The organism is Pseudomonas sp. SG-MS2 (genome assembly GCF_009933855.1).
GTDB lineage: Bacteria > Pseudomonadota > Gammaproteobacteria > Pseudomonadales > Pseudomonadaceae > Aquipseudomonas > Aquipseudomonas putida_E.
Genome location: NZ_MOMO01000243.1, coordinates 1 through 43,310, shown reverse-complemented (window position 1 = coordinate 43,310; position 43,310 = coordinate 1). Strand labels below are relative to the sequence as shown.

Sequence of the window (43,310 nt, the reverse complement as noted above, 5' to 3'; positions counted from 1 at the left end):
GCATTGGCCCAGAACGCCGCCCCCGCCTCGTCACCCTCCGTGCCACGGCCAAGTACCGACTGGTAGATGGTATCGATGATCGTGCGGTTGTTCTGAGGCGTGTTCGCCTGGGCAGCACCTTTAGCTTGCACTGCCAAGGCGGCAACGACGGAAGCGTTCATTGCCTTGACCGCTTCGGCAACCGACTTCACCGAGTTGTCGATACCGTTGAGCGCATCCACCTGGGCCTGAGCGAACTCGAGCTGGGCGTCCAGTGCATCCAGCTGGGCTTGCATTGCCAGAGCGCTTTTCTCAGCGGCAGACAGCTGCTTGCCGTTCAGCTTGTTCAGCTCCGCGACGGCGTTCGCAGTGCGGCCCTGGTCCCGGTTGAACTCCTCCAGCGACCCGTACAGGTCGGTATTGTTGGAGCCCAGCACGTCCAGGGCGTCCGTCAGGCCGGCAAACCCGGACAAGCTGCCGCCTGCCTTGGCGATCGCCAGCGCCGACTGCAGCGTGGCCTGGGCCTGGCTGCGGAGCATGCGCACGGCATCGTCACCGGTACCGCGCAACTGCTTCAGTGCACTGCCCAGGGCGTTGCTGATACCAGTCAGGTCGCTGATGCGGCTGTTGGCGTCCGCCAGCGACTTGCTGATCGCCTTCTGCTGAGCAGCCACAGCGCGCTGTATGGCTGCGAAGGCGGCATTCACACTGTCGTTCGCGCTCTGCGCAGCTGCTACAGCGGCGGCATTCGCCCGCTGCTCCAGGATGTCGTAGTACGTGGCGGCCTGGCCCGACAGCGCCATCAGCGTGGCGAACATTCCCATGCCCGCCTGGGTGGTCGTATCGATCGACTCGACCATGTCGCGGAAGCCGGTACGGGTTTCTGGCAGCGTCTGGTTCGCTGCAACAAACGCCCGGGTGACGGCATCGAGCGTATCGTCCATGCGCTCCGACTCGCTGATGAACGCGCCGTAATAGGTCGCAGCATTGCTCTGCAACACATCCAGCCCGCCCGCAATCGCCGTCAGCTGCTCAGCCAGCTTGCCGCCCGCCACGGACATGTCGTACATGCCGACGTTCAAGTAGCGTACAACCTCGTTGACGCCCTCCAGGTTCTGCACGAACGCGGTGAGGCCTTCGAAGTTGTAACCGCCAAGGCCAGCTGCTGTAGCAGCATCCACAGCAGAAACCATCGAGTCGGCCACGCCACCGAACCACTTGGCGATTTCGGCCTGGATCTCCTCAGCCGTTTTGTCCTTCGTGCTGATCTTCTGCGCGCCGATATTCAAACCATCGAGCACGCCATCATTCAGCTCGACATTGAGACGGTCGAACAGATCGAGGACCGAGCCCTCGGTGGCGTCATAGGTCGCGTCCAGGGCGGCCTGGGTTTCCGGGTCAAGCGCCGAGTAGCGAGTGCGCTTCTTGTTCGAGCTGAACAGCCCGCCCTTTTTCTTCTGGTACTCGTACCGCTTACCGAGGAAGTCGCCATCTTCAACTGCCAGCGAAAGGCCGGTGTCCTTGGTGACCCAGTCGCCGCCGAACAGCGAGCCGCCAAGCATGCCGCCCAGCGCCGATCCCACAATTCCGCCGATGACGGTGCCGATCGGCCCGGCAAGCGAACCAATTGCAGCCCCCGCGTAGTAACCACCGACGCCACCTGCCGCCCCGGTAGCGGCACCCTTTAGGCCTGACTGGCCATAGCCGTAGAGCGCCCCGCCAATACCTGCCATCGCGCCGCCCAGGGCGCTTGTGCCGGGGTTCATATTCACGATGTTTCCAGCACCGTCGAGCATGACTCCGGCGCCACCTTGAACGGTCCCTGCGCCTGAGAAAAGACCGCTCAGGCCATTGCTGATGTAGTTGTAACCACCGCTGATCGCGCTCTGCATGCCGCCCAGGAAGCCTTCACCAGCACTCCAGCCAGCAGAGACAGCACTGCCAAAGCCAGAGGTGGCCACGCCGTAGGCCTTGGAAGCCATATCAAACAGGCCCAGGCCACCGCTGCCATCTCCACCTCCACCCAGGATCGATCCGCCACCACCCGGCGTAGAACCTCCAAGCCCCAGCGCACCGAGCAGCGGCACAGTGATGTAAGCCTTGGTTGCCATCCTGGCCAGGTCGGCAATGATCGAGTCAGTCAGGTCCTTGAAAGACAGCTTGCCTTCCGTGGCCAGGTTGACAAACGCGTCCTCGATGCCGCCAAGCGCATTGGAGAACAGATTCTCCGTCTGACCAGCAATGTCCTTGGTTTCTTCGATGTAGCTGTTGTAAGCGCGGGAGACGCCGTTCTGCCAGTCGCCGCGAAGCGCATCCTCGTCCGCGTAGTATTGCTCCTGCAGCTTGAGGCGCTCAGAAAGCCACTTCTCCAGCTCCTTCTTCTGGCCACCATACTCATTGTCACTGATGCGCTTGAGGCGATGGTCTCGCTCCAGCTTCTCCAGGTCTTTCTCATAGTCCTGGCGGATCTTGAGCATTTCCTGAAGCTGCTGTCGGGAGCGCTCGCCAAGACCAAACCCGGCAAGTTGAAGATCCAACGAATCCTGGGTGCGCTGCAGGCTGTCTTCCAGCGCCTGGCCATAGGCCTCAATAGCCGCCGTTTCCTTCGCCATCCGCTCCTGAGACCGCAAACTCAGCACTTGCTGATCTGCATCCAGCTTCTGCAAGGACTGGGTCATCTTCTGGCGAGTGTCGGCAATGCGCTGGTCGATCTGGATGCGCTGAGCGCCAGTGGTGCTGGACTTGTCAGCAAGTGCCTGCAATGCCGTGATTTGGGACTTGTAGCCCTCCTCTACGTCAGTGCGTTCCTTGTCGATCAAGGCCGACTTCTGCTGGGTGTAGTCCTGCTGGGTGATGACACCAGCCTTCAGCGAGGCATCCAACACGCGCATTGAGTTCTGGTAGTTCGAGACCAGGGACTTCAGCGCGTTTTCGGCTTCGTTGAAGGTGGAGAGATTGACGGGACTTCTAACCCCATCGGTCTCTTTGTAGGTCTGGCTTTCGCGAATCTTCTTGAGGGCTTTCTCCTCCTGTTCTGCCGTGACGGCATAGCCGGCTGCCCTAGCCTTTGCAAATTCGATCTGCTTGGCTTCCAGCGCTTTTAGCATCTTGTCGCGCTTACTCAGCCCATCCGCTTGGATTGCCTCGTAGGCAGCCTGCCCTTCGCGCTGAGTGCGCGCCATATCTCCTTCTGCTTTAGCATTGGCATTTCTAAGATCCAGCTGCTTCTGAAGTATTGTTAGCTGGTCTTTATACGGCTCGATCGTAAAGCCATTTTTTTCGCGCTTGGAAATATTCTCTTGAAGATCAGTGATCTTCTCTTCTAGCGAATCCTCTCGGCCTATGTCGAGCATTGCATCCCATGCGCGCTTTGCGGCGCCAGTGATGCTGTTCCACGCAGATTCGATATATCCCAAATCTTCCTTGGCCTTGGCAGCTCGCTCAGTCAGCGCCTTGGCGTAAGCCTCTTGGGCAATCGCGGCAGCAGCCTCCTTCTCGCCCATCTCTTGAGCGGCGCGTACCTGCTCGTACACCGAGGCTGTCAGGAAGTTGTACTTATTGTTGAGATCAACAACCGCCCGCGCCGGGTCTTCGCCCAGCCTGGCAAACTCGGCCACCGTCTCGGATACCGCTTTGCTGGTGACCTTTTCATAGTCAATCGCGGCGACAGCCACCTGCTCGAACATGTCGCGAGCAATCTTGCCGCTGCTGGCAATCTGAGCCAGCGCTGCAGCTGCGCTCGACGTTTTCCCGGTGACATCGCCAACGCGCTCAGCCATGCCGGAGAGTTGGTCAACGCTCACACCGGCCGCATTGCCGGTTTCCAGAATGGCCAGGCGATAGGCATCAGCTTCCTCGGAGCCTTGGTAGTAGGCAAGGCTCAGCGCAGCTACGGCGGCGCCGGCAATTGTCAGCGGGTTGACCAGGCCAACGAGGTATCCGCCCATGGCCTGCGCCGCGGCGCCAACGCCGCCGAACGAATCTTTGATCTGAGAGCCCTGCTGCAGGAACACCGTAAGCGGCGCCTGGCCACCTTGCAGGCTTACAAAAATGTCGCTGAACTGAGCTGGCAGCATGCGCATGGCGGCAGCCGTCTGCTTAGCGCTGACCCCTGCCTTGCCCAGGCCATCGCTAAACCCACCAAGGGAACTGCGAGCCGCATCGAGCTTTGCGCTGTACTCGTTGAAATCATCCTCGGGAAGCAGGCCGCTCTTCCTGAACTTGGCCAGGTCCTCCTGCTGTTTCTCCAAGCGAGCAAATGCCGCGATGGTCGGGTCAATGGCACCCAGGAGCTTCTCAAGCTCCCTGGCCTGATCAGAAGTGGCTCCCGTTGCCTTGCGCTCCGCCGCTGCCAGTTGCTCTTGCTCGGCTGCTGCTGTGGCAGCCACTCGAGCAGATCGGCTCTGCGCTGCAGCCTGGTCAAGCTGAGCGCGCATCGCAGCAGCTGCGCTTCCTGCGGTCGCCTCGTAAGCGCGACTCATCACCTCTTGCGACTTTGCTGAATCCACAGCGGCGGTAGCGAGAGCCAGTAAACGGGACTTCGCCTGTTCAGCTGACTCCCCGACTTTCGCTTCTGCGGCAGCCATTGTTTGGGCGCCGACCGAAGCAGTCGTGAAGGCCTTAGAAGCATCTGTGACCGACTGCGCCAGCTTTGCCATCAGCTGCGCGGTAGAGTCTTGGCGAGCATTCAGAAGCTTAAGCTCTTGAACAACTTGCGAGGTGTCACTGGCGATCCCAGAGACTGCCTTCTCCCAAGCCGCACCAACTCGCCTGGCGGAATCTTCAGCCGATTTCCCGGAGTCAACCAGCTTGTTCAGGTCGTCAGCTGCCTGCACTGCCGACTCGGATTTTACCTCAATGCCAAGCTGGGCGAAGTTCGTCATGCCTTTCTCCGGGCAATAAAAAACCGGCGCTGTGCCGGTCCAAATAAAACAAAAAACCGCCCGAAGGCGGCTGTTAACTTTCTTTCAATCTGCGCTCATTCCTTACGGATGGATGATGATCGACCATAATTCGACTCATATTCAGCAGCTAGCTTTTGGCAAAGCGTCCTCGCAAAACGCCTGGTCGATATATCGAGAAGTTGGTCGTCGACATCTTTCCAGCAAAGTTCGATAGCAATTCTGGCCTTGTCTTTCTCTATGGACTCAGGAGTTTCTGTGCTTTTCAGGATTGCGCCAAGGGCAAGCATGAAAAGCAGCAGCCCAACCGGGACAAGTATTAGCCACATAATCACCTTGCCGACAGTGCCACCTCCAGACGCCTTGGGCTTGACGCTGGCCGGCGTGCCTGCATTGAGCATTTCGCCACAGTGACGGCACTTTACTGCTTCGTATTTGATGACTTCAGCGCAAAGCGGGCACTTCTTCTCATCGGTTTCCATACGACTCTCCTTGGTGAAAGGATCGCAGGATAGCAAACCGCCAGCGCCAAAAACCCGAGTTGACGGGGTTCGGCTCCTGCCAGGCTTTAGCGCCCTACTCCTCCCGGCTATCCGCCATCGTCCTGAGCGCCGCCTGCTCCATCACGCGGATGTCGGCAAAGATGACCTGATGCTGGTCCTGCTCAACGTCAAGCAGCCCCATGACCACTGGCAGCGCCTGGTAGTCCAGGCCCGTGGCGCCGCTCATGCCGGTTCGCCACTGGGTGCCCATCGCCTCGAACACGGCAAAGGACTGCACGTTGCAATCCCACAGCTCCACGGCCTGCTGGCAGTCCTCTGGCTTGAGGCCGAAGACCGCCAGTGACTCTGCGTCTGGCGGAGGAGTGTAGAGGGCCTGGACTACCTCGCTCAGTTTCCCTCGCGGGCAGCCTTGTATGCGCCGTGATAGGCGATCAGGATCGCTTCTGGAACAGACGCTGCCGACCCGACCAGAGCGCGTAGGTTCGACTCGTTCAGCTCCTCTTCGAAGCCCCAGGAGGCAATGATGGTCTGTAGCTGTTCGATCTGGTGATCCAGAATTTTCGCGGTGACCTCACGGACAGTCGGGTCCTTATCCAGCAGCTCGCGGACCTCCTTGCTGCTGGATAGGCCGGCATCGGTGAAGTCCGCCAGCTTGTCTCGATCCAGGTAGTTGAAGACGAATTGCACCTTGACCGGCTTGTCGCCAACGCGAGGAATTTCAACGTCAGCTTTGAAGGTAGGATTCTGCAGGATGGAAATCTTGGCCATGAATCAGGTTCCTTGAGGCGATGAGAGAGGGCTGGGCCGCGCTTAGGCGGCCAAGTAGCGAATCGGGCGACCAGACAGGGAGAAGGTAATGGTCCGAGTCATCAGCGCATTACGCTCCAGGGTCGGGGTGTCGGTGATCGAGACAAAGCCTGGGTAGACGATCTGGTCCTTGTTCGGCAGGGTCAGGATCGCGACGGTCTGCTGCTTGCTGTCGGTGAACCCCTCGACAACCGAGACGTAAGCCGCGGCGGGCTGGTCTTCCACGGTCAGCTGCATGCTGATCGGGTTGCGGTTGGTCGGGTACTGACGGTCATCGTCGTCAGCCAGGTAACCGACAGTCAGAAACTGCTGCTCGCCACCGCTGGTGGTGACGCCGGTAATCTTGGTGATCTCTGTCATCGTCAACACTTCCTGGAACTTGCCAGTGTTGCTGCCGGCCGGATAGAAGGCGGTGTCGGTGGTGTTGATGTTTTCGAGCGTGAAGGTGTCGGCATCCTGATCCGCAACGCGAACAGCGCGACCATCCAGGCGTCCCCAAGCGGCTTCGAGCAGGACAAAATCGCCATCGATGAGACCGTGTGCGGCGGAAGTGGCCACGGCCGGGTTGGCGTTGGTGATGGTGGTGATGGGCTTGGCTGCACCGAACGTCGCGGCGATCTGGAAGGTGCTGCCGTTTGGCAGGGCAATGCGTGTAGCCATGGGGATTACTCCTGTGGAACGAGAAAACCCGCTCATGGCGGGTGATTGGTGATATCAGTGGGCGGCCTAAGCGGCGTCCAGGCCAAGGGTCATTTGCAGTTGATCGCGCCAGTATTCGACCTGGTGCTCCAGGCCTGGCTTTTTGTTCCGCCAGCGGGCCAGCTCTCGACCGCTCAGGCTGGCGATCTGCTTGGCATCGCCCAAGGCCTTGCAGGCGCGGTCGAACTGCTGCTTCTCGTTGAGCTCGCCGCGCAGGAGTGCGTCAATGTGAAGGTCGCACCAAACAGAAAACTTCGGGTCGCACCATCGAGCAAACGCAACGGCTAGCTTCGGATGAAGCCAGGTGCCGCCACCACGATCTACCCGTGCGCGGCTGGTTTTTACATACCCGGATTTCCGGGTATCTACGATTTCGGTTTCCTGTCCAGAGATCACCTCATCAAGGGCCTGGACATACTCGAGAGTGCCAGCGTTTTCCAGCCAGCGATCCAGTCGCTTGCCGAAACGCTCAGCAATCTTGCTTGCATGGAGCCAGCCGTCAGCATTGAAGCGCACGGGATGGCCTCGATAGTGAAGTGGGATAACGTTGTTCATATTCATACCCTGCGATGAGCCCTGGGGAATAGATCGGCCACAGCAACGCCCCAGGGAAGGCGCTTTCGGGTGCCCCCTAGCTGTGACCTGAAAAGAAACGCAGCCGGGGCGGACGGATGAACGAACATCCATCGTTTGGCTGTACGGGGCCTAGGCTGCGTGCAGGGTTGCCTTGCGGCGAAGAACGTCAGGAGCTGATGCGTTTTGGCGATCCGATGACGCGGATTCGATAGTTGCGGACCATCAGGTTGTTGCGCTCCATCTGCGGCATAAGGCCGCCGCTGGCATATCCGGCCCAGGCAATGTGGACGCCGGATGGCAGCGTGAACCGCCACCCCAGCGCAACGCGGGTGTCGCGCCCTTTGTCGATCGTGGCCAGGTAAGCTGCGGCCTCGGCATCCTCTACCGGCAGGTCGATATCGATGGGATCACGCCCAGTCGGGACGCTGACATCCTCATACTGCCCCAGCGGAACAAAGGTTGCGAAACGCTCATCACCACCCGAATGTGATGGTGTGGTGACCTTCTTTACCTCTATCCAACTGGAGTCGCTCATTGGCGGCAGACTGAACTGTACTTGGTCGACCTTCCCTGTAACCCAGGTCGTGGTACCGTTGGGAAGCGGGATTCGACGTGTCATGGCGCCTCCGCTTGTCCGAGGTAAGTGAAGCTTGTTGGGATCGTGTAGACCGATGGCTCGGTAATGGTCGGCCCCTGCTCTACTGGCTCGACGATCATGCCCTCGAAGCCGTTGCGACTGAGAGGGGTATCAATGAGGAACAGGCCGGAGAGTTCGTCGATAATGGCCTCAGCCGTACCCATGGCCTGGCCAGCCGGGCAGATGATGCTGACCTGGTAAATGCCCCGATACTCGTAGGCATCACCTCCCAGATAACGACAGGAAGTGCTTGCTGGCAGCAGGAAAGCGCGCAGGTAGGTTTCGTCGGGCAGGGCCTCGAAGCCTTCTTCCATATGCGCCACCCGGATCGGGCGCGCAGCGGCCCAAGAGGCCAGCTTGTCCTCAATGGCCTTTCGGGCGCGTGCGTGGCTCATAGCTGGTTTCTCCTGACGGCTTCGTCGACGATGCGTTGAAAGTTATCCAGGGTCACCCGGACCATTCCGTGCGGCGCTTGAGTGGAGTGGCCGTACTCCAGTGAGATGGCATACGGCAGGTTGTTCACGATGTAGGCCGTCTGGCCGATGGTCAGCGCCTGCACCTGGGTGATGAGAGCGGTAATAGCCTCGCTGCCCGACGGGTCTATGCGGTCGAGCTCCTCAGTCGCCGGAGAGTCGATAGAGAACTGCCAGTTGCCCCGGAACCGCCCGCCGACGTAGCCCTGGCCTGCAACCAACCCGTTCACAGCGAAGTTCTGCACACGCTCGGTCTTGGTCAGGGGCTTCGCGTACTTCACACCCTTGCGAAGCTTGCCGGTCTTGGTGAAGTTGTTCTGATTGAGGTTGATCAAGGTGTTGCGGACGGCAACCTTGAAGTCGTAGTCATCGGCGGCTCTGGTTGCCTTGGCCCGATGGGCCACGTTGGCCGCCCATATCTCAGGGTTGCCTACCGGCGATATGCGGATAACGCTACTGCCGATCTCGATCACAATCTCGCGGAAGGCGGCGTCCAGGGCTTGCTCCGCCTGCTCGGCGAATGCCCTGATAGCCTCTGCGAAGCCGCCCTGCTGCCCCCCATACCGCTGGGCCATGTGTGATCCGCGAGCCATATCACTTCCTCAGCTGGATGGTCCAGGTCGCTTGGGCCGGGTCCTCGGATACGTTGAGCGCGCGATAGCCGCTCACCTGATCGCCGATCTTGGGCGCCACCGGGACATCGGAGACAGCACCGGCCTGCTCTTCGAACAGCTCGTTCTGCAGCACCAGCAGCTTCACGTCCTCGGTCTGGATGCGCGAGCCGTCGATTTCCTTGGCCAAGTAGCTGCCGAACAAACCTCGCCCGGTGTAATGGATGGTTGAGGCAGGGACGGTACCGCCGATCTCAGGGTCATATCCGCCCTTGACCGTGCGGCTCCCTGCAACAGGCTTCACAGCATCGGCCAGGCCGTCTGGATCGTCGAACGCTTCCGCCAGCTCGGCCTGAATTTCTTCGCGCATGCCCATAGGTCAGATCCTCTTGAGCATTACGGTGCCGGATCGACGGATCCATGGAGCGATGAGGTCGAGGGCGAAGTTCTCGCCAGCGGAACGATCGACGGAGCCCGCGACATAGGTCTTGCTGGTCGAGGTGCCGGACTGAGCAGACACCGACTTGCTCTGCACCTCGCGTTGGGTGTCCTTGTAGAGCTGGCCGGCCGCAGCCAGCTTGGCCACCTGCGCGCCGGCGGTCACAATTGCATCCGGCACCGGGGTCGGCACAGGGCGCTTGATCTTGGCCGTGAGCCAGGCGTTGGCCATGGCCACAGCAAGGACCGCATCACCGGTACCGGCCCAGCCCTGCCCGAGCGCCTGGTCGACGTCAGCGACGGTGATGAAGTCGGTCATGGCTTATTCCTTCGGGATGAGGGCCTGCAGCTCGGGCTTGTTGAGAGCTGGATCGAAGGTGATGCCCTGCGCCGTCAGCCACTCTTTGAGCTCCGGGACCTTCATCTTGTGAGGATCGGTCTCGGAACCGCCGCCACCCTCTTCCTCGATCGCCTTGTCGATCTCCGCTTGGCTGCTGACCGAGACGTAGCCGTTCGGTGGATAGGTCGACGCCTTGTAACCCTCCGCCACCCACTGGGCGACGGTAGGGCCATCCAGGCGCAGGCCTTCCTCAATCTCGCTCACGCTGATGCCCTGCCGCTGGTAGGCCTCGCTGATGTGAGGGGCATCGCCCTGCACGGACACCGAGGTCGCGCCATCGATCACGCCAAAGAACTGATCCAGGCGGCGGTAGCAGACGCCACGCTCACGGCCCGGGTTGTCGGTGTAGATGACTTTCATGGGGTTCTCCTGAGCAGGGCGCCAGGTTGGCGCCCTGCCTCGATTGGTCACGGGGTGGCGGTGCCGCTGATGACCGCGGCGAAAGGAACCTGCTTGCGGTCGAATACACGCTCCCAGTTCGCGGCGCTGGCGTACTGGGTGGCAGTCGGGCTGAGGTTCTGGCTGTTGCTGCCTTTCCAGCTGAAGCCGGCCGGTTGCAGGATGTAGGTCTTCCGCTCCCAAAGGACTTCTGCGCCGCCGCCGTTACCGCCGTCCGGCTTGCGCTGCATCTCGACCGGCATGTGCGGGCTACCCTCGCCGTAGCCGAATGCGCCCTGGCCGAAGAACAGCGACAGGTACTGGCCTGGCGCGTAGATCAGGCCGTCATCCATGAACACCGGCTTGCCCAGGTAGGTGGCCAGGATGATCTTGCCCTGCGAGTCGCGCAGGTACTCGATCATGTCCTGCTTCACCATCTGGTTCATCACGACCGAGTGCACGCCAATCGCAGCGAACATGTCGGCGGCGTCACCAGCGGTGAAGGCAGCATCTTGGAAGGCGTTTGCGCTGATCGATGCGCCCGCATCTTTCACCATGTCGCCGCCGTTGTTGGCGATGTTGGACGCAATAACGCCGCGGGCCGCCCCCATCAGGTAACGCTGCCACTGGCGGGTCCAGTAAGTGCCAAAGCGGTTGCGGATGTGCTGCATCGGCTCGGAGTTAGCCAGCTCCGCGGTCAGGTCGGAAACGCCGTAGCCCTTGTTGAGATACAGGGTCCGGGCACGCATGCTGCCCTGCTCTGCCTTGCCAACCTCACCCAGGTCATCTGGGTCATCGTTGGAGATGTTCGGCGCCTCATCGGCGTCGAGATCCTGCCAGTAGCTGATCTCGGAAGTGCCTTGGCCGTTCTTGGCGATGCCGTCCAGGGTCGCGGAACGAGTGATGATGCCCGACTCATAGACGGCGGTCTTTTCTGGGGAATTTACCGGCTCCAGAGTGCCGTAGTAGTCGGCAACGAAGATGTCCGACAGTTGGGTAGAAGCCATGGGTTAGGTTCCTCGGGTGGCTTGGAGTTTTTTGAAAGCGTCGGGGTTGTCACGAGCCATCGCGGCGCGCTCGGTCTCGGTGTACTCGCCCCATTTCTTCGTGGCCTTGCCACCGTTGTCGCCGGTCTGCCCGGCACCCTGAGCCCTTGGCCACAGGTGGGTAGCGGTCTCGCGCAGCGATTCCGCCCATTCGAGGGGAGACAGCGGGGTCTTGCCGTCCTTCCCGTACACGACTTCGCCGGCACGGTCAGTGGCGACAGGCTCGCCGTCTTCGCTCAGTTTGAAGGTGCCTCGGGCGCGGAGGATGATGTCCTCGGCAGCCTCGGGCAGTGCGCCGGCCTTGATGGCGGCAGCGCGGATGGAATCGGCCAGCACCTTGTCGCTGTACTTGGCAGCGAAGGCTTCGGCCTTGTCCGCACGCTCGTTAGCGGCCTTGACCTGCTTGTCTAGGTCGGTGCGCAGGCGCTCGGTGCGGCGGCTGATGACTTCGTCCAGCTTGCCCTCGGCGATCAGCTTGGTCTCTTCGTCCTGGCCGGCCTTGGCCAGCAGGCCTTTGACTGCCTCGAGGTCCAGGCCGTCGAACTGGCCTTTCAGCTTGTCCAGCTCAGTCTTGATTGTCTTGTTGGAGCCCAGCAGCTCGGTGTTCTTGGACTTGAGGCCAGAAACCTCCTTGTCCACGTATTCCTGCACCTTGCCGCCCAGCGCCTCTTTGAGGGCTGCGGCTTGGGTCTCGTCCAGGGTGAGGCCGTGGGCGGCCGGATCGAAGTCAAAAGGCATGTGGCTATCCCCTTGGGATTGGTTGGCCCGCCTGGCGGGCAAGAAAAAGCCCCGCGATAGCGAGGCCTGGAATACGCGCCACAAAAGGGTGGCCCGAAGTTTCGTGGCGCGGATCAGTTGATCCCTGCCCGCTCGAACGCCAGCGGCTCCAGCTCTTCGAGCTGGTCCAGCGTCAGCGGCTTGAAGTTCTTGTCCAGCTGCAGCGCGGCGAAGCGCTCGGCCGTCAGCCCGCCATCGCGGAACAGCTTGCCGCGCACCGGCCCCAGCGCGGCGTCCTGGAAGGCCGCTGGCTGCGTTTTAAGCCATTGGTAGTAGCTCAGGCTTGCTGAGACCTGGGCGCCGCCATCTGCGCCAACGGAAGCTCTCGTAGCACCCTGACCAAACAGCGCCGATAACTTGGTGATCGGCGTGATGGTGGTTCGGCAGTGGATGTGGAACGGGGGCAGAGGGCCCTTGCCCATCTCGTACTCGCGGCCATCCAGGCTCCGGCACTGCGGACTGGTTTTCCGGTCAAGCGTGGCGACGATCCGATAGCCCGGCACCACTTCGGCATTGGCCTTGAGTGTTTCCATGCGCGCCGTGGTGGCCACATGTTGGACTGCGGTCTGGACCACTGCCCTGGCGCTCCGATTCGTGACTGCCAGCACGCCGTCCGTGAAGTTCTGCGCGGCGGTACCGCGTATGGCCTGGGTAATCTCGGCATTGGTCTGGCCCTGCACGACACCCATCCGGATGGCGTTGGTTACCCTGTCCGACTCGGTGCGCGTCCATCCGGTCAGGAAGGACTTCAGCAGCTTGCCGCCATCGACACCGGCCACCTGCAGAGGCTGCATGTTGATCGCCGCCCTGAGCAGCGAATCTGCCGGCATGGCCGCATCGATCAGCAGCGCCTTGGCCAGGCTACGGCCTTCGAACGCTGCCTCGTACTGCGCGATATCCACCAGGTCGGACTGCATTCGGTCACTGAAGGCCTTGTAGATCTCCAGCAGCTTGCCCCCTACCCGCCCCAGGAACTCCTCAAGCCGGCTCCGGCCGTATGTAGTCAGTTCCTTGCGGGTGAGCTGGTCACGGACATGGGTATCAGCCCGGCGCAGGTAGGTCTCAAACTTCCTGACCTCGCCGGCCTTGAGCCGCTCAAGCAATACCGAGTGGCGGCTTACCTGCTCCAGTAGCTTCTCGTCCGCCGTCTGCTCCGGTTTCGTCGCCATCGTCTGTATCCAAGTTGACACCGCCCGCGCCGTGATCGTCGCCGATCAGCTCGGCCTCTTCGTCGTAGGGGTGCTCGGGAAGCTTGCCGGTGGTGAGGTACTGCCAATAGGTTTCGGCGCTGATCGTGCCGGCCATGACGCTTTTCTGTAGCTCTGCCAAGACCTGGGCATCGACCTCTGGGGTCACGAACTCAGGCTTGACCGTGAAGACGACCTCGTCTGGGTTATAGCCAGTCCATTCCGCCGCGTACCGCAGGGCCTGCTCAATGGCCGCTGCCGCCGTGATGACGATGCTGTGCAGCGTGGCGTGCTGGTCGTTCTGACGGGTCTTGCGGGCCTCGCCCGACTCCGTGCCGGAGACGTCCATGACCTTGGCGCCGGCCTCAAGGGCCGCGTTCTTCTGGTCTTCCATCGCTGTGCGGACGGCTTCGATGCCGGCGCCCTGGAACTCCAGGTATCCACACTGGCCTTTCGGCCCGAGATCCCAGGCCGCCGACGGTCCGGTCACGCTTAGCTCTACACTCTCGTCCAGGCCCGACACCCACGGCTGCGGGTGGCTGGTCTGATGCAGCGAGGTGAAGTAGTCGGCACTGAGCTGGTAGGACTTCAGCGCGGCCCGGGCCATGGTCAGCAGCGGGATCTCGTCCACGTCCGGCGAGTTGTCGGTGGAGCCGCAGTAGATGACCGGGATGTAGTCCAGGCCGCGCACCAGGTTGTTGCTGCCGTCGACGGTACCCAGCGGACGGTCGTCCTCGATCAGCTCGCCAGCCTCGTTGCGCACGCCTGTGCGGCAGACCGCGCCGTCCATGTAGAACTCACGGTAGACCGTCTCGCATTCGTGGCTGTAGCGGTCTTGCTCCTTGCGCCTGAACTCGCGGAAGACAGATAGCACCAGGTCCTGCCGGCCGCCTTGGTCGGCAGTATCCCAGTTGATGGCGTTGCGCACTGCATAGGTGGCGAAGTACGGCTGGCCTGCGTCGTCAATGTTGACCACCAGCGGCACCCGGCCATGGGAAATTGCCTGGCGCACGATCCGCAGGAAAAGCTGGGTCAGGCCAAAGCCATCAGCCGTGGCATTGTCCTCCAGGCCCTTCAGGCCCGCAGGCAGCTTCACCTCGGGAATCAACCGCGAGACCAGGCCCATCATCGAGCGCAGCGAATCCCGCACCCAGTGTTCGTACTGGGCCCGGGCGGTGTAGTTCTGGTACAGGTAGGCATTGCCGGCGCCATCAAGCTTCTCGGCCTCGACCATGCCACTCGGCTTGGGTAGGTTCCGCGGACTGCGCTTGATGGCGCCCTCACCCTCCAGGGCGTCGTCCATCATCCGCCACTCTTCAATGTGAGCGTCGTAGTCTGGATTGGTGGATTGAACAGGCATTACGCCAAACCTCCGATGCGGCGGACACCGCCTGTGCGTTTACGTCGCGCCATGGCAACGGCGAAATAGCGGAACCCGTCAGCCGGGTGCGAGGACCAGTCGTGGAGCGGCTTGTCCTTCCAGCACCCGCGCTTGTCGTCCCATTCCTTGCGATAGCTCTCCAGGGCGGTGATGCCCTCACTGCACTTGGCCTCGTCGAAAGCGCAGTTGGGCAGGATCTCGCGCGCCTGCTCGATGCCTTCGTCTACGCCGAGCTTCGGGACGACCTGAAAGATCATTCGATACTTCTCACCGTCGATCTCATAGCCCTCGCGGGCGAGTTCGCGCCTGGTCTTGCCGTCGCTACCAAATTCGCGGTTATCGATATCGTGAGGGCCCCAGTGCTCGCCGTAGGCATAGCCGCGATCCTTCAGCACCTTCATGTAGTGCCGCAGGCCTTCGCCGCTGTTCTGGTAGAAGTCGATGACGTGGAATTCCTCGCCCACGATCCGGACGAACCAGATGGCGGTAGAGTCGCCCACGCCGATATCCCAGAAGGTGTGCACCGGCAGGTGGCTGTTGTCGGGCAGCTTGCCTATGCGCTGGGCGGCGTAGAGCTTGGTGAACTGTTTGGCGTAGTAGGCGCCCTCGATCGTCTGCTGGAATGCCTCGGCAGGGATCGACGGGTATTCACGCTTCATGTCGTCGCCGAGGGTCTTTTCCTTGGCGGCGTACCAGGCGCGCTGGCCTGGATTGGTGGCGATTCCGTATTTTTCGACCAGGTCGTCAAAGTACTTGGTCAAGCGGTCCGGGATCAGGACGTCGGTCGGATCCAGCCAGTACAGCGGGTTACGCCACCAGCTGAAGAAGAAGAACTTCCAATCGAGCAGGCCCAGGGGCACACCAGACAGCTGCTGCTTCTCGGCAGACTGGCTGTAGTCGAAGAAGTAACCGGCCCGGCCCTCAGCCGTTGACTCGATGGTGACGAAGCACTCAGCGGCCACAGCCTCGAATGCACCGGTGACGATCTCCCGAGCCTTGTGCGGGAACTTGGCGCAGATCTTCCCGAACTCGGAAACGTGCAGGTAGCGCAGCGTACCGCCCCGGAAAGACGTGGACACGTACAGCGACCCGCCCTTGCTGAACACCAGCTCGCCGGCTGCATCGTTGCGCGCCGGGTTGGCCGCCTTGATCTCCTTGGGCAGGTTGTCATAGGCGTACTTCACCTTTTCCCGAAACAGGCGCTTGGCGTCGTTCAGGGTGTGGGCGATCAAAGCGCACTTGGCCGCCTCGAACAGCGCGGCATCCAGCTGGACGATGCAGACCAAGGTCGTGAACCCCAACTGCCGGGCCTTGAGGATGATGTTCCGGGTGTGCATCCCCTGGAAGTAATCGACCTGCTCCTGCGTCATGCGGAAGCGGACCTTCTTTCCCTGCTTGTCCGTGATGAAGTACAGGTTATTCAGCCGCCAGAACCGATCCCGAAGCAGTTTCAGGTGCTCGGGCTTCATGGTCAGGCATCCTTCGATAGTTCATCCATCAGGCTGGCCAGGGTATCGACCGTCTTGTCACCCTCCTCGGCGTCGAGGTTATAGGCCTGGCGTTCGCCCTTGATCACCTTGAGCTGGGCATCAACGCCGGCGTTCAGTGCACGCGAGAAGTCGCCCAGGTTCTCTTCGTTGACATCAATCTCTGCCAGAGCCACAGACAGCTTGTCAGCAATCGCCCGCCAGTTGGCCAGGCCAGTTCGGTGAGCGAGAACAAGACCAGCACGCTGCTCAGACTCATCCTCGACAATTTCCGCGTCAGTGCGCTGCGTACTTTCGCTGCGTACTTTCGTGCGTACCAGCTTCTCCTTGGTGGCGATCCTGACCTTTTCAGTCAGGTCGCGAGCCCAGCCTTCCTTCGCTGCGCGCTTGCGTATAGCTCCCTCTGTAAGGCCGTGAGCGTCGGCCAGCGCCCGAATGGATGGCGACCCAGCACGATACGAGGACTCTACAGACTCCCAGTCAATGGACTTTCTCGATGCCATTGCCGATGTACCCTTCGATGAAGCGCATGGCCGAATCTCGGTGCGCCTCCTCAGAGCCCATAGGCACCGCGATAACGCCAGCGGATCGACACGCGTCGATAACTAGAAGCTCCTCGTCCGCCCTCCCCCATGAGGAGAACACAAGAGCCTTGCGAATGATGGGAATTCCGGCCCGAGCCATGCCCACCTGCACTGCATAGGCAATGCACTGTCCGAGCCCGGAAAGAACATGCTGCTTTCCCTTCGATCCATCCTTGAGTTCGCAAACCGTGATGGACCCGTCAACGTGGATCAGCAGATAGTCAACTCGACCGCGCGGAACACTGAACTCGGGAATGGCCTCGATGATCTCGGGCACCTGACCGTCGAAGATCTTCAAGTGCGCATCAGCTGCAGCGAGAAGCCCACGAAAGACACCGGACAAGAAAGCCTCGCCTCCTCTGTTGAGATGGTGATAGACAACACCAGGAATGCCAGCTTTCGCGCAGTTGTCGTAAATCGCCTCCCAGTCGGGTTGCTTGGTGCTCATGGTGAATCCTTATTGGTCGCGGTCGACTCTAACTGTCCGAACCCTGCCGCCAGTGCTGGTATCGCGCCTTGCAGCCATCTCGACGGCCTTCTCGGCAGATGCGCCCATGTCCATCGCAGCGAATGCGTATGGCGTTCCGCTTCCGATGGCATACGGTCGATCAAGCAAGACTGGTGACTTCCAAAGCCCCGTGGCGTCATCAACGGCGACCATCATCAGGCTTTCGCCATCAAGGACGAGCGCCGTTGCGTCGATGTTTCCATCCGGCTTGGCGCCGAAGTACGCATCAACCAGGCGCTGGAAGTCGGGCACGGCGCCCGAGCAGAAGAACTTTACGCCGCCCTGCTCGATGCACTTCTCATAGTCGTCGTAGGTGATTACATCCCCCCGGGTGATCTGCGAGTCGTAGGCGATCACGCCGTCCTTGTAGGCGATGGTGGTCATTCAGGTTGAACCTCGATCTTGATGCCGCGCCCCACCCAGTAGCTGAAGCGCTCAGGGCATGGTTCTCGGCCAGTCAGCCTGGCCATGACGAGGACGCCGGCCAGGTAGTACTTGAGCCACCACTTATGGCGGCAAGCGATGCGCACGGTGACCGATGCCATTTGCCTGTCCTCGCGCCACGAAACGGCGCATGTCGAATTTGTGGCGCGGATCAATCAGCCTTGCGGGCCGGCAGTTTGAAGTCAGTGACGCGGTCGGCAATGTTGCGCACCTTCTCGACACCGAGGAAGCCGACCCATCCACCTACGAACGTGGACATGCTCTGCGGCAGGCCGAAGAACTCCAGGCCGCTGATGATCGTCAGGGTCAGGCCGCCGCAGATCGCACCCTCGACCAGCATCTGGCGACGGGTGCCACCTCCGTAGGTGATTCGCAGGACAGCCATGGCGCAGGAAAGGCCTGCCGCGTACAGGAGGGGCGAATGCTGGCTCAACCACGCAAGAGCAATCGCCCAGGTGTCTGGTTTGTCTGGCATGTTGGACATACTCGATATCCCCTGAGGGGCGGCAAGAAGAAAAGGTCAGGTGAGTCCCTATTTAGGGACCGGGCAGGCAAGTGCAGAGATAAGAAAAATATGGCCCCATGCTATCGTCGATGCCCCTACAGCGTGACGACGGATGGAGCCATGGCAAAAACAAATATCGAACGCTTTGGCCTCTAGGCTTCTGGTCGCATCACTTCACGACATAGGAGCTTCAGAGAAGCATTGATTTCCTTGAGCTCAACCTGAAGTGAGGGAGTTTCACCCGCACACATCCTCGACTCAAGCTCTGCCAGTCTCTGTTCGCTTTCACGGAGACTGGCCTCTTGATAGAAAACGAAGCCATCCGCCTGGGTCAGTTTTTCCTGAGCATCGCGCTGAAGGGATTTGGCCTCTCTCAGTTTTTGCTCGCAGCAGATGATCGCCTCAACGAGGCAGCGGTACTCGCTCTTCATGCTGATCTCCAAGAACGAAAAGGCCCAGCGATCCTGCCAGGCCAAGAGTGAAAAGACGCTAACAACGAGCATCAACAAAAAGAACCCTTACTCCTCGCACGTCTGCTGGGCGACCACTAAAAGCCTGATCGCAACCCCCTACGACTCGGAGAGTGACCGTAGAGAGCCGTTAGGGTTCCTAACATGGAACCTGTAGCTGAAGAATAGTCCGGTTATAGGTAGCGCACCTGATTTATGCGGCTGCAATGCCAGGTTGGCGCGCACAAAAAAGCCCAGCTCAATGGCCGGGCTTTTTGTGGTCACTCCTCAACACGCGCAGGAATGACAGGATGGAGCAAATTTACGACATGGCGACATGATGTTGCAAGCCCTTTTGAGGGCCTTTTCATGCAGCCTCGCCGGAAAGCACTCCAACCGCCTCAAGCATGTGCTGCGCCTCCACAAGTGCTTCGTTGACCATCGACTCAAGGGAATCCTTGATGGCCTTGTTCCAGCGCTGGTAGGTGCGCTCGGTCAGGCCCTGGGAATCCCAGTTGGTCATGTCATAGTTCGATTCGGCGAGCACGATCATTTCGCCAGATCGCTGCTCAGCTACAGCCCTGGCGTGGCTATTGGCTCGATCCACTGCCTGCCGAGCCGCCCGATTGCGCCACTCCAGCTTGCAGCCCTCCTTGCAGCCGCAGTCCTGGGCGCATTCCTGTGGCTTGACCGGCTTGGCATGGGTCGCAACACGCTGTACCCCCTTCTTCTGCTCCGGCACGCCCCAGACCAGCACGGCCTGCTGAGTGAACCGCTTCGGCGCCGGGGTAGGCACCACAGCCACCAGGCGACCGATGGAATCGATCTTGCGCCCACGGTGGGTGCTGTACTTGGCCACCAAGGCGTTCCAGTGTCGCGGGCTGAGCTGGGCGTGCAGCAGCTTGTGCACGATGGAATCAGCCAGGAGGGCGGCATCCTTTCCTGAGATCTCGCCCTTGAGCTTGCTGGTCTGCACCCGCGGCTCCACATTGCATCCGCCCGCGCTGTTGATCGTCTCAGCCGCCAGGGCGCGAACCACTGCCGATACCACGTTCTGATAGTTCATTGCCCACCCCCTGCCCGCTTGGCCTTTCTCACGATGAATTCTTCGTAGCTTCGCTTGCGGCGCACTGCCCCAGCCCACGACAGCGCCACACCACCCACCACCATGAGGGTGGCCAAAATCAGGAATCCCCATGCTGGTGTCATGCTGCCTGCTCCTGTGCCTGGATGCGGACGCGCACAGCGCCGCCCTTGATAGTTTCCTTGCTCACCCTGATCTGGGTGGCGAACAGGTTGTCGTCGATGCCCAGGGCATCTGCCAGGCCGTCACGGCCCGCCTTGAACATCGCCAGAAGGTTGTCGTCGTCACGGCGGCGGCGATCTGGCGGAACGAACTCGAGGATGAGCAGCGATTCTCCCTTGGGCGCCTTGATGCCGGCCTGCTTCGCCAGCAGGTGGCATTCTGCCCGGTACGACTTGGCCGCCTTGCTCTTCCTAGTCCAGTGCACACGGGCGTTCGGGCTGCATACGGCCGGCGGCCACGGTAGTGTCAGCTCCGTCATGCGGCCCCCTTCACGGTCAGAATGCCGGCCCGAATCAGGGCCTCATGAGTCTCAGCGATTGCCCGAGGCATGTCGGACCAGTCCACCTCGCCCTTCCCCCGACCATCGAGCACGTCGTGACAGGCGCTGCAGGCGTAGACCGCCACGGTGTCGAAGCCCTTCATACCCATGCCCTTCTGCCCGCATGGCAGGTGGGCTAGCACGGTAGTCTCCGGGTTGAAATTGCAGGTGCCGGGGATGCGGACTGTGCAGTCCTGGCCACGGGCGCTCTCGCGCACTTTCTTGGATACAACACGCATCAGTCCCGCCCCTCCCATAGATCCTTCTGGCTCCAGCGAACCTGGTGCTCAGCCCCAAACGCCTGAATCCACTCCAGCAGGCTCGCGCACTGCTTCACGCTCAGCTGGCTTGTGCGTTCGTAAACGACGTCGAAGCCGTTGCCGTCGACCGCTGGTATCAGTTGAGGCTGTTCGCCGCTCTCACGCAGCCAGGCGGCCGTCAGGAGGCGCTTCCAGATCAGGACGTCCCACTTCTTGCCGGCGTGCTCGACCTGCTTGGCGATATCGGACAGGCAGGCGTGCAGTTTCTTGTTCTGCTCACCGCTGCGGTCTTGATCCTTGATCACGATCTTCTTGGGCCGGGTGAAGTCCTGGGCCTGCAGGATGCCGAAGAGACGATTGGCGTCTGCCATGCTGTGCATTACGAAGTCGGTCATTCGCGCACCTCGTAGGCACCGGCCTCAACACACTCGCGCGCAACTTGTCGGAGCGCATCCTTGGCGAAATCGAAGCCTTCGCTACCTGGCTTCTGCAGCGCTCGCATCGCATTCCACTGGCTCAGCTGCGAGCAATAGGGCTCACGCACCAAGCACTTCTTGAGATTTCCGTCGATCTCTAGGGTGAAGATCATGGCGCCACCTTCAGGCCTTGGGCCTCGATGGCTTCGCGACGCTCCCGAACGTAATCATCGATCTCTGCCTGGAGCTCAACCAATACAGCCTCACGGCTGGCCTGCCACATCTGCCAAGCAAGCTCGGTGGACTCCTTGACATAAACCTCGCTGAGCATGTGGAAGGCCGTGTACGTCTTCCACCCAAACTTCTCGCAGTAGGCCGTGTATGCGGCCTCGAACTGCTCGCGCATCTTGTTGGTGTCCATCACGCCTCCTCCCCTTGCAGGCTCTGCAGCAGAGTCTTGAGCTGGCGGTACTTCTCCATCGACTTCGCACTGGACTCGCGCTCCTGCTCGATGGCCAAGGCAACATCCTCCACCCGGGACGCCAGGCGCTTCAGGTTGCTGGCCATGCCAGCGATTTCCCCAGCCAGCTCGCTCAGCATCTCCAGCGGAGTGCCCGGGGCTTTCTGATCGGCAACTACTTCAAGTTTCGGCTGTGCTTTGGCCATCACTGGCTCCTGAGTCTTCTGCTTGATGTCTACGGGGATGCGCTGGAACTGGTCGCGCCCCGATTTCTTGATGAGGCCCGAATCCACTAGGCTGATCAGGCAGCCCGAGACGATCCGGTTATCCGGGGTGCTGCCGGTCAGGTTGCGCATGGCGGTCATGACCTGGGCAGAGGTCCACGGCTCATTCATCGGCACGCACTCGTAGACCTTCTTGGCCACGCCGGTCTGGCCCTGCATGAGGCTTTCTTTCTTGGCCGGACTCACACCCCCTCCCCGGCCGGCTGCCCGGCGCGCTTGATGTTCAACTTGGCCAGCAGGTGTGCACGGCACGCGGCGGCGCTCGACGGGATCTGCTGAAGGTCCAGCAGGCGGGCCTGGCGCTGGCTTGCATACTCGTCGGCTAGCTCGATCAGGCTCTTCTGGCTGTCGTGGCCGATGCCGGTGGCGATGTCGCCCAGGGGCTCGCCAGCCACCAGCATGCGGATGGTGATGTCGTAGGCCCGGGCGAACACCTTCTCGGCTCGCTCCACCTCCATCGACCCCAGGTTCTGCGCCTCGCACTGCAGGGCCGCGTGGCGCACCGCTGCGTGCGTCCAGTGGCGTGCACCTGCCCTGCTGGGGTGGAAGTTCTCCAGCGCTTCTGCCAGGGCCCGCGCAAGTGGCGGGATGCCCATCTCTTCCGGGTTCGGCTGGCACAGCTTTATGAACTTGCCGCTGCTCGGGGCGAAATCGGTACCCAGCACCCGGCACTTCTGGATGCCGAAGCGGATCTGCTCGAGCGTGTTGATGCCCGCGGCGACGAAGGACTTGATCCAGCTGCGCTTGGCGGCCTTCAGCGCGTCATCGTCTGGCCAGGCCTGCTTCCACGCTGGGAAGATGGCCTGCAGCTCCTTGAACAGGGCGTTGACCACTTCGGTGGTGCTTGGGTCCAGCTGCTTGGCCGGGGTGTGCGCCTCGGCTGGCAGGTTGCTGGCCGTGGCCATGATCTGCGTCACGCTGCGCAGTTTCGGTTGTGCGGTCATAAGGCCCCCAGGTCATCAGCCCAGCTGGTGTCGTTGAAGTCGGGACCGTTGCGGCGCTGGCCCTGCTGAGCCCCCGGCAGCACCTTCTCCGGGAACAGGCCGGTCCAGCCATTGCTGATGGACTGGTTGATCACGGCGTCGGGTGCGTGATGGCCAGCCAGGGTCTTGGCTTGGCGGTCACAGGTGGTCTTGGTCAGGCGCTTGCCGATCTCCTTGCGGTGCTGGCACCAGTCGGCCCAAATTGAGTCGCTAACGTTGGCCGGTTTGCAGGTCAATGGGTCGAACTTCGGAGCCTTCTTCGCGCCAGCTGGAGCGTCAGCGACAGAGGCCTTCGGTTCTTTGATGGTTAATTGATGGTTAATTGATGGATTGGGTGCAGCTCCTGCACCCCGTTCTGTCGTGGTTTGCACCCCGTTCTGTCGTGAGCTGCACCCCGTTGTGTCGTAATTTGCACCCCGTTCAGAACCGGGTGCAGCTGTTGCACCCCGTTCTACGCACAGGTCATAGACGGTTGGGCGGCGGTCGTGACGGTCGATGTAGGCACCGGCAATGGCCTGATTCCCAAGGCGAATCACCCCGATCTCCAGCAGGTGGTCGAGCTTGTACTTCACCGTGCGGATGGATAGGCCGGTGTCATCGCTGATGCTGGCGGAGGACGGAAAAGCTCCTCGCCCGTTCTTGTCGGCATAGTTGGCCAGGACCAGCAGCACGTAGCGCGCAGTGGCGTCCACGATGTCGCGCTGCTCCAAGGCCCAGGACATGGATTGGACGCTCACTGGGCACGCTCCAAGGGGGCAGCATCCCGCTGCTGGCAGACGAGCATGAGCGCGGCATTCCGTTCCTCGCGTGCAGCGTTGCCACGCCGGCGCATGCCCACGACATGCCGGTAAGCCCTACACTTCAGACCGGAACCTGATGGCATGTCGTTCGCAGCCTCTTGCAGATCGCAGCAGACATCGCCGTAGCAGAAGGCGCCCCACTCACTCTCCCGGAAATCGGTCGAATTGAGATCGTTGACGTAGAAATCACGAGCAGCTTCGCAGTGGACGCAGGTCTTGTAGGTCGACACGTCGCCTTCCCAGAGGCCTGAAACGTACTCGTAGCGGTCGCCTGGCTCGATGTAGCCACGGCACTCCGTGCAGGTGTGACGCTTACGCGCAATCCGGTGCGATTCGGTGTGGAATTCAGGGCTCATGCTGCACCCCGCACGGCCTTGTCGTGGGTGTGCAGGCCGTCCCCGGCGCATTCACATGCAGCGGCGAGGGACGCTATAGCCCGCTCATGGCGGCGCCTTGCGTTGTACTCGGCCTTCTTCGCCGCCTGGACGCGGTCGTATTGGGAGTTGGTGAACATCATCACCGGCAGGAAGGCGTCGTTATCTGGATCGAATTTCCCCTCCGGCCGGCCATGTGCCTGGAAGTAGGTGTCGTACATCGAGCGCAGCTCAGCCTTGAGGGCCTTGGTTGCGGTCGAAGCCTTATGCAGATCAAGGGCCGTCATGGCCGCCCGCTCTACCAGTTGCTGATAGGTCATGGTGGGCATGCTCAGAACTCCAGGCGCTTGATTTCGGACAGCAGTGCACGACTGTGACGCTGGATGTAGATCTGGCTCAGCTTCTTCTTGCGCGACTCGAAGTCCATGCCCACGTCAATCAGGGAGGCATTCACGCGCTGAAGGTGCTCGATGCAGCGGATTTCGCACGGAGTAAGGTGGTCACGGATCGAGTCAGTTGGGCTGATGCAGTGCGCCGCCCGGTATGCCTTCGACGGCATGCCCAGCGCGATGCGGTTGATCAGGTCGAACTCGTTGCTGAAGTGGTAGTGTTTAACGTCCTTGCCGACAGACAGGCGACCGTGCTTGATGGCCTCGGTCAGAGCCGGAGCCTCAAGGCGCGCTCGCTCACGGGCCTGACGCCCTTCCACCAACTGGATGTGCCCGACAACTACGGCATCGAAGGTACGGATTACGTGCAGGTGGAACTTGGCATTCACCCACATGGCGTAGGCGTAGATAAGCTCCTTGACGACATAGGTGCCGCCATTGCGACCCTCAATAGTCACGACCGGCAAACTACCCGGATTTTGGGTAGTTAACTCAGCCACCATTTCGGCGAAGGATTCCGTGGCCATGAACTTGCCTGGTTCTTTGGTGCGCTTGTTCGCTCCATCGGCCACGGCTGCCTTGTGAAGGTCATTGAGGCAGTAACGGCCCTCAATATCCTGCTTGATCTTCACCCCTCCAAGGGTGAGTGACATGCTGCGCGCCACGAAATCGTGGTTCGCATTTTGTGGCGCGGGCCGGTTGAGGGCCTGTACACTTTGGGTCTGCATATGCATAATTCCCCTACAGAGTTTTGTATTGCAGAGAGCCGGGCCGCGAACCCGGCTTTTTTGTCTCTGCGATTTGGCGTCCCTTATGAGGGACTGGCGCCCGGGTCCCTAATTAGGGATCGGACGGTTACCTCCGCGCCGCGAACGGCACCACGTTGTTGCTCTTGGGCTTGCCCCTCATCGAGAGGAAGCGGGTGGCCATGCCGACGATCTGCGATGCAAGTTCGTCGGGGGTAAGGCCGGCCTCATCCGCCCAGGCTTCCAGCTCCTGGAAGTCGGAACAGCGGAACTGCTCGACCTTCACGTCGTGCTGTACTGCTTCGTTTGCAGGCGACATTCGTCCTCCCCTGGACCTATTCAGGCCCTGGCCTTCTTCTCGTTGATCAGCGGCAAGTGGCCGTGCTCTTTCTTGAACGCCAGCGCGGCCAGGATGATTTCCCGGGCCAGCACGCTGTGCTGAGCCTTGAGCTCCAGGGCATACCCCTTCAGCTCGTTGAAGTCCTCGTCATCCAAGCGAACCTTGACCTGGTGGTCGTGGCGGTGAGCTTTGTCGTCGTAGGCCATCGGGTGTCCCCTGCGCGCTGGGTAAATCGTTCGGGCTTATCAGTTACGTGTCAGGGCCGGTTCAGGCCCTGCGATGGAACGGCGTTACAGGTCCCCGTGGATTACGGGGCTTGGTTCGGCTGGCCAGTTCTCGACGGATCAACTCGGCTGCGAGGGCTTCGGGGCTGACGCCCCTTCTTTCCGCTTCCCGCTCAAGCTGTTCCATCAGTCCCTGATCCAATCCGATTTCTTCAATCGGCATGGGGCCTCCTACGGGCCTTCAGGCCACGTGCTGATCGCCGGTATTCTCCGAAGACAGGGCGGCCAGCTGAGCTTCCAGCAGCTCACGGCAGAGCACAGCGCGCTGAGTGCGATGAAATTTCGCCAGCGCCTGGATCAGTTCAAACGTGTCCTCATCGACCCGGACCTTGATCTCGCGGTCATGCAGGTGCTTGGGGTTGGCGTACATGCTTGGGTGGCTCCTTGCGGCTATGAAATTGGTTAGGCAGCGACTTGCTCAGGCGGAAATGCATCGTCGAGGGCGCAGTTGGCGCCAAGGACATTCAGCGCTTCCACGATGAGGCGCGCCTCTTGGAGGCCTGGATTTCTCAGGCCTGATTCGTAGTTGGCCAGGCGGGACTGATTCCAGCCGAGCTGACGTCGCAGCGCTGCCTGGGTAACGCCAGCCCTTTCGCGAATCGTTCGGACTTGGTTCATACGGTCTTCCTCCATTGATTATCGAAGGATAAACACGCATCGTGTTAATTGCAAACACAATAAGTGAAAGCCGGGTATTTCGTTTCGTGATGAAATCCCGCGCATGAATGAATCACTGAGTCAGCGCATTAAGCGCTTGAGAAAAGCGACCGGGATGTCACAAGCGCAGCTCGCAGATGCCTGCGGCTGGAAGTCGCAGTCGCGCGTTGGGAACTATGAAGCCGGTACGCGGGAGCCCACGCTGGCCGACATTGCCTCCATTGCTTCCGCACTGGGCGTGGACCAGTCCGAGCTGCTGCTGGACTCTCCACCCCTAGAGCCCTCAAGCACTAAGCCGAGAAGCACTGCCGACCTGGTCAAACAGATGCTCGCCAAGAGCGGCAAAGGTATCCCTGAGGAGGCCCGTAAGAGGCTACTTGCGGCTGCCGAAGAACCGACTCCTACGAATGTGATTGCCGCCGAATTCCAGCGGCCAGGCCTCGTTGGCGATGAGGTCTGGATCGCCCACTACGACGTGCGCGGAGCCATGGGCGGCGGTGAGGTGACGCATGATTTTCCGGAAATGCTCCAAGACGTGCGCGTCAGCCCCAAGCACCTGCGCGAACTGGGCGTTGAGTTCAAGGAGCACTACCACCTGAAGCTCGTCACCGGCTGGGGCCAGTCCATGGCGCCCACCATCAAGAACCGCGACCCATTGATCGTCGATGTCAGCATCCGCGATTTTGCCGGCGACGGGATCTACTACTTCTCATGGGGCGGTCACGAGTACATCAAGCGACTACAGATCGCGGACGAAGAGTACTTCGAGATGATCTCTGACAACCCGAAGCACAAGGACCGGATGATCCGCCGGGAAGATACTTATATTCAGGCCAGGGTATTGCTGGTCTGGAATGCTCATCTGGTATAGCCATGCCCCTGACTAAGCCCAACCAAGAACTCCGCCGCGACCTCCAGGGCCTGGCCTCTGACCTGAAATGGTCGGCGGTCGAGCTGATGCGGATTGCTGAACGACTGAGCCTGGCCGGAAACGAGCATGACGCCCAGGCAGTGATCAGGATCTGCCAGGTGATGCAGGCTGGGGAGGATCGGTTGGTGGGGTATGGGGATGAGGTGAAGGCCGGTCAATTGACAAGGGCAAAGTAGTGACGATGGGCTGGCATTTGTGCACAGTCTGTCCCGATCAAGGTACTCATGGCCTGAGGCTCGTACTTTAATTTGGGAATCCGGCGCCGGAGCGCCTGAACAAGAATTTCGGAGCACTGATGGGCGATATTATCCTTACGGACGAGCAGATAGAGCGCTTACTCGGCACGTCCAAAAAAGCCATTTCGCCAAATGCGCGATGGAAAACACAGAGAGGCTCACGGCAGAGAAACTACGATCTTGAGTCGGAGGATGGCAAGCTACGGTTCACCCTTTACCTTCGGCAGAACGAGCGCATCAAGGAGTCGTTCTCCTGTGGTCTGCTTTACCTGCATGCAGGCGGCGATAAGGTTACCCTGGCGCGCTACAACGGTAGCGACCACCCTCATTACAATCCACTCGACAGCACTCGCGCGGACAACCATTGTCACATTCACCGAGCGACCGAGCGATACATGGCCGCCGGTCGAAAATCAGAGCACTATGCCGAGAGCACGGATCGTTACACCGATCTTGACGGGGCGTTCAGGGCAATCGTCTATGATTGCAAGATTTCCGGAATACGCCTCGCCAATCAGCAGCCTGAAGACGATAATGACGAAGCATACGACGACCAGCTGAACTTAGACCTGCAATGAACATCGATCAGCAAGCCCTCCAGAAACAACTTTGCAGCACGTTCTGCCAGGACGTGAGGGTGACCTTGGGTGACGGTTTTGCTCGGGTTAATCTACCCATGACAGGTCGCGACGGCGATGGTTTCACCGCTTATCTGCAGCCTATCTCTGCCGGGTGGAGAATCTCCGACATGGGCACCACCATGATGCGTCTCAGCTACGAGAATGACCTCTCCAAGCTATTTACCGGGGCGCGCGGAAAGCTGTTTGAAACCATCCTAAAGGAAGGCGGCCTTGCCGAGGACGACGGCGAGCTTTATCTGGAAGTGCCGAGCGATGCAATTCCCCGCGGCCTATTCACGCTCGGCCAGGGTATCACTCGCGTAGAGGATATCGGCCTCTGGACACGTAACCGTATTGAGTCGACCTTCTATGAAGACCTGGCCTCAGTTATCGAGTCGATGCTTCCGCCAGAGCAGGTTGAGCGCGGCTATGTCGTTCCGGGCGTTCCCAATGGCGACTCATACCCCGTCGATTACTACATTCACACCCAGCGTCGACCGCTCTACCTCTTTGGGGTCAACACCAAAGAGAAGGCCATGCTCACCACCATCATCCTTCAGCACCTTCAGGCAGCCAGAAAGGACTTCGACTCGATGGTCATCTGCTCGAACATCGAAGATATTCCAAAGCTGGATAGGCGCCGCCTGATCAATGCTGCCAATGACGTGGTTGCCAACATCCAGGATACAGACGCCATCCGCATGAAGGTTGAGCATCGCATTAGAGCCTGAATAATGCTTGGCCGAGCCCGGCATTTTCGTGCTTACCATCCATCTGATTGGGCCCGCCTCGGCGGGCTTTTTTATGCCTCCAGCAGATCCGCCGCTTTCTTCTGACGCTTCTGCTCGTACATCTCGTTGTCTGCAATGGTCAATGCTGCTGCTATGCGAGTAGTTCTGGTTGTGACGGCAAGGCCATACGATGCCTTGATACCTTCAGCGTCAAGTGCCGCCTCTAGTCGACTGCAGAGCGCCTGGCCAGCGGCCAAGTCACAGCCAACTCCGATAATCCCAAACTCATCGCCTCCCAACCTGGCAACCACATCCTCAGACCTGGACGCTGCCTGTAATGCAGACGCGGCGCGTTTAATCAAAGAATCACCCGCTGCGTGTCCCTGCAGATCATTGACGGCTTTCAGCTCATCCAGATCGACGACTATCACGACAGATGATTGCCGATACCGCTGATAGCGCGCCTCTTCTTTGCTGAGCAGTTGCTCCCAACCACCCCGGTTGTACAGTCCGGTCAGGGCATCAGTGAGAGCCTGGGCCTGGAATCGCTCCGCACGCCTCTCTTCCTCGTCGACCCTCAGCTCCATCTGCAAAATGGTGCTAAGCATCTCACCAAGCATCTCAATCAGCTCTTGGTGTTCGGATATGTCATGCGGCTGGACCGAGGGATCTATCCCACACAAAGTCCCGAATAATCGCCCATCCGCAATTCTAAGAGGCACGCCGATGTAGGCGCCGATCGGGATTTTTCGACCAATCTCGGCTGCAGCATAGGCCGGCACCTGGTTTGCGTCAGCGGCTATGTTCGGCCCCAGCCCTTTGACCATCTCGCTGCAGAAGGAATCATCCCAGTTGAAGACATCACCCGGGACAACTCCGTACCCTTTATCGTCACTGTGCAATACAGTCCAATCGTTACCCTCTGCACGCGTCACCATACATAACTGGAAGTCGAGCTTCTGACGCAGAAAGGTCAGCGCTGTGGTAGACGCGCTTTCAAAATTATTCATGACAGACCTCAGGGAGCGCACAAAACGATATGCAGCCGGAAGCAGGGTCACAAGCGAAGATGTGTCCCCCTGCGCGGCCGGATTATAAGGCCAATCCTTAGGCTCAGAGGGGCTTTTTCATGCTTCATGCCTTCACGCTTTTTTCACGCCCCACCTTGCACAGTGAAGGCTCATACGCTTTCCCTTTCGCCCGCCCATCCCTGCGGGCTTTTTTATGCCCGCGTGATGGTTGCTCTCGATTTTACCGGAGCGCAGCATTTGCCAACCGCACTAGCGAAAGCCATTCACTGAAATCGACGTGCCCAGCGTGCAGAAGGGAAGCAGCCTCATTGATAGCTCGAGAATATGCATCCTCGCAAAGCGATCTGCCTGAATAGGCCTTCTTCCATAGATCTACTGCATACTGCCTACGTTCTAGCTCACTCCTTCCACTCACCACAAATCCATGACTCATCAGCGCACCGAGGACGTAACTTTATCGTTTTAGCAATTATACCGATGGATTACTCTAATTCACTGATGATTAGACGAACGTGCAAAGGTCTTGAAGCCGCCAAGGAGCGTGATAGCGGATGGCCATAATTTCAGGATGGCGCCTCAATTCACAGGGAGGTCACCTTGATTCACCAGATCCCCCGATGCCTTCTGGCTACTGTAGTCCTCGCCATGGCCGGGCGCGCGGGAACGCCCTTCACTTTCGGCCAAGCCAGCCAGATTAAGGTAGGCATGACCGAAGACAAACTCTACAAGAACATGGGCAACCCATATATGGTCACCTTCAGGGACGGGGGCCAGATGTGGATCTACAGCCATGCCACTGCCTTCAGTGGCGCCAAGACCGTATCCTTCGAGACGAAGGACGGAAAGGTAACCAAGGCTCCGTACGCCCCAAGGACTTCATCGCCAAGCCTAGCCGTGACGAGTGATTAGCTATATTGAAGCCCGCTTAGCGCGGGCTTGTTATGCCCGTCAGAAAGGCGCCTCCTCCTCAAGCTTTTCCTCCTCACAATCCTTCTCAATGACTATGTCGTCGCGGTCTTCGGCGCTCTGAGGCTCCCACCTAACCGTCACGCTATCGTCGTCGTTGAACGTCAGGTCGAGCTCTGGCGTATCGGCCAGTAGGCCCATCACCTCCTCCCACTCCAAGTCACCATCCGTATCTAGTCGATGGATCGTCACCCAGCGCTGAATCTGCGCTAGAGGGTGATTGATCATCGACGATACGCGGAGCGCTAGCCGCTCAACTCCGGTCATTTCCTGGCGCTCTTTGGGCGCCGTTTTTTTCTGCTTGGACATAGACCATTCTCCATTACTGTATATCCATCCAGCTATTTCGACGAGCATACATCACGCTATGTGAAACGTGAACCCGGCTTGTGAGGATTTTCCTAAACACACCTGAAGAAAAATAAATCACACATCGTGTTGACAACAAAAACACGATGCGTGATATTCACCTCAACACGCAGTCACCGAACAGGGACTGCCGAGGCCCTCAAGCCGCCCGCTCTTTCACATTGATGGGAACCTCGCGGATCGATCCCGGCAACGGCACAGCGCGAGCAATAAATTCGATCCCCATGCCAGCTCTGGAACTGGTGAATAGACCGCATTGCCTCTACCGGCGACCGGCGATCAGACAGCCCCGAAAGGCTGCCCACGACAGGGAGAACCCTGTACGGCTGATCGAGAGCGAAATGCTCGAACCGCGCGAACGACCCGGCAAGCAATGCGCCCCGCGAATCCCAGCGGCAGAAGGGAGATTCACCCAGATTCGATAGGTGGCCACTGCCTGCCCAGTGAGCGAGCAACGGAGGGCATCGACATGTGGAAGTAACTGACCGTCGCCGCGCGACAGCCTACCCGGCCGCTACAGAGCCGGGCGCTTTGACCGACGAGAGAATATCGGTCACGGAGTGCGCTGGTGTGCCGCCAGCCCCGTTAGCCAGTAGGCCTTGATGGCGGTCCTGATTCGATCGGCTGTTGGCTTCAGCGCCGGAAACGTACCCGGCAACCACACCGCTGACGCAATACCCCGGCCTGTCGCCAGTAGCGAGGCCGGGATTTCACCAGGTGCCATTCAGCGAGTGGCATCCGGGAAATCAACCGGAGGGATTAACGATGTTCAACATGGCAACCATGGCGGCTGATGAATGCCGCGCCGACGCTCAAGAGCGCACCTACTACCGCTGGATCGACAAGGCGTCCCAACTACTCGGCCATCAGGTCGCCCTGGGCTCGCAGGAAGAAAGCGACCTTCACGACCTCTACGCCGACGACTGCACACCGGCCGAGGCTGTTACTGAGCTACTGGCACAAGCTGAACTGGCTCGCGCTGCCTGACAGACGATTCCCCGGTGCGCCTCAAGCGGGGCGCATCAGGGGGAATCCACTGGAGTAATAAGCATGGCAAGACTGATTGCGGTACTGGGCTGCGAGGTCAGCGAATGGCCGGAGGGAATCGACCACTTCTTCTGTGATCCGGATGGAGAGGTGCGTGGATCGCCAGATGCCTACGGCGACTTCTATCCGAAAACCCCGGTTGACGACATCGACCGCGGCAAAGACATCGGTGACGAAACCATCCATGTAACAGAAGCAGACTGGAAAGAGTTCCGGCTCGCCTCAGGCATTAAGTGATTTCACTGGCTGGCCTTGGCGACAGGGCCGGCATCAAAGCCACTTCACTGAGGCGGCTTTGATGCACAGGAGGCCCCCATGGGAAGAGCATTAGTTCTTGGGGTCGGTATCAACGACCTGCCCCGCTATCACAACTGCCCGTTCTACAGCAGGTGGAAAGGGCTTCTCCGGCGCTGCTTCGGTGAGCGCGATGACCGCCACTATGAAGGATGCCAGGTGGCCGAGCAGTGGCTTCGGTTCAGCGCCTTTAAGGCGTGGATGGAGCAGCAGCCATGGCTTGGCAATCACCTGGACAAGGACATCCTGAGTCCGGGCGAGAAGATCTACCGGCCGGAAACATCGGTGTTCGTGCCAAGCATCTTGAACAACCTAGCAATCGACAGGCCATCTCAGCGGGGTGAACTGCCTGTAGGCGTAGCTCGCACTCGGCGCGGCAAGCCATTCATGGCAAGAGTTCACTGGCTGGATGGTAGCCGCACCAGCGTAGGCAGCTTTGACTGTCCGCACGAAGCGCACAGGGCCTGGGCCACAGCCAAGGCCGGCGTCATCCGGCAAGCGGTTGACCAATACCGAACCACCGATCGATTCGACGAGCGTGTCTGCATAGCCCTGTTGAATAGGGCTGACATGCTCGCCGAAACCTGAAATCAACCGCCCTAGAGTGCAAGACGATGCAAAACCAAAGTATCGAAGATCTCAATGCCCAGCTTGACCGCTATGGCGCCTGGATGCGCGCACATGGGCGTCGCAACACCGCGAAGGCCCGTAGCGTAGCCGCTTCAATGCAGCAGATTCGCGATGAGATCTCCCGCAGGACTGCGTGAACAACCAGCGCCACGTCCGCCTGACGTTAACTGCCCGATGCCCCGCTCCCCATCGCAGGCTGCACCGGGGTGTGAACTGAATCCTGCCGCCAAGCAGCACAGCTTCTATCCAGCGAGATCGGGAGGAACGAACACCGGTCGATGCAGAGATTGGCTCCTGCCAGTTCGCACCCCGATGCAGCTTGCATCGATTTAAAGCGCATCACGGTGAGCCTTATGCAACTTAAGGCGAACCACAGCAAACATTAATCGACGTACACGCAGGCGAATCCGGGGCCTACCCGGCCAGACCAGATGCATGTGAGGTAGCGCTCACCGCCTGCCCCCTTCCCCTTCCCCTTCAATTTCGACCGCATTGGCGGGTGCCAGGCTGGCTTTTCACGCCCAGTTTGGTCACTGCGCCTGGCATCCGACCAATGCGGTTGGCGAGGCACATATGATTAAAGATCCTGATCTGCGAACGCCGGCAGAGATTTGCCGAGAGCTTGAAATTTGCCGATCCACATTCTGGCGCTGGCGGACCATTCCCGGTTTTCCCGAACCGCTCAAGAAAAACAAGATGCAGATGGTCTTCCGGCTAAGCGAGGTAAAGAGCTTCCTTACTGATCAGAAGATTATGGATGCCGCCGTTGATGCTTACCAGGCCAACGCTGCAGAAAGGGTCTCAGGCTCAGGCGTACAGGCATCCTTGCGTGACTATTTCGCAGTTAAGGCGATGCAGGGCATTTGCGCTCACGATGACAACTGGGGTTGCGATATCGATGGCATCGCAGAGCGGTCCTATGCCATGGCCGACGCCATGCTAGCCGCCCGGGTGAAGCCATGAGCGGAATGAGCGTTTCAGGCCAGGTCATGATTCAAGAACCTGAAGCCAGAGGATTCTCGGCCCATGTCTACCCGACGCGTCTTGATGCCGCCATTCAGCTGCTGCGCGTGATGATTCGCCGCGCCGCTGACGCGGAGCAGGCCATGGCCCAAATCGAAAATGCCGTAGCTGAGCTGATCAGCGAGGAGCGACATGATTTGGATATGGAAATGGCAACCGAGCGCCGGCGCCGTGGAGAAGAGCCATGAGCAGCTGGGAATGCAAAGGCGACGACGGTGAGCCCGATCATGATTGGAAGTACGTCAGCGACTGGGGCGGCGATCCAGGCGTGATCGGCGGCACCTTCGATTGCAGCTATCTCGAGTGCCGGGTTTGCGGCGAAGAGAAGCACGACCATCCCAACCCATCCGAATACGCCTACCAAGCAGGCGACTACGACTGAACCAACCACCTGGAGGCGACCATGGCCGACCCAATCAAGGCGCTGGCCAAGCGCGAGCGACGCATAGCGCGAATCACAGCTGAGCGTCTCGCTGAGTCCAGAGAGAAATCTGAGCGTGCCTCCTACCGAGAATCCCAGGCAGGCGGTTCAGATGATCCGATCCGAATCTTCGACATCCCTTACACGCCCTTTCAGGGCTGATCATTCTGGAGGCGACCATGGGCGCACTTCGAGCAGCACAATGGCGGTATGACCATGCTGAGCCTGAAGACGGCTCAGCGTATCAGGAAGCGGCGCAGAACTGGATCGAGAGCAAGGCTGAGGAACTGGTCGGCGGCTGCGACGTGCTGATTCCGCAGCGATTCGGCGGCCCGGCCGGCGTCCGCCAAGAGCAGTTCGTGGCCAAGGTGGCCGAGCACCTTCGCGCTCTGCAAGAGGCTGAGAAGGACGACCTCAACGCCTTGGCCCTCCTCCTGCTTCAGGCGCAGGCCGGTGGGCCAGTGAAAAGCATGGTCGAGGATGTTGTCGGCCAGAGCGATCACTGCCGCGGCAAGCTGTACGAGATCGCTGAGTCGATGCTCGACCAGTATGCCGAGCAGGGTCTGCGGTACGAGGCAGACGAGGCTCGGCTATGAGCCCTCATAGCATCGCGGTCAGCGCGATCAACGCGGCCATCGAAACGATGCTTCTGCCGGGCTCTGGCCCGGTGGAGGACGGCAAGGCCGAATCCATGGTCGTCGCCTACTTCTCTCTTCTCGCTATCGACGCCGAGGAGTTCAAACACTACTGCGAGCGCATCCGGCGTATTGCCGTTCGGCGCAAGGAGGCTGCATGAGCGCACCTGACTGGAGCCAAAAGCCCCAAGATTTCCCGATCTGGATCGTCCCAAAGCCAGGCTTTGATAGCTGGCCTTCCGACTGGCACAAGGACTCTGGCGAGCTGTTTGTAGATCGGCATGGTCGGCCTTGGACCAAGTCTGGAGAGGGTAAGCAGTTCGAGGTTTTCACCGACCCCAACGGCTGGCCAATTTCTGGTCTGCCACCAGTTGGAGCTGTGTGCGAAGCCAATAGGCTTGGCAGAGTCAAAAGCGATAATCACCCGTGGTTTAAGGTCAAGATCCTCGCTCACTGGACTGATGATGATCGGATCTCTCCAGTGGCAGTTTACATGCCGCTCGGCGAATCGCCGCCTCATGTCGCTCAGGGCGTAGCCTGCTGTTTCCGACCTATCCCCACGCCAGAGCAGATAGCCGATGAGGAGATTCGTGCAGGTCTGAACGAAATGATCCGCCACATCAAGGATCACCCTCTAGGCACTCACGGCGTGAGCCATCTGCAAGAGCTGATGATCCATGAGGACGTTGCCCGCGATCTTTGGGCCGCAGGCTACCGCAAGCAGGAGGCATCATGAGCGATATCGACTGGGCGCAAGCTCCCGCTGATGCGGAGTACGCCCGCGAGTGGTGTGGCGAGGTGACCTTCTTCAAGGAGTACCACGTTAAGGGTTTTTGGCGAGCATGGCACGACTCGTGGGGATGGCATCCAACCTCCATGTGCAATGCGGTTTACAAGTCCATGGTTCGTCGACCCGGTCTAGAGTCGCAGGAGGCATCATGACAACTCCATTTTTCCCGTCGCTGATTGACGACCAGGTGGCCGAGGTCACCCAAGCCGTGCCAGACGACCGCATCCTGCTGGTGTTCAAGGGCCTGACCATGGAGGACGCCATGAATCAGGCGCGCCTGGCTCACATCGAGAACCCTGCGGCCTGGTCGGGCCGGGCCTACCTCTGCGGCATTTGCACGCTGGCCTATGAGGTGCGGGCATGAGCTACTCACGGACCGACTACTACGCCGAAGGGCTTGCGGAGGCCTTTGAAGAGCGCGGTGTTGCCGCGACGCCAGAGCAGATCCGTGCCATCGCAGAAGATGTGACTGGCTGGGCTGAGAACGTCGGCATGGCATTCCACACGCCTGCAGGCGACCCACGCGATAGCGAACTGGGTGATCTTCGCAAGCAGCTGGAGCGCGAGCGCAACAAAGTCACCTGCACGACGTGCAAAGGGTCAGGAACCCTTCATTTCTCAGGCCCCTATCACGGCTCTACGAGCAGCTGCCACAAGTGCAATGGCGCAGGTAGACACGACCCATGACCGGTTACCAGCGTGCACGCCGCATTGCCACCTGGCGCGGCAGCTTCATCGCCCTCACCTTCTGCACCGGCTGGCTCCTCCTGAGCGCCCTGGCCGGCACCATCACACAGTAACCACTTAATCAGCGCCCACCGCATGGATGGCGCGGGAGATTCGCATGTCTGAACAAAAGCACACGCCAGGCCCTTGGTTTATTGGAGGCCGTCTTCCTCGCCAAGAAACGAAAATCTGCACAATCGTAGGCGGCGAAGCTGTGCATGGCAGCTCGGCCGCTGTTTCTGACTGGAGAGCGGATGCTGCGCTTATCTCTACTGCTCCTGACCTGCTTGCCGACCTGATTGAAGCAGCGTCGACCCTTCGTCGCTACGAAGCGTTGCACCGCGCAAAGAATACCGACGACAGCCTCAAGAAGGCTGAGGTCAACGCCGAATTGGCATTGCGCTTCGAGCGCACCATCGCCAAAGCCACACCCTGAATCACACGCACCCGAGCCCGGCGGGCCCTTAGGGGATAACCGGACCTACCCGGAGCGTAAGCGGCGAGAGCGCGCAACCATCCACCGCAGCCAGGGCCTGGAGCGTACCTCCGTGCCTGGGTGACCTGGCATTCCCCTATTCCACTGACGGCGCCGGCCTGGCGCGAGGTGTATCCCAATGTCCGAATTAACCATCAACGTCGACGACTACCTGAGCGAGTCGGATAAGCGTCGGATCGTGACCGATGCCTTCAGCGCTGCCGCAGCTGCCCATGCTCAGAAAGACTTCGAGCGCATCATCAGCAACTCGGCCTACTACCTGGTTGGCGATATCGTCGACCAGCACTTCGACGGCAACATGGTGGCCACGCTGAAAGACAAAGCCATCAGCGTCATCAACAACCTGTCATCGACGACTGTGTTCAGCCCGCCGAACGCCTGGGATCGCGATGCCAGCAAAGGCTGGCAGCAGATGCAGCAGGCGATTGAAGACCTCAAGCCAATGATCCACCAGCGCGTCAGCGACATCATCGCCGACTACGACCATAGCGCCCTGCGCGACCTGATCGAAACTCAGGTCGGCGAGGCCATTATCAAGAAGCTGACGGCATAAGCTGCTGGAGCCTGAAATGACCAACAACATGAGCATCTGGGACAAGGTCCAGACGACCGACACCCGATTCACCAAGGACGCCAAGGTCGGCGGCCAGCAGATAACCAGCCTGAACGGCACCGCCATGATCATGAAGGCCACCGAGGTCTTCGGCCCGGCCGGCATCGGCTTCGGCTGGAACGTGGTTGAGGAGCGCTTCGACAAGGGCGCCGAGATGTTCAGCGGCGAAGGCGACAAGCGCGTCAGCCTGGGCTTCGAGCTCAACCACACAATCAAGATCACCTTCTGGTTCATGCTTGATGGCCAGCGCGGCGAGATCGAGCAGTACGGGTGCACCCAGTACCTGTACAAATCGAAGTACGGCACCACCACCGATGGCGAGGCGCCGAAGAAGTCGCTGACCGACGCCATCAAGAAGGCGCTCTCCATGCTGGGCTTCAGCGCTGACGTGTTCCTGGGCATGTTCGACGACGTGAACTACGTCCAGCAGCTGCAGGCCGAGCAGGCCATCGAGCAGGCCGAGGACCGCCAGGCCGAGATCGAGCGCCAACAGCAGGAGCGCCTGGGCTTCATCAAGGACACGATCGAGACCATGCAGAAGGCGGTGACGCCGCATGAGCGCAAGAAGATCCACGACCACGCTGTGCGCAAGCTCATCGCTCGCAAGGACGAGAAAGGCGCCGCCCGGATCTCCCTTGAATTGAAGAATCTCGAAGCCGGCAAGCCGCAGGAGGCTGCAGCATGACCCAGCTCTACGCACTCACCGGCCAGATGGCCGAACTGGCCGCCATGTGTGACACCGACGACGAAGGCCTCAAGCAGGCCATTCAGGACACCATGGCCGGCATCCAGGGCGAATTCGAAGTGAAGGCCGACAACATCGTCATGCTGCGTCGGAACATCGAGGGTGACATCGGCGCCATCGACGCCGAGATCGAACGCCTCAGCGAGCTCAAACGCATCAAGGCAAACAGCGTGACCGCGATCACCGACTACCTGCGGCGCAATATGGATGCGGCCAACATCAAGTCGATCAAGCGCCCGCTGTTCACCATCAGCCTGGTCGCCGGCAAGGAGCGTGTCATCGTCGATAACGAACAGGCGGTGCCGGACGAACTGACTTCGGTCGTGACCAAGATCGCGCCGGACAAGAACGCCATCGCCGCAAAGCTCAAGGCCGATCGCGAGCACAACGAAGCCGTCCGCAAGCGCATGGCCGCCGGCGAAGACTGCGAACACGAACTGATACCTGAGCCAGTCTGGGCGCATTTGGAGCGCGGCGATAGCTCAATCCGCATCAAGTGAGGTCAGCATGAACCAATCAATCGACCTGGAGGCCGCCAAAGCGGCGATCAGTCTGGATGAGCTCAAGTCCACTCTAAGTTACTCACCTGCCACTGGAAATTTCACGTGGCTAAAGACACTTGGAAGCAGGGCGCAGGCTGGGTCCGTAGCGGGTTACCTCCATTGCAGGGGTTACCGCTTTATCCGACTGAAGGGGAAGCGCTTCGCCGCACATAGACTGGCATTTTTCTGGATGACAGGGCGTTTCCCCATGGAAGACATCGACCACATCAACGGCAACCGTGATGACAACCGATGGGAAAATCTTCGTGAGGCGAGCAGGTCTCAGAATCTAGAAAACATCAATCCAAAGCCTAACCAAAGCGGAATTCTTGGGGTTACCAGAACTCGCTGCGGAAACTGGACGGCAAGGATTATGAAAAGTGGGAAGCAGCATTATCTCGGGACGTTTTACAGCCCAGATGATGCAGGCGCTGCTTATCTTGAGGCCAAGTCGAAGCTTCACGAGTTTCAGCCAATCCCAAGGAAGGCTGTCAGCCACTAGTGGAGCGATCACGATGCAGAATCAAATACACCAATTCGACATAGAGTCCATGAAGGAATCCTTCTTCTCTTCGGGTGGAAAGATCATAGTGCTGGAGGGCTTTACCTACCGGCCACTGCCGGAGCGCAAGCATCCAAAGCCCAAGCAAAAACGGGCCAAGCCAGCTGAGCATAAGGCAGTAAGCCAGCATAAAAGCCGTGCCAGGGCCCGCGCCGAAAAGGTTGCCGAACTCGCCAAGACCATGACCTGTGGCGAGGTCGCGAAACTCCTCGGAGAAACCAAGAGCGCGCTATGGGGTGTGGCGGCACGGGAAGGCTTCAAGTTCGCCAGTCCGCCACGACAGCCCAAGCCGGTGAAAGACCCCGTAGCCCAAGAAAAGGCAGACCGGGCTCTCGCAGATCAGATCATTGCTCTGCGCGACTGTGGCATGTCCCGCTGTCGAGCCACGGCAAAGCTAGGCATCGGAAACCGCAAGCTGGAACGGATTCTGGTGGCCTTCGGGATCAACTTTCCACTGCAAAGGCACGGGGGTACGCCATGCCAAGAGTGAAGCCTGAAAAAATCCACCCACTCCCCTATTACCAAGGCCGGACCGCTCGTGCTGCCGGTCGCTGCCGGGCGTATCAGCCTCACCCTGAGATGTCGGTCGACAGCGCTTGGTGGCTCGGGGGCTGGCACGACTGCGACATGGAGTTATCGCATGAACCGAAGAATCAGCCGATCGCTGCAACTGCACAGGCGGCGTGAGCAGTTCAACCTACCGCCCAGCGGATTGAAGGAGGTGTCGTATGGCGATGACATCGCAAGAGCGCGACAAGCGGCGGCGCGAGAAGGCCGAGCGCCTGCAGGAAGAAGATCTGCGCTTGAAGGTTCGACCAGGGACTAAACAGGCCCTTCTGGAACTGATGGAATGGGCCGGGATCGAGGAACAGGGCGAGGCGATGACGCTGATGATTCACCACCTACATGGGCTGGGACCCGGCGGCGCGCTGCCGCTGCTGACACCTCCGCGCCACGAAATAACGGTATCACCGGCTGTGGCGCGGAAGCTGGAACTCGCCTATCAGCGAGAATCGCTGAAAGCTATCAGCTTTGCGGAGGCACGCGAGGACTGAAACGCGGCGAAACAGTGCGCTCAGGAGGAGCTACGGAGAACCCGACTACGGCGACAGTTGCATAATACGAAGGCTCATCCGCCCCATTTATCGACTCGGTACCCACATGAACGAGCGCCCCATCATGCTCCTTCAGCAGGTGATTGATATCCCAGTCCAGGCTTTTGCCGAAACTGTATGTGCAATACGGACATCCTGAGTGCTCGTCAGTGCTCAGTCTGATCGTGTGTTTAATAGCCGACAAATCCATTCGTACCTCCTCTTCCGGCCCCATGCCGGTCACCCGTAATACCCCATCCCAAACCAAATTGCCACCATGTGGACCGACCCGATTCAGGGTGTGACATGACCCGCCGGTGGGGCTCAGCTAATGGATTCAAGAAACGCCCATGCCCCCACAATCGTAAGGACTACCACAGCTACTACGACGAACACCATGTAGCGGATATCGTCCTGGGTCATTACGGCAGTCCCCCAAATTCTCAGTGTTTGAGGGGTGTAGCAACTCTCATACCAACTCACCCATGCCGCATCCGGCCACGGAGGGCGGCGCATGCATGGAGAAAGTAATGCGAACCACGCAGAGAGCAAAAAATCCGCCACCATGTGCTCGTTATGCGGTGGTGCTGAATCCTGGGACTCTGTTCCAGCGCGTTGATGTGTATGCCCTCACCCTGCTTGACGCTGAGCGCTGGGCAGCTGAAACCAGAGAGCCAGGGCTTGAGGTAGATGTGATGCGCGTGCTTCCGCACGGACAGCTCACAACGGAATATTGAAACTCAGGGAATCAGCCTTTTTTGGTTTTCTTCCAGGTCAAGCTTCCACCGCCCTCATGATCATGGGTTTCAACGATCAGGTAGTGAGCGATTGTCTTTCCACTCTCGTCGATCTCGTAGAAATTCCAGGTATCTACGCCGGCGGTGATTTCCATGACACCGTCGCCGGACCTGAATTCATGCTGGTCTGGTATCCGTAAAAACTTTTTAAGTTCCTTTGTATTCACGTCTGCTCCGATGCGGCCCCATGCCGCTTGTCGACTAAATACCCCACATAAACGAATCACGCCACCCCGGCGAGGACCGCCCATGTCTGCATTTCAGAAAAAGAACCCTCTCGACTTCAAAACCCAGTACGGCCTTGGCTTCGATCCGCAAGACGACGAGATCGTGGTGGACTTCTTCTGCGGTGGCGGCGGTGCCGGTACCGGGCTGGAAATGGGACTGGGCCGCCCGGTGACCGTGGCCAAGAACCACAGCCCAGCTGCCATCAGCATGCACACCGCCAACCACCCGGCGGCGCGCCACTTCACCACCGACGTCTTCGACGGCGACCCGGATGAGGAATGCCAGGGCCGCCCGGTTGGCTGGTTCCACATGAGCCCCGATTGCACCCACCACAGCCAGGCCGCCGGCGGGCAGCCGCGCAAGCGCGAGATCCGCAACCTGTCGTGGATCGGCCTGAAGTGGGCAGGCAAGAAGAAGCCCCGGGTCATCAGCCTCGAGAATGTGAAGCAGATTTTGCAGTGGGGCCCGCTGATGGCGAAGCGCGACAAAGCCACCGGCCGGGTGATGAAGTTGGACGGCACTGTGGCAGCAGTCGGCGAGCGCGTACCGGTGCAACAGCAGTTCCTCGTGCCAGACCCGAAGCGGCGCGGCATCACCTGGCGCCGGTTCGTGCACCTGCTCGAAGGCATGGGCTACCAGGTCGAATGGCAGATCATCAAGGCCTGCGACTTCGGAGCCCCAACCAGCCGGGAGCGCCTGTTCATGATCGCCCGATGCGACAGGCAGCCGATCGTGTGGCCAGAGCCTACCCACGCCAAGAACCCAGCCAAGGGTCAGCAGAAATGGCGTACCGCCGCCGACTGCATCGACTGGAGCGTGCCGAGCAAGAGCATCTTCGGTCGGAAGAAGGCGCTGGCCGATGCGACGCTGCGCCGTGTAGCCAAGGGCATGAAGAAGTTCGTGCTCGACAACCCGCAACCTTTCATCGTGCCGATCGCGAACTGGTCGGGCGAGCTGGCCCAGTCTGCCGACGAGCCGCTGCGCACAGTCACATCCTGGCCGCGCGGCGGATCCTTCGCCATGGCAAGCCCCGTAGTTCTTCCGGCGACTCACCAAGGCGACGACCGAGTGAATAACCCGGGCGATCCCCTGCCAACAGTAACTGCCGCCAACCGCGGCGAATTGATGATGGCCAGCCCAGTAATGGTTGGGGCCGGCGGCCCGGTGTATGCCGGTAAGCCAGTAGCAGCTGACCAGCCAATGGGTACCCTGATGACCCAGAGCCACCGGGCGCTGGCATCGGCGCATCTTGTCAAGTTCAGGTTCAACAGCGAGGGAGCAGCTATCACCGATCCGGTGCCGACCATCACGAGCGGCGGCAACTACAAGCGCCCTGCGGGTGCGGCCCATGCCATGGGTGTGTGCACCGCCTTCATCGAGCAGGCGAACGGCGGG

At 60.0% G+C, this 43,310-nt stretch carries 71 protein-coding genes; 27 read left to right on the top strand and 44 right to left on the bottom strand.

The genetic code is table 11. The features are described from left to right. The 41 genes from BLX42_RS22840 to BLX42_RS22650 all read right to left on the bottom strand — a co-directional run. The coding region (locus tag BLX42_RS22840) for a phage tail tape measure protein (RefSeq protein WP_161872716.1) at positions 1–4,862 on the bottom strand (4,862 nt) is incomplete at its 3' end. A 95-nt stretch (positions 4,863–4,957) separates the two neighbouring features. Continuing rightward, positions 4,958–5,362, bottom strand: coding sequence for a hypothetical protein (locus BLX42_RS22835; RefSeq protein ID WP_161872715.1), 405 nt, complete (start codon positions 5,360–5,362; stop codon positions 4,958–4,960). Positions 5,363–5,456: 94 nt separating this feature from the next. Further along, on the bottom strand, positions 5,457–5,723 hold the full coding sequence (locus BLX42_RS22830; protein WP_161872719.1) for a DUF1799 domain-containing protein: 267 nt from the start codon (positions 5,721–5,723) through the stop codon (positions 5,457–5,459). Between the two features lie 47 nt (positions 5,724–5,770). Continuing rightward, positions 5,771–6,151: a phage tail assembly chaperone gene (locus tag BLX42_RS22825; protein ID WP_161872714.1), complete on the bottom strand. Its 381-nt coding sequence runs from the start codon at positions 6,149–6,151 to the stop codon at positions 5,771–5,773. Positions 6,152–6,193: 42 nt separating this feature from the next. Then, positions 6,194–6,850 carry a phage tail protein gene (locus BLX42_RS22820; RefSeq protein ID WP_161872713.1) on the bottom strand — a complete coding sequence of 219 codons (657 nt, stop codon included), beginning with the start codon at positions 6,848–6,850 and terminating at the stop codon, positions 6,194–6,196. A gap of 66 nt (positions 6,851–6,916) precedes the next feature. Next, on the bottom strand, positions 6,917–7,444 hold the full coding sequence (locus tag BLX42_RS22815; protein ID WP_161872712.1) for a KilA-N domain-containing protein: 528 nt from the start codon (positions 7,442–7,444) through the stop codon (positions 6,917–6,919). Positions 7,445–7,631: 187 nt separating this feature from the next. Further along, positions 7,632–8,084: a phage tail tube protein gene (locus BLX42_RS22810; RefSeq protein ID WP_161872711.1), complete on the bottom strand. Its 453-nt coding sequence runs from the start codon at positions 8,082–8,084 to the stop codon at positions 7,632–7,634. Continuing rightward, a complete protein-coding gene (locus tag BLX42_RS22805; protein ID WP_161872710.1) occupies positions 8,081–8,497 on the bottom strand; it encodes a phage tail terminator-like protein in 417 nt (138 codons plus the stop codon). Before BLX42_RS22805 ends, BLX42_RS22810 begins: the two co-directional genes overlap by 4 nt. Next, positions 8,494–9,168 carry a hypothetical protein gene (locus BLX42_RS22800; protein ID WP_161872709.1) on the bottom strand — a complete coding sequence of 225 codons (675 nt, stop codon included), beginning with the start codon at positions 9,166–9,168 and terminating at the stop codon, positions 8,494–8,496. The genes BLX42_RS22805 and BLX42_RS22800 overlap by 4 nt, the downstream gene beginning before the upstream one ends. A gap of 1 nt (position 9,169) precedes the next feature. Beyond that, entirely contained in the window at positions 9,170–9,562 is a 393-nt protein-coding gene (locus BLX42_RS22795) for a hypothetical protein (RefSeq protein ID WP_161872708.1), read from the bottom strand. 3 nt (positions 9,563–9,565) lie between these two features. Further along, positions 9,566–9,943 carry a hypothetical protein gene (locus BLX42_RS22790; RefSeq protein ID WP_161872707.1) on the bottom strand — a complete coding sequence of 126 codons (378 nt, stop codon included), beginning with the start codon at positions 9,941–9,943 and terminating at the stop codon, positions 9,566–9,568. Between the two features lie 3 nt (positions 9,944–9,946). After that, a complete protein-coding gene (locus BLX42_RS22785) occupies positions 9,947–10,384 on the bottom strand; it encodes a HeH/LEM domain-containing protein (protein WP_161872706.1) in 438 nt (145 codons plus the stop codon). Between the two features lie 47 nt (positions 10,385–10,431). Then, complete coding sequence (locus BLX42_RS22780) at positions 10,432–11,409, bottom strand: major capsid protein (RefSeq protein WP_047934281.1); 978 nt, start codon at positions 11,407–11,409, stop codon at positions 10,432–10,434. 3 nt (positions 11,410–11,412) lie between these two features. After that, entirely contained in the window at positions 11,413–12,186 is a 774-nt protein-coding gene (locus tag BLX42_RS22775) for a hypothetical protein (RefSeq protein WP_161872705.1), read from the bottom strand. 113 nt (positions 12,187–12,299) lie between these two features. Continuing rightward, the gene (locus BLX42_RS22770; protein ID WP_161872704.1) at positions 12,300–13,394 is read right to left on the bottom strand and encodes a minor capsid protein; all 1,095 of its coding nucleotides are present in this window, start codon (positions 13,392–13,394) and stop codon (positions 12,300–12,302) included. Then, entirely contained in the window at positions 13,321–14,772 is a 1,452-nt protein-coding gene (locus BLX42_RS22765) for a DUF4055 domain-containing protein (RefSeq protein ID WP_161872703.1), read from the bottom strand. Before BLX42_RS22765 ends, BLX42_RS22770 begins: the two co-directional genes overlap by 74 nt. Continuing rightward, positions 14,772–16,262 (bottom strand): terminase, encoded by a 1,491-nt coding sequence (locus BLX42_RS22760; RefSeq protein ID WP_161872702.1) that lies wholly within the window; start codon positions 16,260–16,262, stop codon positions 14,772–14,774. The genes BLX42_RS22765 and BLX42_RS22760 overlap by 1 nt, the downstream gene beginning before the upstream one ends. Positions 16,263–16,264: 2 nt before the next feature. After that, complete coding sequence (locus BLX42_RS22755) at positions 16,265–16,783, bottom strand: hypothetical protein (RefSeq protein WP_161872701.1); 519 nt, start codon at positions 16,781–16,783, stop codon at positions 16,265–16,267. Then, positions 16,761–17,312, bottom strand: coding sequence for a hypothetical protein (locus tag BLX42_RS22750; RefSeq protein WP_019751355.1), 552 nt, complete (start codon positions 17,310–17,312; stop codon positions 16,761–16,763). The genes BLX42_RS22755 and BLX42_RS22750 overlap by 23 nt, the downstream gene beginning before the upstream one ends. Before the next feature lie 9 nt (positions 17,313–17,321). Beyond that, on the bottom strand, positions 17,322–17,756 hold the full coding sequence (locus BLX42_RS22745; RefSeq protein WP_161872700.1) for a proteasome subunit beta: 435 nt from the start codon (positions 17,754–17,756) through the stop codon (positions 17,322–17,324). Next, positions 17,753–17,917, bottom strand: a complete 165-nt coding sequence (locus BLX42_RS26620; protein ID WP_168216573.1) for a hypothetical protein — start codon at positions 17,915–17,917, stop codon at positions 17,753–17,755. Before BLX42_RS26620 ends, BLX42_RS22745 begins: the two co-directional genes overlap by 4 nt. Before the next feature lie 50 nt (positions 17,918–17,967). Beyond that, a complete protein-coding gene (locus tag BLX42_RS22740) occupies positions 17,968–18,300 on the bottom strand; it encodes a phage holin, lambda family (RefSeq protein WP_054830717.1) in 333 nt (110 codons plus the stop codon). A gap of 173 nt (positions 18,301–18,473) precedes the next feature. Then, positions 18,474–18,752 (bottom strand): DUF2076 domain-containing protein, encoded by a 279-nt coding sequence (locus BLX42_RS22735; protein ID WP_161872699.1) that lies wholly within the window; start codon positions 18,750–18,752, stop codon positions 18,474–18,476. A 385-nt stretch (positions 18,753–19,137) separates the two neighbouring features. After that, the gene (locus tag BLX42_RS22730) at positions 19,138–19,836 is read right to left on the bottom strand and encodes a hypothetical protein (RefSeq protein WP_161872698.1); all 699 of its coding nucleotides are present in this window, start codon (positions 19,834–19,836) and stop codon (positions 19,138–19,140) included. Further along, positions 19,833–19,979, bottom strand: a complete 147-nt coding sequence (locus tag BLX42_RS26615) for a hypothetical protein (RefSeq protein ID WP_019751348.1) — start codon at positions 19,977–19,979, stop codon at positions 19,833–19,835. The genes BLX42_RS22730 and BLX42_RS26615 overlap by 4 nt, the downstream gene beginning before the upstream one ends. Continuing rightward, a complete protein-coding gene (locus BLX42_RS22725; protein ID WP_161872697.1) occupies positions 19,976–20,335 on the bottom strand; it encodes an endodeoxyribonuclease RusA in 360 nt (119 codons plus the stop codon). The genes BLX42_RS26615 and BLX42_RS22725 overlap by 4 nt, the downstream gene beginning before the upstream one ends. Then, positions 20,332–20,634, bottom strand: a complete 303-nt coding sequence (locus tag BLX42_RS22720) for a nuclease domain-containing protein (RefSeq protein WP_060709503.1) — start codon at positions 20,632–20,634, stop codon at positions 20,332–20,334. The genes BLX42_RS22725 and BLX42_RS22720 overlap by 4 nt, the downstream gene beginning before the upstream one ends. After that, on the bottom strand, positions 20,634–21,035 hold the full coding sequence (locus tag BLX42_RS22715; protein WP_371926713.1) for a recombination protein NinB: 402 nt from the start codon (positions 21,033–21,035) through the stop codon (positions 20,634–20,636). Before BLX42_RS22715 ends, BLX42_RS22720 begins: the two co-directional genes overlap by 1 nt. Positions 21,036–21,046: 11 nt before the next feature. Then, positions 21,047–21,244 (bottom strand): hypothetical protein, encoded by a 198-nt coding sequence (locus BLX42_RS22710; protein WP_161872695.1) that lies wholly within the window; start codon positions 21,242–21,244, stop codon positions 21,047–21,049. Beyond that, positions 21,241–21,492: a hypothetical protein gene (locus BLX42_RS22705; protein WP_161872694.1), complete on the bottom strand. Its 252-nt coding sequence runs from the start codon at positions 21,490–21,492 to the stop codon at positions 21,241–21,243. The genes BLX42_RS22710 and BLX42_RS22705 overlap by 4 nt, the downstream gene beginning before the upstream one ends. Next, positions 21,492–22,001: a hypothetical protein gene (locus BLX42_RS22700; protein ID WP_161872693.1), complete on the bottom strand. Its 510-nt coding sequence runs from the start codon at positions 21,999–22,001 to the stop codon at positions 21,492–21,494. Before BLX42_RS22700 ends, BLX42_RS22705 begins: the two co-directional genes overlap by 1 nt. After that, the gene (locus BLX42_RS22695; protein ID WP_161872692.1) at positions 21,998–22,759 is read right to left on the bottom strand and encodes a replication protein P; all 762 of its coding nucleotides are present in this window, start codon (positions 22,757–22,759) and stop codon (positions 21,998–22,000) included. The genes BLX42_RS22700 and BLX42_RS22695 overlap by 4 nt, the downstream gene beginning before the upstream one ends. Beyond that, a complete protein-coding gene (locus BLX42_RS22690) occupies positions 22,756–23,535 on the bottom strand; it encodes a helix-turn-helix domain-containing protein (protein WP_161872691.1) in 780 nt (259 codons plus the stop codon). Before BLX42_RS22690 ends, BLX42_RS22695 begins: the two co-directional genes overlap by 4 nt. Beyond that, a complete protein-coding gene (locus BLX42_RS22685) occupies positions 23,532–23,954 on the bottom strand; it encodes a hypothetical protein (protein ID WP_161872690.1) in 423 nt (140 codons plus the stop codon). The genes BLX42_RS22690 and BLX42_RS22685 overlap by 4 nt, the downstream gene beginning before the upstream one ends. Then, positions 23,951–24,301 (bottom strand): hypothetical protein, encoded by a 351-nt coding sequence (locus BLX42_RS22680; protein WP_161872689.1) that lies wholly within the window; start codon positions 24,299–24,301, stop codon positions 23,951–23,953. Before BLX42_RS22680 ends, BLX42_RS22685 begins: the two co-directional genes overlap by 4 nt. A 2-nt stretch (positions 24,302–24,303) precedes the next feature. Beyond that, on the bottom strand, positions 24,304–25,089 hold the full coding sequence (locus BLX42_RS22675) for a KilA-N domain-containing protein (protein ID WP_161872718.1): 786 nt from the start codon (positions 25,087–25,089) through the stop codon (positions 24,304–24,306). A 127-nt stretch (positions 25,090–25,216) separates the two neighbouring features. After that, a complete protein-coding gene (locus BLX42_RS22670) occupies positions 25,217–25,426 on the bottom strand; it encodes a hypothetical protein (protein WP_161872688.1) in 210 nt (69 codons plus the stop codon). Positions 25,427–25,446: 20 nt separating this feature from the next. Beyond that, a complete protein-coding gene (locus tag BLX42_RS22665; RefSeq protein WP_027907143.1) occupies positions 25,447–25,653 on the bottom strand; it encodes a hypothetical protein in 207 nt (68 codons plus the stop codon). Between the two features lie 61 nt (positions 25,654–25,714). Further along, positions 25,715–25,894: a hypothetical protein gene (locus BLX42_RS22660; RefSeq protein WP_119687396.1), complete on the bottom strand. Its 180-nt coding sequence runs from the start codon at positions 25,892–25,894 to the stop codon at positions 25,715–25,717. Positions 25,895–25,912: 18 nt separating this feature from the next. Beyond that, entirely contained in the window at positions 25,913–26,101 is a 189-nt protein-coding gene (locus tag BLX42_RS22655) for a hypothetical protein (protein WP_119687397.1), read from the bottom strand. A 32-nt stretch (positions 26,102–26,133) separates the two neighbouring features. Continuing rightward, on the bottom strand, positions 26,134–26,349 hold the full coding sequence (locus tag BLX42_RS22650) for a helix-turn-helix transcriptional regulator (RefSeq protein WP_119687398.1): 216 nt from the start codon (positions 26,347–26,349) through the stop codon (positions 26,134–26,136). Between the two features lie 103 nt (positions 26,350–26,452). Here BLX42_RS22650 and BLX42_RS22645 point away from each other — a divergent pair, with 103 nt between their 5' ends. The 4 genes from BLX42_RS22645 to BLX42_RS22630 all read left to right on the top strand — a co-directional run bounded on the left by BLX42_RS22645 (position 26,453) and on the right by BLX42_RS22630 (position 28,906). Next, entirely contained in the window at positions 26,453–27,259 is an 807-nt protein-coding gene (locus BLX42_RS22645) for an XRE family transcriptional regulator (protein ID WP_161872687.1), read from the top strand. 2 nt (positions 27,260–27,261) lie between these two features. Beyond that, positions 27,262–27,495 (top strand): hypothetical protein, encoded by a 234-nt coding sequence (locus tag BLX42_RS22640; RefSeq protein ID WP_161872686.1) that lies wholly within the window; start codon positions 27,262–27,264, stop codon positions 27,493–27,495. A gap of 119 nt (positions 27,496–27,614) precedes the next feature. Further along, complete coding sequence (locus tag BLX42_RS22635; RefSeq protein WP_161872685.1) at positions 27,615–28,133, top strand: hypothetical protein; 519 nt, start codon at positions 27,615–27,617, stop codon at positions 28,131–28,133. Further along, positions 28,130–28,906 (top strand): DUF1828 domain-containing protein, encoded by a 777-nt coding sequence (locus BLX42_RS22630; protein ID WP_103462659.1) that lies wholly within the window; start codon positions 28,130–28,132, stop codon positions 28,904–28,906. Before BLX42_RS22635 ends, BLX42_RS22630 begins: the two co-directional genes overlap by 4 nt. 71 nt (positions 28,907–28,977) lie before the next feature. Here BLX42_RS22630 and BLX42_RS22625 read toward each other — a convergent pair whose 3' ends face one another. Together BLX42_RS22625 and BLX42_RS22620 are read right to left on the bottom strand one after the other, a co-directional pair. Further along, positions 28,978–29,916 (bottom strand): sensor domain-containing diguanylate cyclase, encoded by a 939-nt coding sequence (locus BLX42_RS22625; protein ID WP_161872684.1) that lies wholly within the window; start codon positions 29,914–29,916, stop codon positions 28,978–28,980. 969 nt (positions 29,917–30,885) lie between these two features. Then, a complete protein-coding gene (locus BLX42_RS22620; protein WP_161872683.1) occupies positions 30,886–31,212 on the bottom strand; it encodes a DUF1654 domain-containing protein in 327 nt (108 codons plus the stop codon). 825 nt (positions 31,213–32,037) lie between these two features. On the opposite strand from BLX42_RS22620, the gene BLX42_RS22615 reads away from it, so the two are divergent. The 22 genes from BLX42_RS22615 (at position 32,038) to BLX42_RS22510 (ending at position 41,627) form a co-directional block, all read left to right on the top strand. Next, positions 32,038–32,259, top strand: a complete 222-nt coding sequence (locus BLX42_RS22615; RefSeq protein WP_070085589.1) for a hypothetical protein — start codon at positions 32,038–32,040, stop codon at positions 32,257–32,259. A gap of 63 nt (positions 32,260–32,322) precedes the next feature. After that, complete coding sequence (locus tag BLX42_RS22610; protein WP_161872682.1) at positions 32,323–32,556, top strand: hypothetical protein; 234 nt, start codon at positions 32,323–32,325, stop codon at positions 32,554–32,556. A gap of 78 nt (positions 32,557–32,634) precedes the next feature. Then, positions 32,635–33,201, top strand: a complete 567-nt coding sequence (locus BLX42_RS22605) for a hypothetical protein (protein ID WP_161872681.1) — start codon at positions 32,635–32,637, stop codon at positions 33,199–33,201. A 26-nt stretch (positions 33,202–33,227) separates the two neighbouring features. Continuing rightward, complete coding sequence (locus tag BLX42_RS22600; protein WP_161872680.1) at positions 33,228–33,380, top strand: hypothetical protein; 153 nt, start codon at positions 33,228–33,230, stop codon at positions 33,378–33,380. 436 nt (positions 33,381–33,816) lie between these two features. After that, positions 33,817–34,206, top strand: a complete 390-nt coding sequence (locus BLX42_RS22595; RefSeq protein WP_161872679.1) for an AlpA family transcriptional regulator — start codon at positions 33,817–33,819, stop codon at positions 34,204–34,206. Continuing rightward, the gene (locus tag BLX42_RS22590; RefSeq protein WP_256672063.1) at positions 34,203–34,454 is read left to right on the top strand and encodes a hypothetical protein; all 252 of its coding nucleotides are present in this window, start codon (positions 34,203–34,205) and stop codon (positions 34,452–34,454) included. Before BLX42_RS22595 ends, BLX42_RS22590 begins: the two co-directional genes overlap by 4 nt. Further along, positions 34,451–34,648, top strand: a complete 198-nt coding sequence (locus BLX42_RS22585) for a hypothetical protein (RefSeq protein WP_161872678.1) — start codon at positions 34,451–34,453, stop codon at positions 34,646–34,648. Before BLX42_RS22590 ends, BLX42_RS22585 begins: the two co-directional genes overlap by 4 nt. Before the next feature lie 21 nt (positions 34,649–34,669). Then, positions 34,670–34,849: a hypothetical protein gene (locus tag BLX42_RS22580; protein WP_161872677.1), complete on the top strand. Its 180-nt coding sequence runs from the start codon at positions 34,670–34,672 to the stop codon at positions 34,847–34,849. A gap of 17 nt (positions 34,850–34,866) precedes the next feature. Then, on the top strand, positions 34,867–35,283 hold the full coding sequence (locus tag BLX42_RS22575; RefSeq protein WP_161872676.1) for a hypothetical protein: 417 nt from the start codon (positions 34,867–34,869) through the stop codon (positions 35,281–35,283). After that, positions 35,280–35,483: a hypothetical protein gene (locus BLX42_RS22570; protein ID WP_161872675.1), complete on the top strand. Its 204-nt coding sequence runs from the start codon at positions 35,280–35,282 to the stop codon at positions 35,481–35,483. Before BLX42_RS22575 ends, BLX42_RS22570 begins: the two co-directional genes overlap by 4 nt. Beyond that, positions 35,480–36,058: a hypothetical protein gene (locus BLX42_RS22565; protein ID WP_161872674.1), complete on the top strand. Its 579-nt coding sequence runs from the start codon at positions 35,480–35,482 to the stop codon at positions 36,056–36,058. The genes BLX42_RS22570 and BLX42_RS22565 overlap by 4 nt, the downstream gene beginning before the upstream one ends. Next, positions 36,055–36,264 (top strand): hypothetical protein, encoded by a 210-nt coding sequence (locus BLX42_RS22560; RefSeq protein WP_161872673.1) that lies wholly within the window; start codon positions 36,055–36,057, stop codon positions 36,262–36,264. Before BLX42_RS22565 ends, BLX42_RS22560 begins: the two co-directional genes overlap by 4 nt. After that, positions 36,261–36,476 carry a hypothetical protein gene (locus BLX42_RS22555; RefSeq protein WP_161872672.1) on the top strand — a complete coding sequence of 72 codons (216 nt, stop codon included), beginning with the start codon at positions 36,261–36,263 and terminating at the stop codon, positions 36,474–36,476. Before BLX42_RS22560 ends, BLX42_RS22555 begins: the two co-directional genes overlap by 4 nt. Next, positions 36,473–36,799, top strand: coding sequence for a hypothetical protein (locus BLX42_RS22550; RefSeq protein ID WP_161872671.1), 327 nt, complete (start codon positions 36,473–36,475; stop codon positions 36,797–36,799). Before BLX42_RS22555 ends, BLX42_RS22550 begins: the two co-directional genes overlap by 4 nt. 157 nt (positions 36,800–36,956) lie before the next feature. Continuing rightward, positions 36,957–37,274 (top strand): hypothetical protein, encoded by a 318-nt coding sequence (locus BLX42_RS22545; RefSeq protein ID WP_161872670.1) that lies wholly within the window; start codon positions 36,957–36,959, stop codon positions 37,272–37,274. Between the two features lie 178 nt (positions 37,275–37,452). Next, entirely contained in the window at positions 37,453–37,887 is a 435-nt protein-coding gene (locus BLX42_RS22540; RefSeq protein WP_161872669.1) for a hypothetical protein, read from the top strand. A 16-nt stretch (positions 37,888–37,903) separates the two neighbouring features. Next, positions 37,904–38,632, top strand: a complete 729-nt coding sequence (locus BLX42_RS22535; RefSeq protein WP_161872668.1) for a hypothetical protein — start codon at positions 37,904–37,906, stop codon at positions 38,630–38,632. Beyond that, on the top strand, positions 38,629–39,192 hold the full coding sequence (locus tag BLX42_RS22530; RefSeq protein WP_161872667.1) for a siphovirus Gp157 family protein: 564 nt from the start codon (positions 38,629–38,631) through the stop codon (positions 39,190–39,192). The genes BLX42_RS22535 and BLX42_RS22530 overlap by 4 nt, the downstream gene beginning before the upstream one ends. A 7-nt stretch (positions 39,193–39,199) precedes the next feature. Beyond that, entirely contained in the window at positions 39,200–39,736 is a 537-nt protein-coding gene (locus tag BLX42_RS22525) for an HNH endonuclease (protein ID WP_161872666.1), read from the top strand. A 13-nt stretch (positions 39,737–39,749) separates the two neighbouring features. Next, positions 39,750–40,286, top strand: coding sequence for a hypothetical protein (locus tag BLX42_RS22520; RefSeq protein ID WP_161872665.1), 537 nt, complete (start codon positions 39,750–39,752; stop codon positions 40,284–40,286). A 238-nt stretch (positions 40,287–40,524) separates the two neighbouring features. Then, positions 40,525–40,851, top strand: a complete 327-nt coding sequence (locus tag BLX42_RS22515) for a hypothetical protein (RefSeq protein WP_161872664.1) — start codon at positions 40,525–40,527, stop codon at positions 40,849–40,851. Positions 40,852–41,408: 557 nt separating this feature from the next. Continuing rightward, positions 41,409–41,627, top strand: coding sequence for a hypothetical protein (locus tag BLX42_RS22510; RefSeq protein WP_161872663.1), 219 nt, complete (start codon positions 41,409–41,411; stop codon positions 41,625–41,627). A gap of 11 nt (positions 41,628–41,638) precedes the next feature. On the opposite strand, the gene BLX42_RS22505 is transcribed toward BLX42_RS22510, so the two are convergent. Then, positions 41,639–41,938 (bottom strand): hypothetical protein, encoded by a 300-nt coding sequence (locus tag BLX42_RS22505; protein WP_161872662.1) that lies wholly within the window; start codon positions 41,936–41,938, stop codon positions 41,639–41,641. On the opposite strand from BLX42_RS22505, the gene BLX42_RS22500 reads away from it, so the two are divergent. Then, positions 41,937–43,310, top strand: a 1,374-nt coding sequence (locus tag BLX42_RS22500) for a DNA cytosine methyltransferase (RefSeq protein WP_161872661.1), incomplete at its 3' end; no start/stop codon positions are given. The genes BLX42_RS22505 and BLX42_RS22500 overlap by 2 nt on opposite strands.

Bases quoted from the DNA above. Each gene is read 5' to 3' on its own strand.
- BLX42_RS22575 (WP_161872676.1), top strand. From the start codon at position 34,867: ATGGGCGCACTTCGAGCAGCACAATGGCGGTATGACCATGCTGAGCCT.
- BLX42_RS22550 (WP_161872671.1), top strand. From the start codon at position 36,473: ATGAGCTACTCACGGACCGACTACTACGCCGAAGGGCTTGCGGAGGCC.
- BLX42_RS22610 (WP_161872682.1), top strand. From the start codon at position 32,323: ATGGCAAGACTGATTGCGGTACTGGGCTGCGAGGTCAGCGAATGGCCG.
- BLX42_RS22810 (WP_161872711.1), bottom strand. From the start codon at position 8,084: ATGACACGTCGAATCCCGCTTCCCAACGGTACCACGACCTGGGTTACA.
- BLX42_RS22540 (WP_161872669.1), top strand. From the start codon at position 37,453: ATGTCCGAATTAACCATCAACGTCGACGACTACCTGAGCGAGTCGGAT.
- BLX42_RS22705 (WP_161872694.1), bottom strand. From the start codon at position 21,492: ATGGACACCAACAAGATGCGCGAGCAGTTCGAGGCCGCATACACGGCC.
- BLX42_RS22795 (WP_161872708.1), bottom strand. From the start codon at position 9,562: ATGGGCATGCGCGAAGAAATTCAGGCCGAGCTGGCGGAAGCGTTCGAC.
- BLX42_RS22735 (WP_161872699.1), bottom strand. From the start codon at position 18,752: ATGAAGAGCGAGTACCGCTGCCTCGTTGAGGCGATCATCTGCTGCGAG.
- BLX42_RS22670 (WP_161872688.1), bottom strand. From the start codon at position 25,426: ATGTCGCCTGCAAACGAAGCAGTACAGCACGACGTGAAGGTCGAGCAG.
- BLX42_RS22800 (WP_161872709.1), bottom strand. From the start codon at position 9,168: ATGGCTCGCGGATCACACATGGCCCAGCGGTATGGGGGGCAGCAGGGC.
- BLX42_RS22775 (WP_161872705.1), bottom strand. From the start codon at position 12,186: ATGCCTTTTGACTTCGATCCGGCCGCCCACGGCCTCACCCTGGACGAG.
- BLX42_RS22805 (WP_161872710.1), bottom strand. From the start codon at position 8,497: ATGAGCCACGCACGCGCCCGAAAGGCCATTGAGGACAAGCTGGCCTCT.
- BLX42_RS22600 (WP_161872680.1), top strand. From the start codon at position 33,228: ATGCAAAACCAAAGTATCGAAGATCTCAATGCCCAGCTTGACCGCTAT.
- BLX42_RS22660 (WP_119687396.1), bottom strand. From the start codon at position 25,894: ATGCCGATTGAAGAAATCGGATTGGATCAGGGACTGATGGAACAGCTT.
- BLX42_RS22665 (WP_027907143.1), bottom strand. From the start codon at position 25,653: ATGGCCTACGACGACAAAGCTCACCGCCACGACCACCAGGTCAAGGTT.
- BLX42_RS22745 (WP_161872700.1), bottom strand. From the start codon at position 17,756: ATGACCACCATCGCCTACAAGGACGGCGTGATCGCCTACGACTCGCAG.
- BLX42_RS22570 (WP_161872675.1), top strand. From the start codon at position 35,280: ATGAGCCCTCATAGCATCGCGGTCAGCGCGATCAACGCGGCCATCGAA.
- BLX42_RS22685 (WP_161872690.1), bottom strand. From the start codon at position 23,954: ATGAGCCCTGAATTCCACACCGAATCGCACCGGATTGCGCGTAAGCGT.
- BLX42_RS22675 (WP_161872718.1), bottom strand. From the start codon at position 25,089: ATGCAGACCCAAAGTGTACAGGCCCTCAACCGGCCCGCGCCACAAAAT.
- BLX42_RS22815 (WP_161872712.1), bottom strand. From the start codon at position 7,444: ATGAACAACGTTATCCCACTTCACTATCGAGGCCATCCCGTGCGCTTC.
- BLX42_RS22520 (WP_161872665.1), top strand. From the start codon at position 39,750: ATGCAGAATCAAATACACCAATTCGACATAGAGTCCATGAAGGAATCC.
- BLX42_RS22695 (WP_161872692.1), bottom strand. From the start codon at position 22,759: ATGACCGCACAACCGAAACTGCGCAGCGTGACGCAGATCATGGCCACG.
- BLX42_RS22635 (WP_161872685.1), top strand. From the start codon at position 27,615: ATGGGCGATATTATCCTTACGGACGAGCAGATAGAGCGCTTACTCGGC.
- BLX42_RS22655 (WP_119687397.1), bottom strand. From the start codon at position 26,101: ATGTACGCCAACCCCAAGCACCTGCATGACCGCGAGATCAAGGTCCGG.
- BLX42_RS22780 (WP_047934281.1), bottom strand. From the start codon at position 11,409: ATGGCTTCTACCCAACTGTCGGACATCTTCGTTGCCGACTACTACGGC.
- BLX42_RS22585 (WP_161872678.1), top strand. From the start codon at position 34,451: ATGAGCAGCTGGGAATGCAAAGGCGACGACGGTGAGCCCGATCATGAT.
- BLX42_RS22595 (WP_161872679.1), top strand. From the start codon at position 33,817: ATGATTAAAGATCCTGATCTGCGAACGCCGGCAGAGATTTGCCGAGAG.
- BLX42_RS22765 (WP_161872703.1), bottom strand. From the start codon at position 14,772: ATGCCTGTTCAATCCACCAATCCAGACTACGACGCTCACATTGAAGAG.
- BLX42_RS22525 (WP_161872666.1), top strand. From the start codon at position 39,200: ATGAACCAATCAATCGACCTGGAGGCCGCCAAAGCGGCGATCAGTCTG.
- BLX42_RS22535 (WP_161872668.1), top strand. From the start codon at position 37,904: ATGACCAACAACATGAGCATCTGGGACAAGGTCCAGACGACCGACACC.
- BLX42_RS22580 (WP_161872677.1), top strand. From the start codon at position 34,670: ATGGCCGACCCAATCAAGGCGCTGGCCAAGCGCGAGCGACGCATAGCG.
- BLX42_RS22510 (WP_161872663.1), top strand. From the start codon at position 41,409: ATGGAGAAAGTAATGCGAACCACGCAGAGAGCAAAAAATCCGCCACCA.
- BLX42_RS22750 (WP_019751355.1), bottom strand. From the start codon at position 17,312: ATGAGCACCAAGCAACCCGACTGGGAGGCGATTTACGACAACTGCGCG.
- BLX42_RS22530 (WP_161872667.1), top strand. From the start codon at position 38,629: ATGACCCAGCTCTACGCACTCACCGGCCAGATGGCCGAACTGGCCGCC.
- BLX42_RS22715 (WP_371926713.1), bottom strand. From the start codon at position 21,035: ATGCACAGCATGGCAGACGCCAATCGTCTCTTCGGCATCCTGCAGGCC.
- BLX42_RS22835 (WP_161872715.1), bottom strand. From the start codon at position 5,362: ATGGAAACCGATGAGAAGAAGTGCCCGCTTTGCGCTGAAGTCATCAAA.
- BLX42_RS22820 (WP_161872713.1), bottom strand. From the start codon at position 6,850: ATGGCTACACGCATTGCCCTGCCAAACGGCAGCACCTTCCAGATCGCC.
- BLX42_RS22650 (WP_119687398.1), bottom strand. From the start codon at position 26,349: ATGAACCAAGTCCGAACGATTCGCGAAAGGGCTGGCGTTACCCAGGCA.
- BLX42_RS22505 (WP_161872662.1), bottom strand. From the start codon at position 41,938: ATGGGCGGTCCTCGCCGGGGTGGCGTGATTCGTTTATGTGGGGTATTT.
- BLX42_RS22565 (WP_161872674.1), top strand. From the start codon at position 35,480: ATGAGCGCACCTGACTGGAGCCAAAAGCCCCAAGATTTCCCGATCTGG.
- BLX42_RS22625 (WP_161872684.1), bottom strand. From the start codon at position 29,916: ATGAATAATTTTGAAAGCGCGTCTACCACAGCGCTGACCTTTCTGCGT.
- BLX42_RS22725 (WP_161872697.1), bottom strand. From the start codon at position 20,335: ATGACGGAGCTGACACTACCGTGGCCGCCGGCCGTATGCAGCCCGAAC.
- BLX42_RS22785 (WP_161872706.1), bottom strand. From the start codon at position 10,384: ATGAAAGTCATCTACACCGACAACCCGGGCCGTGAGCGTGGCGTCTGC.
- BLX42_RS22640 (WP_161872686.1), top strand. From the start codon at position 27,262: ATGCCCCTGACTAAGCCCAACCAAGAACTCCGCCGCGACCTCCAGGGC.
- BLX42_RS22720 (WP_060709503.1), bottom strand. From the start codon at position 20,634: ATGCGTGTTGTATCCAAGAAAGTGCGCGAGAGCGCCCGTGGCCAGGAC.
- BLX42_RS22770 (WP_161872704.1), bottom strand. From the start codon at position 13,394: ATGGCGACGAAACCGGAGCAGACGGCGGACGAGAAGCTACTGGAGCAG.
- BLX42_RS22615 (WP_070085589.1), top strand. From the start codon at position 32,038: ATGTTCAACATGGCAACCATGGCGGCTGATGAATGCCGCGCCGACGCT.
- BLX42_RS22630 (WP_103462659.1), top strand. From the start codon at position 28,130: ATGAACATCGATCAGCAAGCCCTCCAGAAACAACTTTGCAGCACGTTC.
- BLX42_RS22555 (WP_161872672.1), top strand. From the start codon at position 36,261: ATGACAACTCCATTTTTCCCGTCGCTGATTGACGACCAGGTGGCCGAG.
- BLX42_RS26620 (WP_168216573.1), bottom strand. From the start codon at position 17,917: ATGGCATCGGTCACCGTGCGCATCGCTTGCCGCCATAAGTGGTGGCTC.
- BLX42_RS22755 (WP_161872701.1), bottom strand. From the start codon at position 16,783: ATGGCATCGAGAAAGTCCATTGACTGGGAGTCTGTAGAGTCCTCGTAT.
- BLX42_RS22645 (WP_161872687.1), top strand. From the start codon at position 26,453: ATGAATGAATCACTGAGTCAGCGCATTAAGCGCTTGAGAAAAGCGACC.
- BLX42_RS22590 (WP_256672063.1), top strand. From the start codon at position 34,203: ATGAGCGGAATGAGCGTTTCAGGCCAGGTCATGATTCAAGAACCTGAA.
- BLX42_RS22740 (WP_054830717.1), bottom strand. From the start codon at position 18,300: ATGTCCAACATGCCAGACAAACCAGACACCTGGGCGATTGCTCTTGCG.
- BLX42_RS22825 (WP_161872714.1), bottom strand. From the start codon at position 6,151: ATGGCCAAGATTTCCATCCTGCAGAATCCTACCTTCAAAGCTGACGTT.
- BLX42_RS22680 (WP_161872689.1), bottom strand. From the start codon at position 24,301: ATGCCCACCATGACCTATCAGCAACTGGTAGAGCGGGCGGCCATGACG.
- BLX42_RS22760 (WP_161872702.1), bottom strand. From the start codon at position 16,262: ATGAAGCCCGAGCACCTGAAACTGCTTCGGGATCGGTTCTGGCGGCTG.
- BLX42_RS22710 (WP_161872695.1), bottom strand. From the start codon at position 21,244: ATGATCTTCACCCTAGAGATCGACGGAAATCTCAAGAAGTGCTTGGTG.
- BLX42_RS22790 (WP_161872707.1), bottom strand. From the start codon at position 9,943: ATGACCGACTTCATCACCGTCGCTGACGTCGACCAGGCGCTCGGGCAG.
- BLX42_RS22560 (WP_161872673.1), top strand. From the start codon at position 36,055: ATGAGCGATATCGACTGGGCGCAAGCTCCCGCTGATGCGGAGTACGCC.
- BLX42_RS22515 (WP_161872664.1), top strand. From the start codon at position 40,525: ATGGCGATGACATCGCAAGAGCGCGACAAGCGGCGGCGCGAGAAGGCC.
- BLX42_RS26615 (WP_019751348.1), bottom strand. From the start codon at position 19,979: ATGACACCAGCATGGGGATTCCTGATTTTGGCCACCCTCATGGTGGTG.
- BLX42_RS22545 (WP_161872670.1), top strand. From the start codon at position 36,957: ATGTCTGAACAAAAGCACACGCCAGGCCCTTGGTTTATTGGAGGCCGT.
- BLX42_RS22620 (WP_161872683.1), bottom strand. From the start codon at position 31,212: ATGTCCAAGCAGAAAAAAACGGCGCCCAAAGAGCGCCAGGAAATGACC.
- BLX42_RS22605 (WP_161872681.1), top strand. From the start codon at position 32,635: ATGGGAAGAGCATTAGTTCTTGGGGTCGGTATCAACGACCTGCCCCGC.
- BLX42_RS22730 (WP_161872698.1), bottom strand. From the start codon at position 19,836: ATGAACTATCAGAACGTGGTATCGGCAGTGGTTCGCGCCCTGGCGGCT.